Genomic DNA, 54935 nt, shown 5'->3' with positions numbered 1-54935 from the left:
AGGTCGAAGCGACGAAATACGTCGTGTGCGGTGAAGCGTTCTATCGCGAGCTCGCGCTGCTCGGAGGTCAGGTTCAGGAGGTCCGCATCCGGAAATCGAGTGAGCAGTTCGGAGAGCGCATCCCGGATCGCGGCGCGGGAGGCCTCTGCGTCCTGAGTGCCATCCACCGGCCGTACTGCCTCCACCACCGCATCCATGATCTCGTCAGCGGAGCGGCCAGCGAGAAGTGCAGGATCGAGCGGACTACCTGGAGGCGGCGGTTCCCCTCTCGCCAGTCCAGCTAGCGCTCCGCCGAGTGCGCCGGCGGTGGCTGCGGTGCCGCCCATTCGCCGAGTAGCCGTCGCGCTCCCGCCGTAGCCGCTTCGGACGTAGTGTCCGAAACCGCGTCGCATGGAACCGGTATCGCCCGTTCGCGCATAGTCGCCAAGGCTCCGATTTACACCAAGCCAGCGCCGGTCAGGTGCGATCGGAGCTGGCGGTGGTGCAGCCGGCGGCTGGGCTAGCTGCTCTTCACCTTCGGCAGGAGGCTCGTCACCGGTCGGCGCTTCTGGCGGCGGGTTGTCCACCCACGACGGCACCATGGGAACGCCGGAGCCGGCTCCCTTGCTAGACTGTGACGTTCCCATTTTCCCTCCGCTTCTTGATGGCGGTCTTCACTGGCCTGCTAACGTCGCCCTTTTCCCAGGCTTGGAACAAGCCAGCTGCCCAAGGTTGATCCGCAATTTTCGGTACTATGTTCGGTTCGATTTGAGCCGGCGGCCGCTCACGAAGGAATGCAGCCAACCGGGCTCCTTGCGCAGGATCGGCCACGGACATGGCAAGGCAAGCTTCCAGTATCGGCGGGACGCCCCAAGCCTGCTCCTGCCTAGCCCGATCAAGGAGCCTATCCATCATCACCGTAGTCTCGGCGCGCGATACTTTCGCCAGTCGTTCGTTGAGAGAAGCAGCCATGTCAGGGTGCTCAAGCAGAGCCGAAAGGAGGTCTGCAGCCTCGGAGGATAGCCGGTCCTCAGGAGTGATAAGCGGAGCATGTTCGCGGCTGACGTAAAGCGCTCCCCTCAAGTCGAGGTCGCCCAATGCCGGCGGGAGCGTTAGCCATTCGCGTATGAAAGGATCGTCCCAAGGCGCAGCGAGATCCAAGTCCATTCCGGCCGTGGCCTTAGCCTCCCAGTCAGACATGAAAGCAGCTCTACCGGTGTGGCTCGCGCTCGCGGCGGCGATTAGCTCCGCATACGCCTTCGGATCTCCAAGCCGCTCGAAAAGAAGCAGCTTTGCGAGCACCGCCTCATCCACACCGACGCCTTGGGCCTTTGAAATCGTCATCCGGATAGCGAGCGCGTTGAGAAAGCGTTTGATCAGCCTGGGGTTGCCCGAGATTCCCGATGCCGTAGTCATCAGCGGCGCCAGCCGATCGGCTGTATCGAGCTTGCCTACCAGCTCGTCAGGGAACCCCGTGTGCAGCGACTGGACAAAAGCGCGGTCGACGCGCTTGCCCTGCCATGTCTGCCGAAGCTGCTGACAGATGCCGGCGCGGATCGCCTCTTTGACCTCGTCGCCTAGCTCGCTGTTCTCGATGAACAGCAGCATCATGTACGCTCGCACCTCCTGTGTCCCCAGCGCCGGAACACGGATCGGGACCTGGATCAGCTTGTCGAAATAATTTGTGACAAGCAGATCGTCGTTGACGCCTTCGAAGTGCTTGCGAACTGCGTGCTTGATCATCTCGTTGTCGGCGGCAATCACGAATGCGGTGTGCTTGAGGAACAAGAAGAGCCGGATTGCCTCCAGGGTCGAGATGGTGGTCGGCGGTAAGCAGCGATCAAGGTCGTCGATTAAGACCACCAATGTTACACCAAGCTCTTCCAGCACTTCCTCAAAACTGTCGCGCAGCGCTTGAATTTCCTTAGGGGGCGACGTTTCGGCCTTGCTCGCTAGGAGTCCGCCCGCAGCCGATCCGGCCTCCCCGGCGACGCGTTTGGCTTCGTCCAGCTCGCCTTGGTCGACACCATCGAGCATCCGCCTCCCCAAGCCGAAGGCACCGCCGAGTAGCCCGATTGGCGGAAGACCGAGCGCGAGCGCAGCCGCGTCTCCGGCCACCAGCTTCGCCCCACGCAGCCAGCGCACCCTCCTTACAATCCCAGCAACCTTATCGACTGCCGTCTTCCGCTTCTCTGCCTCCGCCTCGAGCTTACTGGCGATTACATCCATCAGCGCCGCGCGGGCATCGTCGTAGCCTTGATAGAGCCAAGCGTTGAACTCGACGAAGATGAAGTCGCGATCGCCGTCCTCAAGCGGCCGATTGCTCAACGAGGCCTGGGTGAGTTTGATTAAGGACGACTTCCCGATCCCCCAAGCCCCAGAGACACCTATAGAAATCGGGCGGCCCTTCGCCTGCACGATGATCTCCGCGACCGTGTCCGCCACCCCGGAGAAATTCAGGAAATCTCGCGTCGTTTCGTTGTCAGCCCACACGTCTTCCACTCCTCACCTTCAATGGTGACTAGCAGACCTTGCTAGCAGTCGGAAACTCTCCAAGGGTTGAGACGTTCTAGGTTCGTTCTCAATGGAGGCTCTCATGAGCAAAAGGGAATTGATAAACACGGGGACTGACAAACGGTATGTCCGGCGGAATGCCAAGGGCCAGTTTGCGGAGTCTGACGACGTGGGGCGCTCGCTCTCAAAGGACGTGAACAGAGGGCGAAAAAGACGGTGAAGTCGGGGCAGGGAGACAAGGGAGACCAGAAGCGTCGCTAGCCCAGCGGGGAGCAGCCGCCTCGATAAGCCAACTCGTGGCGATCCGCTCATAGTCCACGTACGGGACATCCTCCCGTTTGAACTGCAAAGCGGCGGCGACGGCAGCGAGTCCTCGGCGTTCCCGATGCACGTGCACTGCGGCTCAGCGATTGCAGGCGGCGGGGTTCAGAGTTCCTCTCGGGACTTCCGGTATGGAGCAGTTCCCACTGAGCGCGAGGAAGGCTCAGCTCGTCCCATATCGCTCGCTACCTAGCCTGCTACCTTTTGATTTTGAGCAGGAGGGGAGAGGGCAGCTAAGTCATTGAAAAGGTGGTGGACGCACTAGGGCTCGAACCTAGGACCCGCTGATTAAGAGTCAGCTGCTCTACCAACTGAGCTATGCGTCCATGCCGGCTTGAGGCCAGCTCGCGAGCGGCGGCGTGGCCGTGCGCGAGACGGGCCCGCTAGCATCATCGATATCCGGTTGCAACGCCGTTCGCTCAAGCGCGGCGATTGCGCCGGGTGTCGCGGTCGATCGACATCAGGATGCCCAGGCAGATCATCACCGTCAACATCGCCGATCCCCCATAGGAGAAGAGCGGCAGCGGGATGCCGACCACGGGCGCCAGGCCGACCACCATCAGCAGGTTGATCGCGAAATAGAAGAAGATGGTCATGGTCAGCCCGGCCGCGGTCAACCGGGCGAAGCGGCCCTTCGCGCCCTCGGCGACTTTCATGCCCCACCTGAACAGGACGACGAAGCATCCGATCAGGAACAGGCCGCCCGCCAGGCCCCATTCCTCGGCCATTGCAGGGAAGATGAAGTCGGTATGCTGCTCGGGCAGATAGTGGAGGTGGCTTTGCGTGCCGTTGAGGAAGCCCTTGCCGAAAATGCCCCCGGAGCCGATCGCGATCTTCGATTGAGTGATGTGATAACCCGCGCCGAGCGGGTCCTCCTCGGGGCTGAGAAAGATCAGCACGCGCTTCTGCTGGTGCGGCAGCATGATGAGATTGTAGGCGATCGGGATCGCGGCCGCGACGAGCAGCCCGCCTCCGATGAAATACCAGAGCGGCAAGCCGGCGAGGAACATGACCGTGATCGCCGCGAACAGCAGCAGCAAGGTGGTGCCGAGGTCCGGCTGCATGATGATAAGGCCGACCGGGACGGCCAGGATCGCGATCGGTGGCCAGATCGCACCGAACCTGCGGATTTCGCCGGGCGGAAGCGAGCCGTAGAAGCCGGCCAGCAGCAGCACCGAGACCGGCTTCATCAGTTCCGAGGGCTGGATCCGGATCACGCCGAGCTCCAGCCAGCTCTTGGCGCCGCCGCCGATAGTTCCGACGACAAGCGTCACGATCAGCAGCAGGATGACCACGCCATAAGCTGGCCAGGCGAAGTCGCGGTACGTCTCCGGGCGCACATAGGACATGGCGACGGCAAGACCGAGCAGGGCGAAGAAGCGCACGAAGTGGAGCAGGGCCCAAGGTCTCATCGAGCCGCCTGCGGCCGAAAACAGGCACATGCCGCCGAACAGGCCGATCGCGAGGACGACGAAGATCAAGGTCCAGGGCAGACGCGCGACCTGCGCCGGAACGAACGAGCTTGCCATCAGCTGCGTCCAGCTCTGGAGCCGGCATCCGCGGCGGCTTGCTGGGTTCCGATATTCTTGCGCGCGGCTTCGGCCGCCACCCATTGCTCGGCGTCGCGCTTCATCCGCTCGTTGATCGTGCCGCCCCAGCCTTTCTCCAGCTCGAACAAGGCTTCCATCGCCTTGGGCTTGTCGAACAGGTAGGTGAGGACGTCCTTGGCGACCGGCGCGGCGGCGCGCGAGCCGCCCATGCCGTGATCGATCACCACCGCACCGGCATAGCGTGGATTGCTGGTCGGTGCGAAAAAGACGAACAGGCCGTGGTCGCGATATTTCCACTCGCCGCTTTGCCCGCGTTGGCCCCCCGTGATGCGGCGAACCTGCGCAGTACCGGTCTTGCCGCCCATCTCGATGCCTTCCAGCGGCAGGCGGCTGCGGCCCGCCGTGCCGTCGCCGTTGACCACTTCCCACATGGCGGCGCGGGTGACCTGGAGATGCTGCTCCGATAAGCCGAGTGAGGGCGCCGCTGGGCGCTTCTGAAGGATGAGATGCGGCTCGATGGCGCGACCGGAGGCGATGCGCGCGGCCATCATCGCCAGCTGGAGCGGATTCAGGATCACATAGCCCTGGCCGATCGCGGCGTTCAGCGTGTCGGACTCGCGCCAGCGGTCCTTGTACTTCTTCTGCTTCCAGGCGCTGTCCGGATAGGTGCCGAAGCTCTGGCTCACCACCGGCAGGTCGTATTTCTTGCCCAGCGTCATCAGCCGCGCCATCTCGGCCATCTTGTCGATGCCGATGCGCCGGCTCATCGCGTAGAAATAGCTGTTGCAGCTTTTGGCGATGGCGCGGTGCATGTTGACTGGCCCGTGACGGCCCAGGCAACGGAAGAAGCGGTTGCCGAGCTGATAGCCGCCGCCGCAATAGACCACCGCCTTGGGATCGATTCCCCCGGCCTGGAGCGCGAGGCTCATCATCGGCTTCAGGGTCGATCCCGGTGGATAAAGCGAGTTCAAGGTCTTGTTGAGCAGCGGCTTGCGCTCATTGGACGAGAGCATCTTCCACTCGCTCTGGCCGATACCGTCCGAGAAACTGTTGGGGTCGTAGGACGGCATGGAGGCCATGCACAATATGTCGCCGGTCCAGCAGTCAATCACGACGCACGAGCCGGATTCGCTGCCCATCCGGCGCGCGGCATAGGCCTGCAGGCCGGCGTCGATGGTGAGCGGCAGGGTGCCGCCGCTCTGGTCGCGCAAGGTGGAAAGTTCGCGCACCAGCTTGCCGCGGGCGGTGACCTCCAGCCGTTTGGCGCCGGGCTTGCCGCGCAGCCGCGATTCCATCACCTCTTCAAGACCTTCCTTGCCGATCTTGAAGCCGGGTGTGATCAGGAGCGGGTTCTTCTCTTTTTCATATTCCTGCTTGTTGGCCGCGCCGACATAGCCGACCAGATGGCCGACCGCCGCGCCCTCCGGATAGAAGCGGGAGAAGCCGCGCAAGGGGGCGACGCCGGGCATTTCGGGCGTGCGCAGAGTGACTGCGGCGAACTTTTCGAACGGCAGGTTTTCAGCGACGGCGACCGGCTGGTAGCCGGCGGCCTGGTCGAGTTCCTTGAAGATGCGCTCGACCTCCTCGCCGGGCAGATCCAGCAATTGGGCGAGCTGCGGTACGATCCGTTCTGGGTCGCGCAATTGGTCGGGGATCAGGTCGACGCGGTAGTCGGAACGGTTGATTGCGATCGGCTGGCCGTTGCGGTCGACGATCCAGCCGCGCCGCGGCGGCACCAGCACCAGCTGAACGCGATTTTCTTCGGACAGGAGCTTGTAGCGCTCATTCTCCGCGATCGAAATATAGGCCATCCGGCCGGCCACCAGAGCGGCGACGCCGGCCTGCAGCCCGCTCAGCACGAAGGCGCGACGCGAGAAGGTGTAGACCTGCGAGCTTTCGGTGAGAAGGGGAGGGGCTTTGCGCCTCATCGCGTCAATCGCCAGCGATCGAGAACCAGGATGAAGCGGGCGATCACCGGATAGGCGAGCACGGACGAACCGATCATCGGCCACAGCACGCTGAACTCGGCGCTGCTTCCCATCCAGCGACCGATCAGCCAGTCGCCATAAGTGTAGCCGAGGATGAACAGGCTCGCGAACAGCCAGTCCATCCAATAATCGCGCCACACGACGCGGCTGTCGATCATGTCCATCAGGAGAAAGGTGCCGGTCCACAGCGCCACCGATTGGCCAACCGGGTGTCCGGCGATCAGATCATTGAACAGGCCGAGCCCGATTGCCGTCGTCGCCGACCACATTTCGGGGCGGAGCAGTCGCCAGGCGAGCAGCACCAGAAAGGCGAAGTCGGGCACGATGGGGGCCGCGGTGATGATCGGCAGCAGGTTCAGGAGGCAGGCAAGCACCGTCGAGATGATTGGGACGTAGCGGCGCCGGAAATCCTTGCGACGCACGTCTCCATGGGTGAGCGCGATCCGGCTCACTGGGTTGCCGCCGGTTCCGGCACGGGAGCTGGCTGCGGGGCCGGGCCTGAGGGCAGCGTGCCCGCGGCCGGAGGCGGGGGCGCAACGTTGAGCGGCTGGTTGGCGGCGGGCTGGAACACACTCTGCACGATCGCGAAGTCGATCCGCGCCGGATTGGCGATCGGGCGCGCGATGGTGTCGTCTCGGTCGACTTTGATCACAATGGCCACCGGAATGCCGGGCGCGAAAATGCCGCCCACTCCCGAGCTCACGAATAGGTCGCCCTGCCTGAACGGATTCTTGCCGACTTCCAGCGGCTTGATCTCGATCGTGCCGTCGCCGCGGCCGGTGGCGAGCGCGGGCGTGCCGTCGCGGACCAGCCGGACGGGCACGTTGCTGGCTCCATCGGTCACGAGCAGGATGCGGCTGGCCCAGCGCCCGACCTCGACCACCCGGCCGATCAGCCCTTCGGGCGCGCGCACCGGCTGCCCGACCCGGACTCCCTGTGCGGCGCCTACCGAAAGGGTGGCAAGCCGTCGGCTCGAATCGAAGGTGGAGCCGACGATCCGCGCCAGCGCGACCTCGTCGCTGATTGCCTCGCGCAGGCCGAGCAATTGCTTGAGCCGCTTGTTCTCGAGCTCGGTCGCCCGCGCCTGGAGAATTTGGACGCGCATGCGCTTGATTTCGTCGCGAAGCTCGGAGTTGCGCCGACCCGCGCCGAAATAGTCGCTGACCTTGGATCCGCCCTCGCTCGCCGCCCGCACCGCGCCGCGCCCGCCTTTCGCGACGGGACTGGTGATGTCCAGCACGAGTCCGCGCAGGGTTCCGCCGAAGCCGTCCGAACTGGTGACGCTGAGGAGCAGCAAGACGACCGCGACGAGGACGCCGCCCACGGCCAAGACATAGCCGAAGAACAAGCCGTATTGCGCCTTGCGGGAGAAACCCGGGCGCCGTGACTTGGGCGGCGCCATAGCCGGCCGGTTCTACCTCAGGCCGTCTGCAGCACGCCGCGGAAGATCTCTTCTTCCAGCGCGCGGCCGGTGCCCAGCGCGACGCAGGTCAAGGGATCGTCCGCCACGGTGACGGGCAGGCCTGTTTCGTCGCGCAGCACCTCGTCCAGGCCCGTCAGCAGCGCGCCGCCGCCGGTCAGGACGATGCCCTGGTCGACAATGTCGGCAGCCAGTTCCGGCGCGGTATTCTCGAGCGCGATGCGCACGCCCTCGACGATCGTGCCGACCGGTTCGGACAGCGCCTCGGCGATCTGGCGCTGGTTTATGACGATTTCCTTGGGCACGCCGTTGACAAGATCGCGGCCTTTGATGTGGACGCTGAGCCCGTCGCCGCCGTCGGCCGGCGGCTTGGCGACGCCGACCTGCTGCTTGATCCGCTCGGCCGTCGCTTCGCCGATGAGCAGGTTGTGGTTGCGGCGAACATAGGAGGAGATCGCCTCGTCCATCTTGTCGCCGCCGACCCGCACCGATGTGGTGTAGGCGAGACCGCGAAGCGAGAGCACCGCGACCTCGGTCGTGCCGCCGCCGATATCGACGACCATCGATCCGATCGGGTCGCAGACAGGCATGCCGGCGCCGATCGCTGCCGCCATCGGCTCCTCGATCAGCCATACCTGGCGCGCGCCGGCGTTGGACGCGGCGTCGCGGATCGCGCGACGCTCCACGCTGGTCGAGCCGGAGGGCACGCAGATCACGATCTCCGGCCAGCGCGGGAAGCGGCGCTTGCCGTGCACCTTCTGGATGAAATGCTTGATCATCTGCTCGGCGACATCGATGTCGGCGATCACGCCGTCTCGTAAGGGGCGGATCGCCTCGATCTGGTCGGGCGTCTTGCCCATCATCAGCTTGGCGTCGTCGCCGACGGCGCGGACCCGCTTGACGCCGTTGATCGTCTCGATGGCGACCACGGAAGGCTCGTTCAGGACGACGCCGCGGCCGCGCACATAGACGACCGTGTTTGCCGTGCCGAGGTCGATCGCCATGTCGTGGGACGGGAACTTCAGGAAATCAAACAGGCCCATGGCTTCTGGTCTCGCCTCCGTAAACAACCAGCGCCGTGAATGGGCCGGCACTGCCCGAGCATCATCCTATAGGGTGCGGCCGCCTTCATCGTCCAGATAACATTAACCATGTCGGACGCGTGCGGTTGGTCTACAGGATACGCAGATGGTCATACGCCGACTCCCCGAACATCTTGTTAACAGGATCGCGGCCGGCGAAGTCGTCGAGCGACCGGCGAGCGCGCTCAAGGAACTGGTCGAGAACGCGATCGACGCCGGCGCGACCCGGATCGCGGTCGGGCTGGCCGGCGGCGGCATCGACCGGATCGAGGTCAGTGACGACGGTTGCGGGATGAGCCCCGCCGAAATGGCGCTGGCGCTGGAGCGGCACGCCACCTCCAAGCTGCCCGACGACCGCATCGAGGCGGTGGCGACATTGGGGTTCCGCGGCGAAGCTTTGCCGTCCATCGCCAGCGTCGCGCGGCTGCGGATCGAGAGCCGGCCGGGCGGCGAGGACGGCTGGGCGCGCGTCGTCGACAACGGTCGGCTCGATGCGGAAGGGCCGGCGGCGCTGCCGCCCGGCACCCGCATCAGCGTCGAGGACCTGTTCGCCCGCGTGCCCGCGCGGCGCAAGTTCCTGCGCTCCGCCCGCTCCGAATATGCCGCCTGCGTCGATGTCGTGAAGCGGCTCGCCATGGCCCGCCCGGACATCGGCTTCAGCCTTGAACATGAGGGCAGGCGAAGTTTCGCCGTGCAGGGCGGCGAGGATCGCCCGGCGCGGGTGGCGGCACTGACCGATCGGGCGCTCGCCGAGAACAGCGTGCCGATCGACTACCAGCGTGGGCTCGCCCGGCTCGGCGGCGTTGCCGGGTTGCCGACTTTCCACCGCGGCGTCGCCGACCATCAGTTCCTGTTCGTCAACGGCAGGCCGGTGAAGGACCGCCTCCTCATCGGCGCGGTCCGCGCGGCCTACCAGGACCTGCTCGCGCGCGACCGCCACCCAATCGTCGCCTTGTTCCTCGAAGTCCCGCCCGAGGAAGTCGACGTCAACGTCCACCCGGCCAAGACCGAAGTCCGCTTCCGCGAAGCCGGCCTGATCCGCGGCCTCATCATCGGCGGACTCAGGGCAGCGCTCGACGCCGCCGGCCACCGCAGCGCCCACCAACCGTCCGCGAACCTGTCCGGCTGGACTCCCTCTCCCCAAGGGGGAGAGGGTTGGGGTGAGGGGGCTCGGCCAAATCAGGAAACGCTCTACTCTTCGCGCCCATTCTCAACCCATCGAACCCCCTCACCCTATCCCTCTCCCCGCTGGGGAGAGGGGACCAGCCTGCGGGAAGGGCAGGCGCCCTACCAGTTCGCCCCCGCCGCCCGCGCCGAAACCGCCAGCGCGCCGATCCCAGACCGCGCCGCGCACCCGCTCGGCGTCGCCCGCGGCCAAGTCGCGGCCACCTACATCGTCGCTGAAGCCGAAGACGGCCTAATCCTCGTCGACCAGCATGCCGCCCACGAGCGGCTGGTGTTGGAGCGAATGCGACGCGCGCTCGGCAACGGCGGCGTCGCCCGTCAGGCCTTGCTCCTCCCCGAGGTCGTCGAACTCGACGAAGTCGCCTGCGACCGGCTGGAGGCGCGCGCGGCCGAGCTCGCCGAGATGGGCCTGGAACTCGAACGCTTCGGCCCCCGCGCCACCCTAGTTCGTGCCGTGCCGGCGCTGCTCGGCCAGAGCGACGTGCGCGGCCTCGTCACCGACCTTGCCGACGAACTCGCCGCCTATGACGAGGCGCTGAGCCTCAAGGAACGCCTCGACCATGTCGCCGCCACCATGGCCTGCCACGGCTCCGTCCGCGCGGGCCGCATCCTCTCAGTCGCGGAGATGAACGCCCTGCTGCGCGAAATGGAGATCACCCCCCACTCAGGCCAATGCAATCATGGCCGCCCAACCTGGGTGAAACTCGCCCACGGCGACATCGAGAAGCTTTTCGGGAGACGGTGAAGCGACGCTGGACAGGGCGTCGCGTCGATGCAACGCTGCCTGTCTCGAACAAGGCCGAAAGGGGTTGGCGATGCGGATGGTGGCGATGGCGCTCCTGTGGTCGGCGAGCGCAGCAAGCGGCGCGGCTCCGGCTCCGTTAAAGCCGGGCGAATATGCCTGCTATGGCAGCGGCGGCCGGATCATGATCGGGCTCGGCTTCAAGCTGCTCGGCGGCGGGCGCTATACGGATCTGGACGGCAAGAATCCTGGGACCGTGGCCGTGTCCGGCGGGAACGTTCGCTTCAAGGGCGGACATCTCGACGGGCAAGTGGGCCGCGAACTGAACGCCAAGGGCGGGTTCAGGATCGGCGCCCAGGCAAGCTGCGAGCCATTCTGAGAAGAGCCCTGCACAGCGGTCAGCGCCGGTCCAGCCACTCGCTCGCCAGCACGGCGAAATAGCAGTCGTCGAGCCACGCGCGGTTGCACCAGAAACTCTGTCGGAAATAGCCCTCCTGGCGGAAGCCGAGCGCGCGGAGCAGGGCGATCGACGCTGCGTTCTCGGCCGCGGCGACGCCGACGAAGCGGTGAATGGAATGGGCGTCGATCAGCCAGTCGATGATTGCCGTGACCGCTTCGCGGCCATAGCCCTGGCGGTGGTGGGCCGGATGAATGCGGTAGCCGAGTTCCACCTGGCGCTCGCCGGGCAGCCCGAAGCCGACGCCGAGATCGCCGACCATCGCGCCGTCGCTGCGGCGCTCGACGATGAACTGGTACCAAGGGCCGCCTGGGTCGGTCTCCCCCGGCGCCTTGACCTGCATGTCGGCGATCATTCCGGTGAGGAACCCGCGCACGTCCGGCTTGACGCCGGTATAGCGAGTCATGGCAGGCTCCGACCAGCTGACCAGCAGCGGCTCCAGATCCTCCTCGCGCGCACGGCGCAGGATCAGGCGCTCGCTGGTCGCGAAGATCATGGCCGTCCGAGCGACCGCAGCCGCGCGCCGACCGCCTCGATCGGGTGTGCGGCGGCTGCATTGCGGGCGGCGCACAGGCGCGGGTAACCGGCCTCGGCATCGGCGAGCAGTCCGGCCGTGAAGCGGCCGCTGCGGACTTCGGCCAGGATGCGGCGCATCTCGGCGCGGGTCTCGGCGGTGACGATGCGTGTCCCGCCTTCCAGCGCGCCGAATTCGGCGGTGTTGCTGATCGCCTCGCGCATCCCGGCAACGCCGCGCGCGGCGATCAGGTCGGCGAGCAATTTCACTTCCGTCAAACATTCGAAATAGGCGATTTCGGGCGAGAAGCCGGCCTCGACCAGAGTTTCGTAGCCGGCCAGGATCAGCTCCGGAATCGCGCCCCACAACACCGCCTGCTCGTTGAACAGGTCGGCCTCGCATTCCTCGGCGAAGCTGGTCGGGAGCACGCCGACCCGCCCGCTCCCGATCGCGCCGGCATAGGACAAGGCCAACGCTTCCGCCCCGCCGCTCGCGTCCTGCGCGATGGCGAACAATGAAATGAGGCCGGAGCCCCGCTCATATTCGCTGCGGAGCGCGGTGCCGGGGCCCTTGGGCGAGACCAGGACGATGTCGAGATCGGGCCTGGGCTCGATCAGCCGGAAGTGAATGCTGAGCCCGTGGGCGAACAGCAGGGCGCCGCCGGGGTGCAGATTGGGGGCGAGATGCTCGGCATAGATGCGGCCGTGCGTCTCGTCGGGGGCGAGCAGGGCAACGAGATCGGCCCAGGCGGCGGCCCGCGCGGGCGGCATGACGTCGAACCCGTCAGCGCGGGCTTGCTCGGCGCTCTGGCCTTCGCGCGCTCCGATCGCGAGTTGGATGCCGCTGTCACGAAGGTTCGCAGCTTGGGCACGGCCCTGATTGCCGTAGCCGAGCACGGCCACCTTGCGCGCTCGAATCAGGGAGAGGTCAAGGTCGGGGTCGAACAAGGCTTCCAGCATTGCACCACTCCCGCCCCGGCCAAGACCGCCGATGTTGAAGAGAAGCCCACGCCCGGGTCAAGCCCGGGCCGAAGAGTAGAGGTGTGCGTTCAACATCGTCGCCCCGGGCCTGACCCGGCGTCGGGTGCCTTTCCCCGCAGGTCATGAGTTGAGAAGGGATAGCGCCGCCGCGAACGCGATGCCATCCAGCGGCTCCGCGAAGCGCGGCCATTGCGCCGGAGGCTGGCGCGAAAACCAGGTATACTGGCGCTTGGCATATTGGCGGGTTGCGGTTCGGCCTGCGGCGAGCGCCTGTTCGCGAGTGAGGTCGCCGAGTAGCAATCCGGCGATTTCCGGCACCCCGATCGCGCGCATGACGGGCAGCGCCGGGTCGAGCCCGCGGGCGAGAAGAGCGCGCAGTTCCTCCAGCCCAGCGTCGCCCAGCATCGCCTCGAACCGCCGGTCGCAGCGCTCGTACAGCCATTGCCGAGGCGGAAGCAGGAGGAGCGGCCTCAGCGCGACCGATTCACCAATCCCGCCGACCTTCTCGGTATGCCATTCCGAAAGCGCCCGACTGGTCGATCGAATCACCTCCAGCGCGCGGGCGACCCGGCTCGTGTCCGTCGGGCGGAGCCGGGCCGCCGCTTCCGGGTCTTCGCGGGCGAGCGCCCGGTGCGCTTCGTCCACCGGCAGCGCGCGAACCTCGGCGCGGACGTTGGCATCGATCGGCGGCACGGGCGCGATGCCGTCAAGCAAGGTGCGGATGTAGAGGCCCGTTCCACCGACCAGGATCGGCAGCGACCCCGCCGCATGCGCCCCGGCGATCGCTTGCTTCGCATCCGCGGCCCAGTCAGCCGCGGAGCAGGGCTCCGCGCCGTCGCGATAGCCGTAGAGCTGATGGGGCGCCCGGGCTTCCTCCTCCGGGCTCGGCCGCGCCGTGAGGACGCGCAAGTCGCGGTAAACCTGTGCGCTGTCGGCATTGATCACGACGCCGCCCGTCCGCTCGGCGAGCGCGAGCGCCAGCGCGGACTTGCCGCTGGCAGTCGGCCCCGCGATAAGCGCGAGCGCTGGCAAGGGGGTGTTCATGTTCATCGCGACGCTGATAGCAGCCGATCGGCTGGCCGGCGGCGATATTTCAGCGGCGCAGGATGCGCTTCGCCAAGCGGGGATCGAGCCGAACGGGCGCAGCTGGATCGAGCCTGATGCGGCCTGCGACCTGCTGTTCGGAGGCTCGCCGGACCGCGCCCGGATCGCGCTGGAAGGCCTGACAGCCGGCATCGACGTCGTTGTCCAAGGTGAGGCGGGCCGCCGCAAGAAGCTGCTCGCCGCCGACATGGATTCGACGATCATCACCGTGGAATGTATCGACGAGCTGGCCGGCTATGCGGGTGTCCAGGCCCAGGTGGCCGACGTGACCGAGCGCGCGATGCGGGGCGAGATCGCTTTTGAGGCCGCTTTGGTGGAGCGGGTGGCGTTGCTTGCCGGACTTGACGAGCAGGTGCTCGACCGCTGCTATGCTGAGCGAGTGAAGCTGACGCCAGGTGCCCGGCCGCTGGCGCGCACGATGAAGCGGGATGGCGCTTTCTGCCTGCTCGTCTCAGGCGGGTTCACCCTGTTTGCCGAGCGCGTGGCGGAAGCGGCCGGGTTCGATCGTTCGCTGTCGAACCGGCTCGGCATCGAGGCGGGCCGCCTGACCGGACGCGTGGAGGGGCCGATCGTCGGCGCGGCCGGAAAGCGCGAGGCTCTGCTGGATGCCGCGGCGGAGCGAGAGCTGGACCTTGCCGACACGCTGGCCATCGGCGACGGCGCGAACGACATTCCGATGCTGGAGGCCGCGGGGCTTGGGGTCGCCTACCGCGCAAAGCCCGCGGTCGTAAACGCCGCCGGGGCCCGAATCGAGCATGCGGATCTCACGGCATTGCTGTACGCACAGGGCTATCCGCGCAGCGAGTGGGTCTTGGATTAAGCCGCGGCCGGCCGGCTCATGTCCGCCGTGATCGCGGCCAGCGCGAAGGCGACCGAATGCTCGCCGCAATCGAAGCCGATCGCGATGCCATCGGGGTCGACCGACCGGACAGTGCCGGCGATCGCGCCCGCTTCGGGATGGTGGAGCTCGACGCTGCGGCCGACGGGCGGCCGTGCATTGGTTTCGAGAAAGGCCCCGGTCGCGGAGACGTCGCGAAGCGCGGCGGGGCAGGGGAGGTCGGCGATCAGCACGCACATGGTGCGGCGACGCCAGCGCGATGCCATGTTGATCGAACCTCTCGTCCTGTTTCGCCGCGCCGCCATGTCCGATCCCCGTTCTTGCGTTCGAGGATCAGACTAGCAGCGGCCGGCGAAGCTTCGATTAAGCGGTAAGGCTAAGAAGTGGTTGTCGTCGGGCTCGCTCAGGGCGCGACGGTAAAGCAGGCCTGGCCGGCCGACTTGGCGGCGGCGCAGACTTTGTCCGCATCGGTACGGCTCGCGAGCGGCCCGACGCGAAGGCGGGTAAACGCGCCCGCCTGCTCGTAGCTCGGCTGCAATCCGCCGAGCGCCCCGACGCGCTTGGTAAGGCTCATCCATTGCACGCGCGCGGCCCCGGCATTGCCATAAGCGCCGAGCTGGACGCGCCAGCGTCCGCCGACCGCGACCGGAGCCGGCGCGGGCTTCGCCGCAGCCTTGGGAGCGGCGCTCGCCAGCCGCGTCGCATGAGCGGCAGCAGCGGCGGCCTTGTCGCCGGGGGTGTCGCCCTTGGCGGTCGGAGCGATCGGCTTGCCCGTGAAGATCGGCGCCGGCGCAGCGGGACGGCTCTTCACCTGGCCGGCGATCCGGACCGGGCGAGTCTCCGTCACGGTCGGTGTGCCCGCCGGGAAAGCGGAGCCCTGGCCGATCTGCGCAGCGAGCAGGCTGCCCTTCTGCCGGTCTTCGGCAGAGACATATTGCTCCATCTGAGTGAGGCTGGCCTTGGCCGGCGTCAGGCCCTGCGCCGCCGAGCGGCTCATATAGGCGTAAGCGCGGGGCCAATCCTTGGCAGTGAAGTCACCGTTGAACAAAGCGGTGCCGAGCACATACTGCGCCCGCGCGTCGCCGCGGTCCGCGGCCTTGCGCAGCCAGGGCAGAGCGCCGGTGCGGTTGCCGTTCTGGAACAGGAGCAGCCCGGCATTGGCCTGTGCTTCCTGATGGCCCTGCGCCGCGGCCTTTTCGAACCAGCTCTGCGCGATCTTGAGGTCGGCGGGAACGCCGCGACCGAGGCGATAGGCCTGGCCCATGTTGAACTGCGCGTCGGCATCGCCGCGATCGGCGAGCGCGCGCCATTCCTTGACGGCCTGCTCGTAGCGGCCGGCTTCCCATGCATCCACGCCGGCCTTGACGTCGGCCAGCGCGGGCGCGGCAGCCAGCACGGTGGCGAAAGCGATCGCCGCGATCGTGTGGCGCGCATTATTGGTCATCTTGTCGTCCCCCATTTCGGTCGAGATGAGAGCAGCTGATAATCGGCACTGGTTAATTCCTGCTTAGCACCGATTGCTCGCCCGTTCACCACGTGGGGGCGGCGCCTCCCGCTCGAATAAGTGCGGAGACGTTAACCGCATTTTAGCAGGCTAGCCCGCATTCGCTCCGGTGAAAGACCGAAAGTCCGAGGGGAAATCATGCGCGTTCTGGCACTGTCGTCTCAAAAAGGAGGGTCGGGCAAGACCACCCTGTCCGGCCATCTGGCCGTGCAGGCGCAACGTGCCGGTGCAGGCCCGGTCTGCCTGATCGATATCGATCCGCAGGGCTCGCTCGCCGATTGGTGGAACGAGCGCGAGGCAGAGATGCCGGCTTTTGCGCAAACCACCGTCGCCCGGCTCGCCGCCGACCTGGAGGTGCTGCGCCAGCAGGGCTTCAAACTGGCGGTGATCGATACGCCTCCCGCCATCACCATGGCGATCCAGAGCGTCATTCAGGTGGCCGAGCTGATCGTGATCCCGACCAGGCCAAGCCCGCACGATCTCAGGGCCGTCGGCGCCACCGTTGACCTGTGCGAGCGCGCCGGCAAGCCGCTCATCTTCGTCGTCAACGCGGCCACGCCCAAGGCGAAGATCACTTATGAAGCGGCCGTCGCGCTCTCGCAGCACGGCACGGTCGCACCGGTCACGCTTCACCACCGCACCGATTTCGCCGCCTCGATGATCGACGGCCGCACGGTCATGGAGGTCGATCCCAAGGGCAAGTCGGCCCGCGAAGTGACCGAGCTGTGGGAGTATATCTCGGACCGGCTCGAGAAGAACTTCCGCCGCACCGTCTTCTCCGCCCCGGGCGCCGCCCAGGCGGCTTCCTCGCCCAGACCCGCAGGCGGCTTCGGCCGCCGCGTGGTCGGCCAGTAAGAGAGGGCCGCCGACATGGCTGAACCGAAAAGCTTCGCTTCCTTGTCCTCCACCCTGCTGGCCCGCAAGGGTTCGGCCAAGCCCGCCATGCGTCCGCAAGGCTGGGGCCAAGGCATGGGCCTGGAAGATCTGGGCTGGAACGACATGGGCCAGGGCCCGGCGCCCGCGCACGCTTATGTTCCGCAATATGAAGAGCGGCCTGAGCACGTGCCGAGCTCGATCGCGGCGCTGACGCCGGCTCCGCGCAGCACGACGCCCGTCACCGTAATCGAGCCTGTTCCCTCGCCCGTGGTGGAGCAGCAGCGCGTGATCGAGTTGAGCTTCGCGGAGTCCGCTCCCGAACCGGAGCCCACGCCGGTTCCGGCCGAGCCGACCAAAGCCAAGGTCGTCGCGCTGCCGCCGCGTCCTCGCCAGTCGGCGGGGGCAAAGGCCAAGGCGGCCTTCACGCTTCGACTCGAAGCGGAGCGTCACCTGCGCCTGCGGCTTGCCTGCGCTGTTACGCACCGCTCGGCCCAGCAGCTCGTCACGGAAGCGCTCGACACCTTCCTCGCCACCCTGCCTGAGCTGGATGCAATGGCCGGGCACCTGCCCGCGTCAGCCGGCAAGCGCAGCTGAGCAACAAGGATATATCGATGAACCACAATGTTCACAAACTCGCCGCCTGCAGCGTCGCTCTCAGCGCACTCGTGGTCGGCTGCACTCCGGTTGCGCAGGGCCAACGCCCGGTGAGCCTGGCCTCGAGCCCCGCCCTCGAGAAAGACTCGGCCAAGCTCTACCAGCGGGCCCAGTCCGCCGTACAGGCCGGCAAGCTCGGCGAGGCGCTTTCCCTGGCCGAACGCACCGTCGAACTCAGCCCGCGCGACGTCGGCTACCGCATGCTGCTTGGCGATCTTTACCTCAAGAATGGCCGCTTTGCCTCCGCCGAGACCAGCTTCTCGGACGTGGTGGCGCTCGATTCCGGCAACGTGCGCGGTACGCTCAGTCTTTCGCTCAGCATGATTGCGCAGGGCAAGAACCTGCTCGCTACCGCCGAACTCGAGAAGCTCGAAGGCATCGCAGCGCCGGGAGATCTCGGCCTGGCTTATGCTCTGGCCGGCCAGCACGGCCGCGCCCGTACGCTGCTCGAAAGCGCCGCGAGCGAACCAAAGGCGACGGGACGGGTCCGGCAGAACCTGGCGCTCGCTTATGCGCTCGCCGGTGATTGGCAGAAGGCGCGGGTGACGGCAGCTCAGGACGTCTCCCCAACCGAGCTCAGCAATCGGCTGGCGCACTGGGCAACCCTGGCCTCCCCCGCGGACAGCTATACCCAAGTGGCGGCTTTGCTGGGGGTGACCCCGGCCGCCGACTCGGGTCAGCCGCTCCGCTTGGCGCTTGCCGCTCCGGAAGGCAGCGCCGTCGCTTACGCCGAAGCCGCTCCGGCTCCGGTTCAGGCTGTTGCGCCCGTTCCGGTCGTGGTCGCCGCGGCACCGGTGCAAGCTGTTGCGCCTGCTCCGGTCGTGGTCGCCGCGGCGCCGGTGCAGGCTGCTGCGCCCGCTCCGGTCGTGGTTGCTTCTGTGCCGGTGCCGGACAAGGTTGCGGCGGTCGCGGCCCTCGCAGCCACGCCGGTCACGCCCGCCGAACTCCCGGTCCAGTTCGCGGCCGCCGCCGAGGATCTCGTGAAGGCGAGCCCGGCCGTGATCAAGGCCTCGCTGTCGGTCGGCACCGTTCCGGTAGCCGCCTTCAAGCCGGCTCGCCTCGTCAAGCTCGACGCTCGCCCGGGCAAGATCGGGACCGGCCGTTTCGTCGTCCAGATCGGCGCTTACCGGAACCTCAACCAGGCAAACCGCGCGTGGGGCGAGGCCGCCCGGCGCTACGGCATCGGCGCCGATAAGCAGCCGCTCAGCACCACCGTGACCTTGCCCGGCCGCGGCACATTCTACCGCCTATCGGTGGCGCCGTTCGAAGCCCCGGGACAGGCCGCCCGCGTGTGCCAGACCATCCGCACCCGCGGCGGCGCTTGTTTCGTGCGCAGCCTGGCTGGCGACGCGCCGCTGCACTACGCCGCGCGCAACGCGCGCCGGGGGTAACCTGCCGGGCTAACTCAATCGCCTCGCCGCGCTCGCGTGAGCAGGTCGAGGCAGGCCATCCGGACCGCAACGCCGTTCTCGACCTGATCGAGAATAGCGGAGCGGCCGCGGTCATCCGCTAGAGCGCCTTCGATTTCGACGCCGCGGTTTATCGGACCAGGGTGCATCACCAGCGCGCGGGGAGCCAAGCGGTCCAGCCGTTCGCGAGTCAGCCCGTAGCGGTGATGAAAGTCGCTCAGGCCGCCGGCCAGCGCCGCATCCATGCGCTCACGCTGGATGCGGAGCATCATCACCACGTCCACCCCCGCGATGCCTTCATCCATATCGGTGTAGGCGGCAACTGCGCCGAGTTCCCCGGCCGGGGGTAGCAGGGCAGGGGGGGCGACCACCCGCACATCCGCTCCAAGCAGCGGCAGCGAGCGCATGTTCGAACCCGCCACCCGGCTGTGCCGGATGTCGCCGCAAATCGCGACGGTCAGGCCCTCGATCCGGCCCAATCGCCGTCTTATGGTCAGCGCATCGAGCAGAGCCTGGGTCGGATGCTCGCCCGTGCCGTCACCGGCATTGATTACGGGGCAGTCGACGATTTCGGACACCTTCCGCGCCGCGCCGGTTTCGCCATGCCGGATCACGACGACGTCGGGCTGCATCGCATTCAGCGTCCGGAACGTGTCGATCAGGCTCTCTCCCTTTGCGACGCTCGATTGCGCGACCGCCATGCTGACGACCTGCGCGCCGAGCCGCTTGCCTGCAATCTCGAACGACAGCGACGTCCGCGTGCTGTTCTCGAAAAACGCATTGAGCTGGGTGAGCCCGGCGAGCAGGTCCGCCTGCCGCCGCGGGCGCCGGTTGAACGCGATCCACCGCTCCGCCTCATCGAGGATGAGGTGGACGTCATCGGCGGCGAGTCCTTCGATGCCGAGCAGGTGCGGGTGAGGAAAGGAGGACATCAGTTAGACAACATCCATACACCGTCGCCCCGGGCTTGATCCGGGGCTGGGCTGCCTATCGGCAGCGACACAGCCACCTCGTTTCGGAGCGACAAGCCCTGGCCCGGGTCACGCCCGGGCAGACGCGGCAAGCTGTTCAGGCCCAGCGCTGGTTGCTCACCGCAGGTGCGTGTCCAGAAATTTGAGGTACGCCTCCGATGCGGCGATGCGGTTGGCCTTGCGCTGGAAGCCGTGCCCCTCGTCGGGGAACACGATATACTCGACCGGGGTGCCGTTGGCCTTTACAGCGGCGACGAGCTCGTCGCTCTCGATCTGCAGCACGCGTGGATCGTTCTTGCCCTGCACGACCAGCAGCGGCTTCACGATGTTCTTGGCGTGAAACAGTGGCGAGATCGCCCGGTGCCGCTCGGCGTCCTTCGCCGGATCGCCCATCTCGTCGTAGAGCGACTCCTTCATCGAGGCCCACCAGGGCGGGATCGACTGCAAGGTGCGCACCCAGTTTGTCACGCCGAAGATGTTGATGCCTGCGTCGAACACCTGCGGCTGAAAGGCGAGCGCGGCCGCGACCATGTAGCCGCCGTAAGAGCCGCCCATGATCGCGATTTTGTTCTTGGACACCCACGGCATGGACTGCAGGAACGCCTTGGATGCGACCACGTCCTTCAGATCGACATCGCCGTGGCGCTTGTCGTCCATGTGGTAGAAGGTCTTGCCGTAGCCGGACGAGCCGCGATTGTTGATGTCGAACACGGCGTAGCCGTGATTGACTAGATGCTGCACCTGCGCGTTGTAGGTCCTGCGCGCCTGACCGCCGGGTCCGCCATGGACGAGCACGATGGCCGGGGCCGGATTGGCGGCGCTGGTGCCGCGCGGCTTGTAGAGGATGCCGGGCACCTCGACACCGTCGTAGCTTTTGAACCGCACCACCTGCGTCTCGGCGAGCTGCGCCTGATCGATCGCGGGATTAAGCGCGCGGGTGAGCCGGCGCGCCTGGCCGGTGCGAAGGTCCGCAACGTAGATGTCGGTCGGCGACGTGCTTCCGTTGACGGTCAGCGCAATTGCGGTTTCGTCGCCGTTGAAGCGGACGCCGGTGACGTCGCCGGGCGGCAGGCCCTTGAGCGCGATCGTCTTGCCGGCGCGATCCTGAATCGTGAGCTTGGTCGACGCGTCGGCGTTGAGCGCGGACACGCGGTAACGGCCCGACGGGGAGTGCGACACGCTCGCCACGTCCCAGTCCGCCTTGATCAGCGGTCGTTTGGCGCCGCTGGCCAGATCGTAGGTCCAGGCCTGCGAGAACTCGCCGACCTCGTTTGTCGAGTAGATCAGCGACTTGCCGTCGGGCGTGAACTCGTACGCGCCGTAATCAACATTGCCCTGGTGCTGCGTGATCAGCCTGGGGGCGGCTGTCCCGCCGAGCTCGGCGAGGTAGAGGTTGCTGTCCGCGCTGGTGCGCGGCTTGCGCAGCGCGACCATGCGCCCGTCGCGCGACACGGCACCGATCTCGAAGCCGCTATTCTGGAAGACCATGCGGCGGCCGTAGCCGTCCGTGTCATAGGCGTAGAGATCGAAGGTCTGCGGGTCGCGCGCGTTGCTGGCGATCCAGAAGCTCTTGCCGTCCGCGCTCCAGCCCTGAAACGAAGCCTTCACCTTGGCGCCCGGGGTGAGGTCCTTCACCGTACCATCCTGCTCGCGCACGTAGACGTGGGTGAGTTCGTTGCCGCCCTGATCGGCGGTGAAGATCGTCCGGGCATCAGCGGGAAAGAAGGTCGCGCCGAAAGTCGCGTTGGTTTCCGAACGGGTGAGCGGCTGGGCGCCGCCGCCCGAGACGGGGAGCATGTAGGCGTTGAACACGCCCGACTGGTCGGAGCTGATCAGCACGGACTTACCGTCCGGCGACCAGACATGGCCGAGCGGAGAGCCGAGGCTGTAGCTGGTCGTGTCGTAGAATTGCTTGGCCGAATAACGCCCCGGCTGGGCCGAGCCTGCCTTGGCCGCCGGCTGAGCGGCGAGCGTCGGCGCCGCGCCGAGCGCGAGGAGGCTCAAACCGGCAAACAAGACGGCGTGGCGGGCAGTGCGCATTGATCATCCCTCGAAGTACGAGTCGTGAAGCTAGGCCCATTCACCCCATCGTCAAGGCGTCGATCGCGCCTTGCAGGATGTAGGCCGCCGCCATCTTGTCGACCAGCTCGGCGCGACGGGCGCGGCTGGCGTCGGCATCGATCAGCGTGCGCGTGACCGCCTGCGTCGACCAGCGCTCGTCCCACAGCAGGATTGGGCGCTCGAGCGACTGGAGATTGCGTGCGAATGCACGGACGGACTGCGTTCGGGGAGAGTCAGTGCCGTCGAGATTAAGGGGGAGGCCGACCACGACGCCCGTGACGGATTGCGCGGTTACGAGGGTCCGCAGCTTGGCCAGATCCGCGGCGAACTTGGCACGACGGATGAGTTCGGCAGGGCTGGCGAAGCTCCAGCCAGCGTCGCAAAGCGCCACGCCGATCGTCTTCGTCCCGACGTCGAGGCCCATCAATCGTCCACCGTCCGTCAGGAGTTCGCGGAAGGATCGGACGTCCGTAGTGACCACGTCTGCCGGCATGGCGGACTAGGGCCGAGTTGTGAAGCTCGCCAGCCGGGCGGCGGCATCGGCGCGGATGTTGGTCCAGAACAGCGCATAGTCGAAAACGTGGTAGTTGTTGCCCGGCAGCACGTACGGCGGCATGTCCTCCACCGTCCCGCCGATCAGCAGGAAGCCCTTCTCGTCGCAACGAGCGGGCACCGCGCCGACTCGGATCTCCGCCTCGGTGAGCTCGGCATTCGGGATCAATGTGCCCAGATTGGCCGGGGCGGGCGCCGCGCCGCCAACCGCGCCGGTGAGCGGATTGACGCACAGCATCGGCGAGCCCGCGCGCGTCTGACCATTCGGTGCGGTCGAGGCGTCGTACACGTCGGTGATCATCTTGGGCTCGGCCGGCTCGCCGAAGCTTTGCCAGGCGAGGATGCACCCCGCCTGGGCAGCTGCTTCGCAGGCCGGCAGCCCGAGCGCGGGGAGATCCGCGGTCGTCGAGATTGGCCAGCCCACCACATAGGCGGCGACGATCCGACTCGCGAACGGGGTACCGGCAATCCGCTCGCGCAGCAGCCGGGTGAGGTGCAGGCTCCCTTGGCTGTGCGCTGCCAGGATGATCGGCTTGTCCGCACCGGTTTGCACCACGAAGGCGTCGAAAGCGCGGAGGATGTCGCGATAGGCGAAATCGAGCGCCTTTTCAGCATCGACCTGGGTCGTCAGGAACGCGCCGAAAGTCGCCTGCCGGTACTTCGGCGCCCAGACGTCGCCGACGCCGTTGAACACGCTCGCCTGATGACGGACGAACAGACGCGCGCGCTTCTGCGATTCCGCGTCGTCGATCGGGGCGTTCCAGCGCGACTTTTCAAGGAACGATGTCGGGTGGATGAAGAACACCGCGGCCCGCTCTGCGGGCTCGGCAGCCTTGGCGGCTTCTGCATCCGCCTTCGCTCCCGACACGTCGGCTGGAACCGTCGGGTCGGAGACCACCGGTTCAGACTGAAAGCCTGCCGGCAGCCAAAAGGACGGGTTATTCGCGATATCCGGCCGGGCGATCCACATCGCGGCGTCGGCATAGGTCGGCCCTGTCGCCGCTTGAGCGCTTTCCTCGAACCTCACACTCGGCACGAGGGCTAGCTTGAACAATCGCTCCTCGAACACGCGGTAGCCCACCGCCCCGATCAGCACGAGCGCGATCAGCCCGGCCACAACCCACAGAAAACGCCGCGCTAGCACCTGATTCCTCCGGAAATGCATCACCGCTGCACATGAAGCGGGCAGGGCGGTTGCAAGCCGCGGGCGTCGCGGCGAGACTTCGGGCTGAATAGTGGGGAGAGCAGGCATGTCGGACAAGGCTGGGGCGCACGAGGCTTGGCCCGCACGCGCTGCCGGGCTGGCGCTGCTCGGAGCGCTGCTCGCGATCACGTTCGAGCGCTTGCTGCTCGAAGGGCCTGGAGAGACCGCCACCAATGACCCGCTTCGGCTCAGCCTCGCCTCCTTCGTCGCGATCTTCGGCTTCGTACTCGGCTTCACGCTGGAGCGGTTCCGCCCGCTCTGGTCGGCCTTGTTCGCGCTCGGCTGCGCATCCGTCGTGGCCCTCATCTTCTACTGGAACGGAACGCCCGAAGGCTGGAGCGCCGGTGACGAGTGGCGCGTCTTCTCGGCCCTGCTGGTCGTCGCGATCGCCGCGCCCCTGTTCCAGACGATGCGCGATGCGGGCGCGCGCCGGCTCGATCCGTCCGCGGTGCACGCTCATGCCTGGACCAACATCGTGCTCTGGGCCGCGGCCTGGGCTTTCACGCTGATCACCTTCCTTCTGGCACACCTCCTGGCCGAGTTGTTCAACCTGATCGGGATTGACCTGCTCCGCCGCGCGATGCGCGAAGGCTGGTTCGTCGCCGGGATCATCGGTGCGGCGCTGGGCGGCGCGATCGGGCTGCTGCGCGATCGGGACAAGGTCCTCGGCAATCTCCAGCGCGTGGTGACGACAGTGCTGTCCGTGCTGGCGCCGGTGCTGGCGGTGGGGCTGGTGCTGTTCGTGGCCGCACTTCCGTTCACCGGGCTGACGCCTTTGTGGGACAAGACCAGCGCGACCACGCCGATCCTGCTGCTCGCCATCGCCGGCGCGCTGGTGCTGGCCAACGCCGTGATCGGCAACAGCGCCGAGGAGGAAGCGAAGGGCAGGCTGCTCCGCCTCAGCGCTATGGCGCTCGGGGCCGTGATGCTGCCGCTCGCCATCGTCGCCGCGATCTCTACCTGGCTGCGGATCGAGCAGCATGGTCTGACGCCCGAACGGCTGTGGGCGGCCGTATTCGTAACCGTCGTGCTGGCGATCGCGGGCACCTACCTCTGGACGGTCGCACGCGGCCGGCTCGGCTGGAGCGAGCGGGCGCGTCCCGCTAATGTGAAACTCGCCCTCGCCATCTCGGCGGTCGCACTCGTACTCGCGACCCCCCTGGTCAACTTCGGCGCGATCGCAACCCGCGACCAGCTTGCCCGGCTCGAAGCGGGCAGGATCACGCCCGACCGGTTCGACTGGGCGGCCTTGCGCTTCGATTTCGGGCCGTCGGGGCGCGAGGCGCTCACTCGGCTCAGCCGCTCAGGTCCCGACGTGTGGCAGGCGCAGGCGCGGCAGGCGCTCGCGATCGAGGATCGCTGGGCGGCGCGCGAAACCATGCGCGTGGGGCAGCAGGCACGCGATCTCGCTGGCACCGTTCGCGTAATCCCAAGCCAGATGCCGTTGCCGACTGCGCTGGTGGATGCCGTTGCGCGCGAGCGGGTCTGCTCGGTTGGGCCATGCACGATAGCTTGGGACCGCGGCGCCCCGACGGCCGTTGCGGTCGGCCTGCCTTGCGAGAGTTGTCAGGCAGTGGCCAGCCGGTTCGAATTCGATGGAAGGGGCGCTTGGCAGCGGGTGCAAGGAACGGGCGACATCGTGACCGGCAAGCCCGCTTCCGCCCAACAGCAGCGCCAGGCGCTCGATCGTGGGCAGGTGGAGATCAGGACCGTCCAGCGCCAGCAAGTCTATCTTGGCGGCGAACCGGTCGGGACAGCGTTCGAGTAAGGCATCCTTGAAGCAACCGGGGGCGGGTGCTAGCGCGCCCGCCCATGTCCGTCGACACCGCCACTGTGCGCCACATCGCCAAGCTCGCCCGCATCGCCGCCACGGACGCCGAGGTCGACGCGCTCGTGCCCGAGCTCAACAACATCCTCGGCTGGATCGAGCAATTGCAGGAAGTGGACGTGACCGGGATCGAGCCGATGACGGCTGTGATCCCGAACAGCCTGAGGCTGCGCGACGACAAGGTAACCGACGGCGGCATCCGCGACGCGGTGCTCGCCAACGCGCCGGTCGCGGAACACGGCTTCTTCGCGGTGCCCAAGGTGATCGAATAGTGGCCGGCATCACCGACCTTGGCGTCGCCGCGATCCGCGACGGATTTCGCAATGGCGACTTCTCCGCCCGGGAAGTGGCCAGTGTGTTCAACGACGCCGTCGCGAAGGCCAAGGGCCTGAACGCCTTCGTGATCGAAACTCCGGAGCATGCGCTCGCTGCCGCCGACGCCGCCGATCAGGCCCGCGCGTCCGGGGATTCCAAGCCGCTGTCCGGCGTCCCGCTCGGCATCAAGGACCTGTTCGCCACCAAGGGCTTTCAGACCACGGCGGGCAGCCACATGCTCGGCGGCTTCGAACCGGTTTACGAGAGCACCGTCAGCGGCAAGCTGTTTGCCGCCGGTGCCGGTATGCTCGGCAAGCTCAACATGGACGAGTTTGCAATGGGTTCGTCCAACGAGACGAGCTACTATGGCAACGTCATCTCGCCCTGGCGGCGGGCGGACGGCGGCAACGCGGCGCTGACGCCGGGCGGCTCCTCCGGCGGTTCGGCGGCAGCAGTGGCGGCGCGGATCGCTCCGGGCGTGACCGGCACCGACACCGGCGGCTCGATCCGCCAGCCGGCCGCTTTCACCGGCATCACCGGCATCAAGCCCACCTACGGCCGCTGCTCGCGCTGGGGCATCGTCGCCTTCGCCTCGTCGCTCGACCAAGCCGGGCCGATGGCGCGCGACGTGCGCGATTGCGGGATCCTGCTCGAAGCGATGGCCGGCTTCGATCCGAAGGACTCGACCTCGCTCGATCTTCCCGTCCCGCAGTGGGAAGCGAACCTCTCCGCGGACCTGCGCGGCAAGCGGATCGGCGTTCCCAAGGAATATCGGATCGAGGGCGTTCCTGCCGAGATCGACCGCGTGTGGGAGCAGGGCATCGCCTGGATGCGCGATGCCGGCGCCGAGATCGTCCAGGTCTCGCTGCCGCATACCAAATATGCGCTGCCGACCTACTACATCATCGCGCCCGCCGAAGCCTCGTCCAACCTCGCGCGCTATGACGGGGTCAAATACGGCCTGCGCGAACTGCCGCCCAAGGAGATGGGCAGCGGCGGGCTCGCCGACATGTACAACGCCACCCGCGCCGCCGGCTTCGGGGCCGAGGTCAAGCGCCGCATCATGATCGGTACTTATGTCTTGTCCGCAGGCTTTTACGACGCGTACTTCAACCAGGCGCAGAAGGTGCGTGCGCTGATCGCCCGCGATTTCGAGCGGGTCTGGGAGCATTGCGATTTGCTCCTCACCCCCACCGCGCCCTCCGCCGCCTTCGCGCTCGGCGAGAAGGCGGACGATCCGATCGCCATGTACCTGAACGACGTGTTCGCGGTCCCGGCCAGCCTCGCCGGCCTCCCTGCGATGTCCGTTCCCGCCGGCCTCAACGACCAGGGCCTCCCGCTCGGCCTCCAGCTCGTCGGCCGCGCGCTCGACGAGCAGGGCGTCCTCAACGCCGGCCTCGCGCTGGAGCAGCGCGCCGGCTTCACGTCACGTCCGGAGGCTTGGTGGTGAGCGACTATCGCATCCAGGGCGCCACCGGCGAGTGGGAGGTCGTGATCGGCCTGGAGGTTCACGCGCAGGTGACCTCCGCCGCCAAGCTCTTCTCCGGCGCGTCGACCGCGTTTGGTGCGGAGCCGAATACGCAGGTGAGCCTTGTCGACGCGGCCATGCCCGGCATGCTGCCGGTGCCGAACCGTGAGTGCGTGCGGCAGGCGGTGCGGACCGGGATGGCTTTGGAAGCCAAGATCAATCCCTGGTCGCGGTTTGATCGGAAGAACTATTTCTACGCGGATCTGCCCCAAGGCTATCAGATCAGCCAGCTTTACCACCCGATAGTTGGCGAGGGACAGATCGAGATCCTGCTCGACGACAAGGACGAGGGCTCGGCCAAGACGGTCGGCATCGAGCGCATCCATATCGAGCAAGATGCGGGCAAGCTGATGCACGATCAGCATCCCAGTTTCTCCTATGTGGACTTGAACCGTTCGGGCGTGGCGCTGATGGAGATCGTGTCCAAGCCGGACATGCGTTCTCCTGAAGAAGCAGGCGCTTACGTGCGCAAGCTGCGATCCATTCTGCGCTATGTGGGCTCCTGCGACGGCAATATGGAGCAGGGCTCGATGCGCGCTGACGTCAACGTCTCGGTGCGCAAGCCCGGCGATGCGTTCGGCACCCGCACCGAGACCAAGAACGTCAACTCGGTCCGCTTCATCATGGCCGTGATCGAGCATGAAGCGAACCGTCAGGTCGACGTGCTGGAGAGCGGCGGGGAGATCGTCCAGGAAACCCGGCTGTGGGACCCGGACAGGAGCGAGACGCGCTCGTTGCGCTCCAAGGAAGACGCGCACGACTACCGCTACTTCCCGGACCCGGACCTGCTCCCGCTGGTGCTGGACGATGCCTTCCTGACCGATTGCCGCGACAGCCTGCCCGAACTCCCCGACGCCAAGCGCCGCCGCTACGAACGTGAGCTCGGCCTGTCCGCCTACAATGCCGCCGTTCTCACCGCCGAGGTGGAGACCGCCCGCTGGTTCGAACGCCTGCTCGCCGCGACCGGCAAGTCCGGCGCCGAGATCGGCCGCGCCGCGTCCAACTGGGTCATCTCCGACCTGTTCGGCGCGCTCAACCGGCTCGGGCGGACGATCACGGACAGCCCGGTCAGTCCCGAACAGGGCGCCGAACTGCTCCGGCTGGTCGCCGACGGGACGCTCTCCGGAACCCTGTCCAAGCAGGTGTTCGAGATCATGCTCGAAACCGGGCAGGACCCCGCGGCGATCGTCGAGGAGCGCGGCCTCAAGCAGACCAGCGACACCGGCGCGATCGAGAAGGTGATTGCCGGCGTCATGGCGGCAAACGCCGACAAGGTCGCCGAATATCGCGCCGGCAAGGACAAATTGTTCGGCTTCTTCGTCGGCCAGACGATGAAGGCGATGGCCGGCAAGGGAAATCCAGCGGTGGTCAACGAGCTGCTCAGGAAGGCGCTGGGCTAGGGCTCGCAGCTCCTTTGTCGGCCCGGACTTGATCCGGGCCATGGCTCGCTTGGTCCGCGGCCGAAACGCGGCCTAGCCCCGTGCCGATCCCGGGCGACGAAAAGGCAAGGATCACGGGAACCGTTCGGGCCCGCGCGACCTTTCCGCTCCGAAACTGCACGAACGGAGCGGGCAATGGACGATCAGCGCGTATGGGCCTTTGAAGAGAGCCTCTGGACGGCGACCCCGGAGCATTATCAGGAATCGATCGACGAAAATTACCTGCTGGTCGTCCCGACCCATCCGCATGTGCTGAGCGGCCAGGATGCGATCGAAGCGGTGAAGAACACGCCGCGCTGGACGAATGTCGCCTTTTCCGAGCAGAAGGTGTCTCGCCCGCAGGACGGCCTGATCGTCGTCGCCTACAAGGTCGACGCCGGCCGCAACGGCGCGGCGCCATACACTGCCTTTTGCTCGTCGGTTTATCGGCGCATCGAGCATGACAATTGGAAGGTGGTGCAGCACCAGCAGACGCCGCAGCTGACCAGCGGCAGCTGAGCGGCGGCAGGGCTAGGGACCCGAACGCGGCGTTCGGCGTTCGAACTTCATGCTGAAGTCGATACGTTCCTTGTTCGCATCCCGAAAACCCGCGGCGCCCGTGGTGGAGGCGGCACGGCCAGTCGTGACGGCACCCATCGGTGAGGCCGCTCCGGTCCCCCAGACCGCGCCCGACACGGTGCCCGCCGGGCCGGCGGCAAGCACGCCTCGTTCAGCCGAGCCGCGGACGCCCCGCGAGCCTGCCGTCACTTCGGAGCCGCCAGTGGCCAGGGAGCCCGCACTAACCTACTCGTAAGCTTGATATTTCGCGAGGTCTGCGGCAGGAACTCGCGACTGGTATGGACGGAGTGCTTATGGCGTCGCGTGCCCTGTTTGCCCTCGCCGGGGCTTCCGCCCTGCTCGCCGGCTGCGTTTCGACGCGCCAGGTGGCCGACGTCGAGTTCCAGCCGCCGCAGGGAAATTACAGCCTGATCGTGATGCGCCCGGACGTGGCTGTCGGCTCGCTGACCACCGGGGGACTGGTCGAGCCGCGCGCGGACTGGACCGAGCAGGCGCGCGCCAACCTTCTCGGCGCGCTGCGGCAGCAACAGGCGGGCCGCGGCGGCAGGACGGTGATCGCCGAGACCCGGGAATCGATCCATGGCGTCGATCCGACGCTGGTCGCCGATCTGGAGCGGCTCCACGGCGCGGTCGGCAATTCGATCGCGCTCCACAAATATCTCGGCGCCGAGCTGCCGACCAAGCGGCGCGGGATCGATTGGACGCTCGGCCAGGACGCGGTCAAGCTCGGCCGCGCGACCGGCATGGACTATGCCTTGTTCCTTTACGCGCAGGACAGCATCGCGTCTGGTGGCCGGGTGGCGATGCAGGTGCTCGGCATCGCCGGTTGCTTTGTCGGCTTCTGCGCGCCTCAAGGCGGCGGGGGCCAGACCGCCTATGCCTCGCTGGTCGATCTCAGGACGGGCAACGTGGTCTGGTTCAACGTGCTCCAGACCAACAGCCAGCTGCCCGGCGTCACTTTCGGAGACATCCGCACGCCCGAGGGCTCGGCGCAGATGGTGGAGCGTCTGCTCGGCCGCATGCGGGCCGGCCGCAACGTCCGGAGTGGCGCGCGATGAACGCTCAACTTTCCCGCCGCGCCGTGCTTGGAGGCTTCGGCTGCGCCTGCTGCGCCGGGCTCGCCGGCACGGCCGAGGCGCGCATCCGCCCGGCCGACATGAAGCCACTGATCGATGCCAGTCACCGCCCGACCGACACGGACGAGAAAGGCCTGTGGCAGCAATATGAGCGGATCGAGCGCGACATCGCCGATTCGAACCTGCTCATCCAGGACAAGGCTCTCACCGGATATCTCGGCGACATCGTCGGGCGGGTCGGCGGGCCGGCGGCGAAGGACATGCGCGTCTATCTAGCGCACATTCCCGAATTCAACGCTTTCATGGCGCCCACCGGCTTCATGGTCGTCTTCTCGGGGCTCCTCACCCGCATGCGCGACGAGGCGCAGCTGTCGGGCGTGATCGCGCACGAGGCCGGGCATTTCCTGCGCCGCCACCATATCCGCGGCTGGCGCGATCTTCGCCGCAAGACCGACGCTTTCTCGATTCTCGCCATGGGCGCGGGCGTCGGCGGCGCGGCCGGCGGCGTGTATCTCGGCGATGCCGTGCAGCTGGCGCAGTTCGGCACCATCTTCTCGCTCCTCTCCTACAGCCGCGAACTGGAGGCGGAAGCGGATGCGCTCGGCCTGAAGCTGATCGCGGAGGCCGGCTACGACCCGCTCGCCATGTCCGGCATCTGGCAGCAGCTCCTCGATGAGCAGAAGGCCAGCGCCCGGGTACGGCGCAAGCGCGTGCGCCGCGACGCCTCGATTTTCCAGACCCACCCCGCTCCCGAATCCCGCATGGTCGATTTGCGCGCCTCGGCCGCCGAAGTGAAGGGCGGCACCGGCGAGGCGGCGCGCGGCCGGGCGCGCTATCTCCAGGCGCTCGCCCCGATCCGGGCGACCCTGCTCGACGATCAGGTCAAGCTCAACGATCCGGGCGCCAGCCTCTACATCATCGAGAACCTCGCCAAGGACGGCTGGACCGGGCTGCTGCGCTTCTACGAGGCGGAGGTCTGGCGCCTGCGCGGCGAGAAGGGCGACGACGCCAAGGCCGCGGCCGGCTATGCTGCCGCGGTCGCCTTTCCGGACGCCCCGCCGGAGGCGTGGCGCATGCACGGCTATGCCCAGCTCAAGGCCGGCAAGCGCGATGAGGGCAAGGCGGCGCTCGGCCGCTACCTCGCACTCGCGCCACAGGCCAAGGACGCGCCAATGGTGCGCTATTCGCTCGCGCAATGAGGTCGCAGATGAAGAGGTTACTCGCGCCCGTGCTCGCCCTGTCAGCGCTCTCGGCGTGCGCGGGCGGGGGCGGCGGCTTGGGCTACTACTCCCTGGTCGAGCCAAAACCCCGCGTGGTCGCGGCGAGCTCGATGACGGTCGTTCCCGGCATGCGTTGGAATCGCGTCCCACGCAGCGTCTACGACATCAGCCGCGAGGAGAACTGGACGCTGAACGGCCCGCTGCTCGACAGCTTGAGCTTCATCGGCGGTGTCGAGAACGGCAAGCGCATCGTCGTCCAGCGCCGCAAGGCCGATCGCAAAGTGCCGGATTTCCGGGCCGACATGTCTCCGCCCGAAATCGCGGCGATGATCGAGAGCTTCTATCGCATCCGCGCCGGCGCCAGCACCTTCGACATGGACAATCTTGCGCCGCGCCAGTTCCTGGGGCAGCCCGGCTTCCAGTTCGACTATCGTTACCTCGGCGGCAACGAACTCGAGCGGCGGGGCAGGGCGGTCGGCGCGATCATCAACGGCCGCTTCTATCTCGCGCTGTTCGACGCCGCCCGGATGCATTATTTCGATGCGGGCATTCCCGAGTTCGAGCGCATCGTCTCCAGCGCCCAGCTGCGGAGCTGATCCACCCCATCACTGCCCCTAGCGGCGCGTCGCACGCTGACAGGGCGAGTTCGGGCGTTCAGCTCAAGCCAAGGGGAAGTTTCGTTTCTCTGCGGTGGCCGCTGCTTCTGCGGCTTCGTTGTGGACCTTGAGGAAAGAGCCACGTTCTCCGCCATCGAGGATCGCGGCGTCCGGGTCGTGATCCTGGATCAGGGACAGCAGTTTCTTCGCTTCCTCCACCGTCCCGGCGACCGGAATCAGCTTGGGGTATTCAGGTCGCTCGACCTTCGGACGCTTGTTCCATCTCATGGTGCGGCTTCACCAGAAAGCCTGCGGCGGCGCAACCGGACGAATTATTTTCCCGCCAAATTGTCGCCATGGAGGGAGGCGCAAGTTCGTGATCGCCAGGCAGCCTGCCACGCTTCGCTCCGGTCGTAGCAGCGTACAACCGGGAGAGTCGCCGAGTCAGCGGCGCAGCGAAAGTCCGCTACGGGTGGGAAGCGAAAGTCGCAGTGAAGTGTGGTTCTTGAGGTGGAGCGCACCTCCGTATCGCACCGGCATCTTTAGCCGCGCAATGATGAGGACCTCGCTGATTAACCGCTTGGGCGGCTCGCTTGTGCGATCATGGCGTCCAACTGAGACTGTGCTAAGCTGCTACCGATGTGAACGGGGGCGAGAACGGTGGTACGCGTGAACTGCATCGGCCTGGTCGGCGCAACGCTCCTGGCCTGGCCCTCGCTTGTGACGGCACAAGCCATCGGACCAAGCCGGGAACTGGTGCTCGGCGCGGAGCAAGGTTTCGAGATTACGATTGAGGTAAATCGAATCCCCCTCCGGTTGCGCGTCGATCCGAGCGCGACAGGCGTGATTCTGCTCAATCCCGGTGCTGCCGAGCGCGCCAAGCTGCGTCCGCGCAGACTCGACAAGAAGCTGGCCCAGGCATTGGGCCTGGAGGCTGGACACGAGGGATTGCAATCGGGGAGCATTGGCGGTGTCGACGTTCCGGTCAACACGCCGGAACCCAACAGGACTTCGCCTCCGGTCGGAGCGCAGACACAGCTTGGGCCGGTGCAGATGCGCGGCAATTTCGCGCTTGCCCGCACTGCGATTGCGGGCGGAAGCGATCAGAAGGTGTTCAGTTGGTTCGCCCGCGACGTGATAAGGAACGCGGACGGCATCATCAGCCCGGCCGCCTTGCCCTTCGACACAGTGCGGTTCAAATTTCGCCAGCCGTCACCTGACGAACGGCTGCTCTCCTTCGCGCTCGACTATTCGCCGCTAACGGGCCTCACCTACCAGCACCGGATCGCTGGCCAGCGAGTGAGCGTAAAATGGTCGGTGCTGGAGCCGGCGACGACCGCCACGGCAGCTGCAGCCGCGGTGATCTCCGATCATCTGGGCGGCAGTTGGGCGGGCGACAGACGGATGCATTCGGTGGGCCTGGGTGTCGCCCGTCCGGTTCGCCCGCTCAGATTCGACGCGGCGCTTGACGTGGAGTCGCTGTCAATCGATCGACTGCTCGTTCGGATCGCCGATCATCGTGGCGGCCACGCTCTTCCGCTCGACGAGCCGATTGGGGAAGACCTGCTCGTGACCGCCCGCTCGGCGCATCAGGCGCGTTATCTTCTGGTCGTTGGCCAAGACACGATGGAGCGGTGCAGCGAACTCAGCTACCTGCGGCGCAACAGAATAGTGATGGCCTGCCGCTGAGGCCCGATCATTTCGTGGGTGCAGGCACCGTCGCCAAGCGCGCGCGAAGCGCGGAAAGATCCGCGCTCGCCGCTTTCGGCGCGAGACCCGTGCCGAGCGCTGCGTCGATCGCCTCCATTCGCAACGCGGTGTTCCCGGTCTCCGTGCCGAGTTGCAGCTGAAGCACGCTGACTAGGTAGCGGCCTTCCTTGAACTTCACCGCTTGCTTGGCGCTTTGAAGCGCGACCGCCGCGGCCGGATAGTCTTTGGCAGCCGAAGCGTCCCGCAGCCTCTTGATCGCCTTCTGCTCGGCGCGGCTCAGCCGGGCCCTCGGCAGCATGGCGCGCTGGCCGTGCGCCCCGCCGCCGTCTACTCTTCGCCCGATGCCGACACGCCTCCCTGGCGAACGCCGTCCCCGGCTCCGAAATCACCGTTCGACTCGCTTCCCGACTGAGCGGCAAGCACCAACAAGGCGAGCGATCTGGATCATGCGAACCTCCTGGTACTGATAAACTAAAGCCGAAAAGAAGCGGTCACGCCAGCCGTAGGCGAAAACGGCCCCTCAAGACGGCTGCAGTTGCCTCGCAAAGAGCTGTCTTAGCCCCGTCACAGCCCCGCTGCAGCGACACGAACGATTGGCACTCGCCGAACCTTCCTCACCGCCGTGCCGCCGCCACGATCTCCTCCGCCCGCGCGAACAGCGCCGGGTCAACCTTCGCTCCGCTCGCCGCCGCATTGCCCTCCAACTGCTCCGGCCGCGAGGCGCCAACGATGGCGCTCGACACGTTCGGCTCGCGCAACACCCAGGCGAGCGCGAACTGGGCGAGGCTGAGCCCGGCCTCGGCGGCGACCGGCTCGAGCCGCTGCACAGCTTCAAGGATGTCCGGCGCCATCAGCCGCGAGATGAAGCCGCCCATCTCCTCGCTGGTGGCGCGCGTGCCGGACGGGGGAGGGGCGCCGGGCCGGTACTTGCCGGTCAGCACGCCTTGCGCGAGCGGCGACCAGACGATCTGGCCGATGCCGTTGGCGGCGCACAGCGGGATCACCTCATCCTCGGGCTCGCGCCACAGCAGCGAATATTGCGGCTGGCTGGAGACGAACTTCTCGACGCCCACCATGTCGATCGCCGCCCGGATCTTGTCGGCCGGCCATTCGGAAAAGCCGATGTAGCGCACCTTGCCCGACTGCACTGCCCGGGTCAGCGCCTCCGTCGTCTCCTCGAGCGGAGTATGCTCGTCGTAGCGATGGCATTGGTAGAGATCGATCATGTCGGTCCGCAGCCGCTTCAGCGACGCGTCGAGTTGCTTCTCGACCTGCGCTCGCGACAAGCCCCGGTCCGTGTCGTTCATCGGAAAGAATAATTTGGTGGCCAGCACATAGCTGTCGCGCGGCCGCGAAGGCAGGACGTCGCCCAGAAAGCTTTCCGCCGCCCCGCGCCCGTAGACGTTGGCCGTGTCGACGAAGTTGATGCCGAGATCGAAGGCCTTGTCGACGCAAGCCACGGCCTGGTCCCGGTCGACGCCGACGCCATAGGTCAGCCAGGAACCGAGCGAGATCTCCGAGACTTGAAGGTCGCTCGATCCAAGCTGGCGATATTGCATGATTCACTCCCCCGCGCCGGCCGCTGTCGCCCAAGCCAAAGCCCGAGCCTCTGCATCGTTCCCCAAGCATCTATCTGAATGGCCAGAACACGGCCAAGATGCGGGATGATCTTTGGCTGTCTGGCTCGGCCGGCGATACGGTGTGGATCGTATTCGGCGTCACCGTGCTCGCGGTGACGGTGCTGGTGCTTAGTAATTCGGCAGAACTACCCGGCCCGCCCATCTGAAGCGGCGTGCAGGTCGCTGGTAGGTCAGTCTGTGACCTTGCCGTCGCAGACGGCAGAGACGTCAAGAGGCACAGAACTTGTTCACCGCCGCAGCGATCCAGAGATTGCCCTGGTGAGACTAGTGGCACAATGTTGAGGCGTGAGACCGCGTCAATTTCCGCCAACGTCGTGAAGCGCACATTCGCCTGTCGGACGCAACGACGGTTCGACGAAAGCAGCATGGAAAGCAGGGCGAGCGGCGGGCACCCTTTGTTCATCTTCCGGCACGGGCTGGTTTTGGCACTGACCCTGGCATGGTGGACTGTCGCCCTCAGTGCGGCAGCAGCCGCGCAAGCGCCCCGGATTGCCAGGCACAGGCCGGCTCCGCCCTCGACGTCCACCATGCCGCCGCTCCGGTCTGCGGAGATCGACAACAGCCTCGCGATCGGTGGTGACGAGATCGACGCCCGCAAAGTCGAAACGAGGCTGACCGTCCCGGTAAAGGTGAATGGCCGCGGTCCCTATCAGTTCATCGTCGACAGCGGCGCCGACACCTCCGTTGTCGGACTGCGGATCGCGCGCGACCTGCAACTTCCGCTCGGCCGGCCGGTGGTTCTGAACAATATGACCGACCGCAATATCGTCGACCGGGTCAAGGTTGACGAATTGAGCCTTGGCCCAAGCACGATCAGGGATCTGGAACTCCCCGCCCTGCGCGAACAGGATGTCGGCGGCGCGGGGATGATCGGGATCGACGCACTGGTCCGCCAGCGCGTGATGATGGATTTCGAAAAGCGGACGATCAAAATCGAGGACGCGACCAAGCGGGCTAAGAGATATCCCGGCGAGATCGTGGTGGTCGCGCGGTTGAGGCGCGGGCAATTGATCCTGACGCAGGTCAAAGCCGCCGGCCTGTTGCTCGACGCCGTCATCGATACCGGGTCGCAGGTCACGATCGGCAATCTCGCCCTTCGCGACCAGCTTGTCCGCCGCAGGCGCGACAAGCTCACGACGATTTCAGCGACAGGAGTCACGGGGAAGACCATCAATCTTGAACTCGCGACCATCCCCGAGCTTCGGCTCGGTCCAGTCACCCTGCGCAATGTGCCGATGGCGTTCGCAGATGTGCCGCCGTTCAAGGTGTTCGGCCTTTCCGACCAGCCCGCTTTGCTTCTCGGCACCGACCTGCTGGAGGCGTTCCGCCGGGTGTCGCTCGATTTTCGGGCGCGCAAGGTGCGCTTTCAGCTGCGGCGCTGCCGAACGGAGACGATTGCGATCAGCACGTGGGGTGCCTCCTCGACCCGGCTGTCCTCGACGGGCGCCGCCGAGGTCTGCGGACGATAGCCAAAGTGGCGGAAGGTTTCGGACGCCCCGTCGCTGCCGCTGGTGCCGGGCATGGGAGCCTGGGAAAGTTCACGGACCTCGCGTTCGAGGCTGGACTCTGGCGCTGGGCGCTCGCTAGCGGTTCCGCGACCTCTCACCTCGAACGAGCCGGCATACATGACAGCGCAGTCCGTGCATCGCGACGCATATCTGGATCTGATAAAGCGGTCGATTACCAACTATCACTATCTGGGCGGAGACGGATCGTTCGAGGACTTCCGCTGCGTCACGCATTACGATCTGGAGCAGGCGCGCTGGAAGATCGACCCACTGGCCAAGCCGATCACCTTGCTGAACAAGATCCAGCTCGATCTCATCGAGCAGGCGGTCGTCGCGGTGGAGCAGAGGAAGGTGCCCGGCGACTTCATGGAGGCTGGCATCTGGCGGGGCGGCGCCATCATTCTGATGCGGGCGCTAATCTTCGCCTATGGCCTCAACGGCCGGAAGGTCTTCGCAGCGGATTCGTTTGCCGGCATACCCAAGAACGTCCGCGCGGTGAACGACCCGGTCGACAATTGGAGCGACCGCTGGGTGGCGCCAATCGAGGAAGTGCGGCAGAACATCGCCAGATTCGGCCTGCTGGATCACAAGGTCGTGTTCGTCCCCGGTTTCTTTTCGGACTCGCTGAAGAGCCTTTCGCGGGAAAGGTTCGCCGTGATCCGCCTCGATTCCGACTCCTACGACTCCGTCGAGACCTCGCTCGAATATCTCTACCCGTTGGTCTCGCAGGGCGGGATCGTCATCATCGACGACTGGCATCTTCCCGGATGCAGGATGGCCGTCCTCGACTATCGTTCCCGCCAAGGCATCCGCGACGACATCTTCGAACTTGGGGGGAACGCATATTGGGTCAAGCAGCAGAGTTACGGCACCCCCCGGCGGTCATGAGGACGGGAAAGGTTCGCAACGGGTCGTGGGCGATCATTCGGCTAATGGTCGGCGAGCACCGCTGTCGATGAGTTCAGTTGGGGACGCGAACGCCCACCGTGGGCGCAGGGCGGACCAGCGGCCGACTCAGCCTCCTCACCCATCCACGCTTGCTCCCGCCGCGCACCCTGCTATACGCGCCACCCGACCGGCGGCCTTTTTGCGGGCGTGGCGGAACTGGTAGACGCGCTGGATTTAGGTTCCAGTATCGCAAGATGTGGGGGTTCGAGTCCCTTCGCCCGCACCAGCTTCGCCGCTCTGCCCGCGAAGCGCCGTTCCCGACTATTCACGAACATGCAGGGCCAGGACATGCAAACAGTTGAGACGTTGAACGAGGGCCTGAGGCGCGCCTACCGGATCACCATTCCCGCCGCCGATGTCGATGCCCGGGTCGATGGCGAGCTCAAGAAGATGGCGCCGCGCATGCGGATGCCCGGCTTCCGTCCCGGCAAGGTGCCCGCCAATCTCGTGCGTAAGATGCATGGCCCCGCGCTCCAGCAGCAGGCGGTGGAGACCGCGGTTCAGGAGGGCGTTCAGAAGCTGCTGACCGAGCAGCGGCTTCGGCCCGCGACGCAGCCCGCCGTCGAGCTCAAGGAAAGCGGCCAGGGCCAGGATACGGTCGTCACAGTCGAACTCGAGACGCTGCCGGAAATCCCGACCCCGCAGATCCAGGGGCTGAAGCTCGAGCGGCTGGCGGCGGATGTCACCGACGCCGAAATCGAGGAACGCCTCGCGCAGCTCGCCCAGGGGCAGAAGAGCTTCGATCCGGCTCCGTCCGATTACCCGGCGCAGATGGGCGACCTCATCATCATGGACTATGAGGGCAAGGTCGACGGCGAAGCGTTCGAAGGCGGCAAGGGCGAGGGCATGTCGATCGAGCTCGGGTCGGGCCGGCTGATCCCTGGTTTCGAGGACCAGCTGGTCGGCGCGCGCGCCAACGAACAGCGGACGCTCAACGTCACTTTCCCGGCCGACTACAATGTCGAATATCTGAAGGGCCGCCCGGCCACTTTCGAGGTGACGATCAACGAGGTCCAAAAGCCACGCGAGGCGCAGCTGGACGACAGCTTCGCCCAGTCGCTCGGCCTCGAAGGCATCGATCAGCTGCGTGGCCTGCTGCGCGGCCAGATCGAGCAGGAGCATCAGGGCCTCACCCGCACGCACATGAAGCGCAAGCTGCTCGATCAGCTCGCGGCGTCGCACGACTTCCCGGTCCCACCCTCGATGGTCGAGGCCGAGTTCAACCAGATCTGGCAGCAGCTGGAGCATGAGGCGACGCACGAGGCCGATCCGGAAGCCGCGCGCGCCGAGATGGCAACCGATCGCGAGGATTATCGCAGCATTGCCGAGCGGCGGGTGCGCCTCGGCCTGCTCCTGTCGGAGATCGGGCAGGCCAACGGCATCGATGTCTCCAGCCAGGAGATGAACCAGCTGATCGCGCAAGCAGCCCAGCAATATCGCCCGGCCGACCGCGACAAGTTCGTGCAATATGTCCGCGGCGACGCCATGGCCGCCGCCCAGCTTCGCGCGCCTTTGTTCGAGGACAAGGTCGTCGACTTCCTGTTCGCCAGCGCGGAGGTGACGGACCGGACGGTCAGCCGCGAGCAGCTCCAGGCGGAGATCGAAAGCGAAGAGGGCGTTCACGTCCACGGGCCCAATTGCAACCACGACCATGATCACGATCATGACGTGGCCGAGCTGGTCGAGGCGGCCGCGCCGGCTCCCGCTGCCGACGAGGCTGCTCCCGCCCCGAAGAAGGGTAGGGGCAAGAAGCCTGTGCCGAGCGCAGTCGAGGGGGCCGACGTGCAGACTTCCGTCGCTGAGGAGGCCGCGCCGGCCAAGAAGCCGCGGGCCAAGAAAGCGGCCGCGGAGCCTGCCGCCGAAGCTCCCCCCGAACCCGCCGCGCCCAAGAAGAGCCGCACCAAGAAGCAGGGTTAATCTGTTAACCCTTCTTCCTTAAGCCTGGGTGCGAACCAAGGCCTCGAGGGAGAATGGCGGACGTGAGCGGGAGGGGGATCAAGACGGGCGGCGGCACGGTTTCGGGGCTGGCGCCCGTCGCGCCCAAGGGGTTCGTCAAGGCTCAGCCGGGAACGGCTTGGGACAAGGGAGCGGTCGACATGTCTGCCTACCGCATCGCCGTGCTCCTGCCCTGCTACAACGAGGAAGCCGCGATCGCGCAGACGGTCGCGGGCTTTCGCGCGGCGCTGCCCGAGGCGGAGATCTACGTCTACGACAATAATAGCCACGACCGCACCCGCGAGATCGCCGCCGCGGCCGGCGCAATCGTCCGGACCGAGCGGATGCAGGGCAAGGGCAATGTCGTGCGCCGCATGTTCGCCGACGTCGAGGCCGACGTCTATGTGATGGCCGACGGCGATGCGACCTACGACGCCTCCGCCGCGCCCGAACTGGTCCGCCGCCTCGTCGAGGAGCAGCTCGACATGGTGGTCGGCGCTCGCAAATCGGAAGTGGAGGAGGCCTATCGCGCCGGCCACGTGCTCGGCAATCGGCTGTTCACCGGCCTGCTGTCGCGCCTGTTCGGCCGCACCTTCAGCGACATCTTTTCCGGCTACCGTGTCTTCTCACGCCGTTTCGCCAAGTCTTTCCCGGCTTTATCGCGCGGCTTTGAGACGGAGACAGAGATCAGCGTCCACGCGCTCGAGCTCGCCATGCCGGTCGGCGAGGTCGTCACCGCCTATGGCGCGCGCCCCGAGGGATCGGAGTCCAAGCTTTCCACCTACCGCGACGGCTGGCGGATCATGAAGACGATCCTTCACCTCTACCGGATCGAGCGGCCGGTCCTGTTCTACGGCAGCTTCGGCTTGATGCTTGCCATGGTCGCGCTGGTGCTCTCGATCCCGCTCGCCATCACCTTCGCGCAGACCGGCCTCGTGCCCCGCCTGCCGACGGCGATCCTGGCGACCGGCCTTATCATCCTGGCCTTCATGAGCTTCATGTGCGGCTTGATCCTCGACACCGTAGTCCGCGGCCGCCGCGAGGTGCGCAGGCTCGCTTATCTGAGCTATCCGGCAGTGGGAAATAAGGCGGCTTGAGCCGGATGCGCCTTGCCGAACGGCGCGATCAGCCTGCAATAATGCGTCTCGGCAAACCCGTAGGACGCTCCGGCTAGTTCCTCCAGGAGCGGGCGATCGCGAACGGTGATCCGGCCGCGCTTGCTCCTCAGCGCGCCGTGCCCTTCCAGCACATGCAAGGTGTCCGTCACGGTCGCCCGGCGCACGCCCAGCATCCTGCCGATATGTTCGTGCAGCAGCTGGATTTCATCTCCATCGATCCGGTCGTGGCACATCAGCAGCCAGCGCGAGAGGCGCTTGGCGGCAGGGTCGCGAAGATTGGAAGCAAGCGTCCGGGCGGTCTGGATCGACAAGGCGTGGATGAAGCGCAGGAAGAGCCGATTGGCGGACGGGTGCCGCGCGCAGAACTCCCCGAAGACATCGGCCTCGACGCGCAGCGAGCGGCCGCCGCCAATCTGGACGAGGGCCTCATGCGACGCCTGCTCGCAGCCGAGCAGCAATTGCGAATTGGTCATCCCGTCGCGGCCGACCAGCGCCACCTCCACGCGGCTGCCGTCGGGCAGCACGTCGGCGACGGACGTGACTCCGGCCTCCGGGAAGCAGACGAACGTGATTGGCTCGCCCTGTCCGACGATGACGTGGCCCTGGTTGAGCGGCACCGGTTGGAGATGCGGCCGCAGCCAATCGAACGCCTGTGGGCCGAGCGAGCGAAGCAGCAGGTTGCCGCAAGTCGCGGACGTGACCGGCTGGACCCTCTGGTAATTCCGGGACCCCCTTAGAGGCTCACCCAAATCCCATGCTCAGCAGGAAAAAACTGGTCGCGATCTTGCTGCCGACGATGATCAGCAGCCAGTCGGGAAAGGCGCGCTTCAGAAAGCCTTGCATCGGATCACCTCGCTAGCACCATGCAGCCCGCCCGCCTCCGGGAGAGACGGGCGGGCTGCCGGAAGTCAGGGCATCAGCACCGTGTCGACCACATGGATGACGCCGTTCGATTGCATCACGTCCGCGATGGTGACGCGCGAAGTGCCACCCTTGGCATCGGTCAGGACTAGCGTCCTGCCTTGCATGCGTCCGGTCAGCGTGGCGCCCTGCACGGTCTTGAACGTCGCCTTGCCCTTGCCGGCGCGGATCTTGCCGGCGATCGCGCCCGAGGTCATCCGGCCCGGCACGACGTGATAAGTGAGGATGCTGGTCAGCGTGCCCTTGTTCTCGGGCTTGACCAATGAGTCGACGGTGCCGGCGGGGAGCTTGCCGAAAGCGGCGTTGGTCGGCGCGAACACGGTGAAGGGGCCTTTCCCCGACAAGGTCTCGGCCAGGCCGGCAGCCTGAACTGCGGCGACAAGGGTGGTGTGATCCTTCGAATTGACCGCATTCTGAACGATGTTGCGGTTCGGGTACATCGCGGCGCCGCCGACCATCGGGTTCTTGGCGAGTGCCGGCGCCGTCGCGGCCAGAGTGATCGCAGCGGCGGCGGCGAGCGCAGCGCGCAGGTTCATTTGTCGCATGTTCGGGTCCATCCCTTCTCGTTGGCTCACCCCTTCAAAGCCGGGGTGCCCCGAAGATACGGGAGCGATCCGCAAGCGGATGCGTCATACGCGGTTTATTTTTCCCGACGCCGCGATCGGCCCGGTCGGCGCGCCGGTAGGAGAGCCGCCGGCCGGCTCCAGGCTGATCGCAAAGGTGGCGCCGCTGTGAATGTGTGCGCGGTGACTCTCGGGCACACCAACGCGGCTTGGCAACTCCGCGCCGATGACGCCAAGTGAACGGGGCGTGCCGTCGCCGGGGATGATCCACAGCTCGGCCGCGCGGCCTCCAGCGGCAAGCCGCACGGGCGTCACCAGCAGCCGTTCGCCCGTTCCCTCGACCGCGATCGTAACCGCGGAGGCGGATTTCTCGTCCCCGAGCGAGGCCACCAGCACGGCCTGTGCCTGCTGCGGCGGTGCGATGGCGACCGGAGGGGCTTGCGGTGCAGGCCCCGGGCGAGTGACCAGCACCAACGCAAGCGAAGCGGCCACGGCGGAGGCTCCGATGGTGGCCATCCGCCATCGCCGGATCGCGGCTGAGGTGCGGTCCGTCCCCTCATCATCATTCGCCGCCAGCTTGGCCGCGATCGCGTGCCAGACGGCGGCCGGCGGTTCCACGGGAGAGCCGGTCAGCATCGGGGCGAGCCGCACGCTCCAGGCCTCCACCTGTTCGGCAAAGGCCGGATCGGCCGTCGCCCGCGCCTCGGCTGTCGAGCGTTCCGAACCTTCGAGCAGCCCAAGCACATATTCGGCGGCGAGGACGTCGTCGTCGGGCTCAGTCATTGCGACAGGCACTCCCGAAGCTTGAGTAGTGCGCGGCGGATGCGGCTCTTAATCGTGCCGAGCGGCTGCGAAGCGCGCGTGGCGAGCTCGGAATAGCTCGAACCCTCGAAGAATGCGGCGCGGATCAGGACATTGTCCTGGCTATCGAGCCTGCCGAGGCAGACGCCGAGCCGTGCGCCTTCCTGATCCCGCTCCATCGCAAAGTCGGCGGCGTCGGCTGTATCCGGCACCTCGTTCGCCAGGTCGATCGGCTCGAGCGGCAGCGCCTTGCGCCCGCGCAGCCGATCAAGCGCCTTGTTGCGGGTCAGCGCCACCAGCCAGGTGATCGGGCTCGCCCGCTCGGCATCGAAGCGGTCCGCATTGCGCCACACGGTAAGATAAGCCTCCTGCAACGCATCCTCCGCTTCCTGCCTGTCGGGCAAGATACGGAGGCAAACGCCGAACAGCTTCGCGGACGTCGCGGAATAAACGTCGCGCAGCGCAGCCCGGTCCCCGGCCGCCACGCGCTGCAAGCCCTCCACAAGCCGCGCGCGAGCCTGTCCGGTCTTGTCCGAGGGCGTTGGTGCTTCAGGCCTGTGGGTGAATTCGTTCAAGCGCGTCTCTCTCGGGGCGCTCCTATTGACCGAAACGGCGCCCCGGTAAAGCAAGCCCAACCGCGAGCGTGGGAGCCGACGCACTGTTCCTGAGCTGAGTCACAAAACCCCTCAGGGCGCTAGCGCGATCGGCTTGTACTTGGCTTCCGATGCGGCCTCATTCAGACAGACATCCTCCGCGCCCGGGCGGCGGCGGCCGAGGACGGCGGGGTCGGTGACCGGGCAGGCCGGCGGGGGCGCGGCGGCCGCCATGCGCAGCAGCGGCGAGAGGCTCGGCCGCGGGGCGCTGCCGGGGAGGCCGAACGCGAAATGGCTGTGATCGCCCTCGTCGAGCGATTCGATGAGGACGTAGCCGGCGCGGCGGAAAGCGGCGTCGAGCTGAGCATGGGCGACGCCGGGGCGTCGCGCGATGTCGATCGCGCGGCCTTGAAGGTGCCAGCTGTTGGGCGCCCCGCCGACCGCTCGATTGTGCGAGGGGCTGCGATAGACGCTGGTGACCGCGCCCCATTTCGCGGCGAGCGAGACGGCGCCCTGCATTGCGCCTGGAGCTTCCGCCTTGCCGCGCAGCTTGATCCTGACCTCCGCGCCGCCCGTTCCCGGCAGCGCGGGCGTCGCGCCCAGCATCAACATTGCGAAGATCGAACCCACCCCGATCATGGCGTCACTTGCCCCCAAGTCTTCTGCCGATGACCTGCGCTCCTGATGGCTGAGATGCAAGCCCCCAGTTGCGTCGCCCGCCGCTCTCGGCGCGCCGTTCGAGCCCTGCGACAGTGCTCAGGACAGGGCTTGAACCTTGGCTGCGATCCTCCGATGTTGGCGGAACCCATTTACAGGATCTCCCGACATCATGGACCATCAGGATATCGTCTCCGGCCTCGTTCCGATCGTGATCGAGCAGTCGAACCGCGGGGAACGCAGCTTCGACATCTATTCGCGGCTGCTCCGCGAGCGGATCGTGTTCGTGACGGGGCAGGTCGAGGACCACATGGCGACCCTGATCACGGCGCAGCTGCTGTACCTCGAATCGGAGAATCCGAAGAAGGACGTGTTCATGTACATCAACTCGCCGGGCGGCGTCGTCACGGCGGGAATGGCGATCCATGACACGATGAACTACATCCGGCCGCGGGTCGGGACGGTCTGCATCGGGCAGGCAGCGTCGATGGGCAGCTTCCTGCTCGCGGCCGGCGAGCCGGGCATGCGGGTCGCGCTCACCAATGCCCGCATCATGATCCACCAGCCGTCGGGCGGCGCGCAGGGCATGGCTTCGGACATCGAGATCCAGGCCAAGGAGATCCTGCGCATCCGGCATCGGATGAACGAGCTTTACGCCCACTATACCGGCCAGACGCTGGAAACGATCGAGCGCGCGATGGACCGCGACAAGTTCCTGTCGGCGAGCGAAGCGCAGACCTTCGGGATCGTCGACGAGGTGTTCGACAAGCGGCCGGCAGTGGGCGAGGACGAGACCGCCAAGGCCGCGTGACATTCACGTCGGTTAACGTTTAGGCCATTGTGATCGTGTCAAAGTGCGGTCAGGATGGTGTTGTCGCGGGCCCGGTGCCCCTAAGGGATTGAAGAATGGCGAAGTTGCAAGGCGGCGATTCGAAAAGCACGCTCTATTGCTCGTTCTGCGGCAAATCGCAGCACGAAGTGCGCAAGCTGATCGCCGGCCCGACCGTGTTCATCTGCGATGAGTGCGTCGAACTGTGCAACGACATCATCCGCGAAGAAACCAAGTCCGCCCTCGTCAAGACGCGTGACGGCGTTCCGACCCCGTCCGAAATCTGCAAGGTGCTGGACGATTATGTGATTGGGCAGATGCACGCCAAGCGCGTGCTCTCCGTCGCGGTGCACAATCACTACAAGCGGCTCGCGCATGGCGCGAAGGGCGCGGATGTCGAGCTCGCCAAGTCCAACATCCTGCTGGTCGGGCCTACCGGCTGCGGCAAGACCTTGCTCGCCCAGACGCTGGCCCGCATCCTTGACGTGCCGTTCACCATGGCGGACGCGACGACGCTCACCGAAGCCGGCTATGTCGGCGAGGATGTCGAGAACATCATCCTGAAGCTGCTCCAGGCCTCGGACTATAATGTCGAGCGGGCGCAGCGCGGCATCGTCTATATCGACGAGATCGATAAGATCAGCCGCAAGTCGGACAATCCCTCGATCACCCGCGACGTCTCGGGTGAGGGGGTCCAGCAGGCGCTCTTGAAGCTGATGGAGGGCACCACCGCCTCCGTGCCGCCGCAGGGCGGCCGCAAGCATCCGCAGCAGGAATTCCTGCAGGTCGACACCACCAACATCCTGTTCATCTGCGGCGGCGCGTTCGCTGGCCTTGAGAAGATCATCGGCGATCGCCTGCAGGGCAAGTCGATCGGCTTCGGCGCTTACGTCGCTGCGCCCGACGAGCGCCGCACGGGCGAAGTGCTGCGGCAGACCGAGCCGGAGGATCTGCTCAAGTTCGGGCTCATCCCCGAATTCGTCGGCCGCCTTCCGGTCATCGCGACGCTGGAAGATCTGGACGTCGAGGCGCTGGTCAAGATCCTGCGCGAGCCGAAGAACGCCCTTTCGAAGCAATATGCCAAGCTGTTCGACATGGAGGACGTGAAGCTCAGCTTCACCGACGACGCGATGGTGGCGATCGCCAAGAAGGCGATCGAGCGCAAGACCGGCGCCCGCGGCCTGCGCTCGATCATGGAGAACATCCTGCTCGACACGATGTTCGATCTGCCCGGCATGGACGGGGTCGACGAGGTGATGATCGACGACGATGTGGTCGGCGGCCGCAAGGAGCCCGTGCGCGTCTACGCCAAGGCCGAAGACGCCGCCTGAGCTTGAGCCTGAGCTGGGGGGGCCGGAGGCCTACCGGAGCGGAGAGACCGCGTTGGTGCGGTCGAAATAGATGATCGAGTCGAACTGCTCGGTCAGCCGCGCATCGAAATAGTGGCTCTGGCGTTCGCTTTGCGGGAGGTAGATGACGCCCACGGCTCGCTCGAGGCGATCCCGGCCGAACTCGGCGGCGCTCGCATTGCCGCGCAGCATCATTGAGAAGTTCGACACCCCGGCCCTGTGGAACAGCCCTGAATAGCTTTCGGGCAGTGCCGGACGCAGTTGGTAGACGCGGCCTGGGGCATCCCATTCGGGCGCGGCCATGACTGTGCCTGTGTAGGTGAAGAAGCCGACCAGAAAGGCGGCGTCCCGATAACGCTGCCGCATCAGCTGTCCAAGGTTGAGCTCGCCGCGGTCGGCGGCGAAGGTCGCCCGCGCATCCCCCGAATGCGTATTGTGGCTCCACACCACCACCTTGCCAGGGCGGCCCGACAGCGCGCCGACATGGTTGGCAATCTCCTCGACATTGCGCGCCATGTGCTGGTCGCGCACGTTCCAGGCGAGCGAGCCGGCATAGACCGTCCGGAAGTAAGCCTCGCCGCCCGCCACCGAGGCGGCGCTGCGTCGGGCGGCGAAGTGGCGTTCGCGCTGTACCGGACCGGTGGGTGTCGGAAGTCCCTCGACCAGGCCGATCACCGCCTGAACTTCCTCCTCGCACGATCGGCTTGCCCGCCTCGCGGCTTCGCCATAAGCGTGAGTGGACCGGCGATAGGGTGCGAAGCAGGCATATTGCCGCCGGGCAGTGGCGGCGGCGCGCGGATCGACGCTGCCCAGATAGCCGATCACCGCGTCGGCTGCGTCAAAGACGTCGTAAACGTCCATCCCGTACACGCCGGCGCGGCGCTCGGCGGGCTGCCCGAGGTTCCAGGTGCGCAGCCGGTCGATGAAATCGCGGAACTCGGCGTTGCGCCACATCCAGCGCGGAAAGCCCTGGTAGCCCGACAGCGCCTGCTCGGCGCTCCTGTCGGAGCCGAGCCCGCGGACATACTGGTTCACCCGGTAGGTCGCCGACCAGTCGCCCTCGATCGCCACCGCGCCGAAACCGGCTTCGCGGATCAGCCGTTCGGAAATCCGCCCACGCTCCACATAATATTCGCGCGTGCCGTGGGTGTTCTCGCCGAGCAGGACGAAGCGGGACCCGGCGGCCGCGCGCACGACGCCGTCATGATCGTTGGCCTGGCCGGAAAGCGGGACCACGGTTCGCGCCCAGGCACCAGCAGAGGCGCTGGCGGTTTGGTTAGCGGATGGGGCCGGCGACGCGCACGCGCTCATGCCCCAAAGGGCGGACAGGCAGATCGTTGCGAGGGTTCGGAACATGCTGCGCGACCTCGTCATGAAGCGCCGCCGCAGCTGGGCTACGCCGTCAGGAAGTTGGGTGCGGAGATCGGGGCCTCGCCATGGATTCGGTCCAGATACGCGGAGGCCAGGTGGTAATGCGCCTGGACGGCCCTGCTATGGGATGCGCGCTGGGCGAGCTCGATCTCGTCCTCCGCCCGGCGCTGGTAATAAGCAACCTCATCACCCGACATCGTGCGTCCACTTTCTCCGTCTCGTGACCGCTTCTACGGGCGAGATGCCCCGGCGGATTAGGTGCCTGTAAAAACGCGGCGCGGGTCGTCACGATCCCGAAAAGATGCCTGATTTGGGTTATTGCCGCTCGTCAGACCACCACCAGACGGTCCTCGCCGAGGTCGCTCAGCAAGCCGATCAGGCCTCCGGCTTCCACGTCGGGTGCGACATCGCCATGGCTGAGGCCGGCGAGAACGAAGCCGGACTGGCACGCGATGATGGAGACCCCGAGGGCGGCGACCTCGGTGCGAAGCTCGGCGATCCCGGGCATGCCTGCGCCGGCATAGCGGGCGTCCTCCGCCGCTGGGCCGAGCAGCCCGACTGACTCGCCATGCAGATAGATGCGTGCTCGTCCGCCGAGCGCCGCCTGCGCGGCGGCGAGCGACAAGGCCGCGTGGAAACGGGCGGGATCGGCCGCCGCGACGAGGACGGTCAGGCCGCGCATGCGGGGCAGCCCGGGTCCTTGGGCAAGGCTATGGTACGAAAGCGCATGGTGAGCGCGTCCATCAGGAGCAGCTTGCCGGCGCTTTCCTCGCCAAAGCCTGTGACGAGGCGGATCGCCTCCAGCGCAGCCAGGCTTCCCATTACACCCGCTGCCGCACCCAGCACGCCGAGATCCGCGCAGCTTCGCCCCGGACGCTGGGGGTCGCTACCGACGAAGCAGCGGTAACAGGGCTTGTCCACCTCCCAGCCGCGATAGACGCCAAGCTGGCCCTCAAACTCGTTGACGGCGGCCGAAACCAGGGGAATGCGAAGCGCCAGCGCCGCGTCCGCGACGACGAGCCGGGTGTCGAAACTGTCGGTGCCGTCGATTACCACGTTGGCGTCCTCCAGCAGTCGGTGCGCGTTGGAGGCGTCGATCCGGCGGCGCGAGAAGTCTACCGCGACATCCGGGTTGAGCGCCCCGACCGCCCGCTTGGCCAGGCGCGTCTTGGGAAGACCGACGTCGGCGGTCCCAAAGAGCACCTGCCGCTGCAGATTGGAGAGCTCGACTACATCATCGTCGATAATCGTCAGCTGGCCGATTCCAGCCGCAGCGAGATACTGGATAGCGGGCGACCCGATCCCGCCCGCGCCGATCAGGACGACCTGTGCTGCGAGGAGCTTGCGCTGTCCCTCGCCGCCAATCTCCTTCAGGACGATCTGGCGGGCATAGCGGTCGAGCTGATCGTCGGTCAGGCTCACTGTCCGGTCGAGCCGAAGCCTCCCGAGCCGCGGTACGTGTCAGCCAAAGCGTCTGTCTCGGAGAAGCGCGCCTTGAGCACCGGTGCCGGGACGAACTGCGCGATGCGCTCGCCGCGGACCACCTCGAACGGACGGTCGCCAAGATTGGCCAGGATCACCTTCACCTCGCCGCGATAGTCGTTGTCGATCGTGCCGGGCGTGTTGAGGCAGGTAATGCCGTGCTTGAGCGCCAAGCCGGACCGCGGGCGGACCTGGACTTCGTAGCCGCTCGGAATGGCGATCGCGAAGCCGGTAGCGACGGCGTGGCGCGCGCCGGGGGCGAGCGTCAGGCTTTCGGCGGCGACGACGTCGAGGCCGGCGGCGCCGTCGCTGGCGTAGGCGGGGAGCGGGAGACCCTCACCATGCGGGAGCCGTTTCAGTGCGATCTCGATCATGACGCGCCCGCTTTGCGATCCATGAGTCGAGCGCGTAGCGGCCCGGCCCAAGGGTTGCAAACAACAGGCCGAGGAAGGCCAGGATCAGGGCCGGCCACCAGCCGGCGAAATCCTGCGACCAGTGCACCATCCAGACCGCCACAATGAAGTTGAAGGCTGTGATCAGGCCGAGCCAGCGGGTGAGCAGGCCGATGATGAAGCCGATCCCGGCGATGAACTGCCACCACACCGACAGCGGCGCCATCAGTTCGGGTGCCCAGAAGTTGAACTGGACGAGGAACTTGACGAACTCGTCCATTCGCGCCGCGCTGATGATATTGTCGTGGCTTTGGTAGATGAGGAACGCGCCGGTCACGCAGCGGAGCAGAAATAGGCCAAGGTCGCCGAGCTGTGCCAGCGGCGTAAGCAGAAGAAGGTCAGTGACTCTGCTCCGCATGCTCATCCCCCAGCTGCGCGGCGATCCGATCCGCCAGACGACGGGCCACCTCCGTCTTGGAGAGCAGGTCCCAGCTCTCCACACCCGTCGCAGTCACGAGATGGACCTGGTTCGCCTCGCCGCCCATGACGTTACCCGACACGTCATTGGCCACGATCCAGTCGCATCCCTTTCGCGCAAGCTTGCCCCGGGCGTTCGCCAGCACGTCCTCCGTCTCGGCCGCGAAACCGATCAGGAGCCGAGGTCGCGTGGGCGACAAGGCCAGTTCTGCAAGCAGGTCCGGATTTTCGACCAATCGGATCGCCGGCGGCCTCCCGGCGCTCTTCTTGATCTTCGCCGGCGCGGGCTCGGCACGCCAGTCGGCAACGGCAGCGACCATCACCGCCGCGTCTGCCGGCAGCGCTGAGCCGATGCGCGCCTGCATCTCGAGCGCGGTCTCGACATCGATCCGATCCACGCCGGGAGGAGTGGGGAGGGCCACCGGACCCGCGACCAGGGTGACGCGCGCGCCAAGCGCGGCCAGCGCGCCCGCGATGGCGAAACCCTGCTTGCCCGACGAGCGGTTCGCCAGCACGCGGACCGGGTCGATCGGCTCGTGCGTCGGGCCTGCCGTCACGAGGATATGCTTGCCCTGCAGGTTGCCATTCGGAGCGTCAGCCTGCGCGGACCAGTATCTGGAGATCGCCTGAAGAATGACGTCAGGCTCCGGCAGGCGGCCAGGGCCATATTCGCCGCAGGCCATCTCACCCTCGTCGGGCTCGATCACAGCCAGCCCGTCCTGCCGCAGCCGGGCGACGTTGCGGACGGTGGCCGGATGCTGCCACATGCGCACGTTCATCGCCGGCGCGACCAGCACCGGCTTGTCGGTCGCGAGCAGGAGGGTGGTGGCGAGATCGTCCGCAATGCCGGCAGCCATCCGCGCCAGCAGGTCCGCCGTCGCCGGGCAGACCACGACCAGGTCGGCCTGGCGGCTGAGCTGGATATGTCCCATCTCGACTTCGTTCTTGAGATCCCAAAGGCTGGTATGAACCTGATTCTCCGAAAGCGCTGCCAGCGTCATCGGGGTCACGAACTGCGCGCCGCCCTCCGTCAGCACGCAGGTGACCGACGCGCCGCCCTTGCGCAGCAGCCGGATGAGCTCGCAGCTCTTATACGCAGCGATCCCGCCGCCGATGATCAGCAGGATGCGCTTGTCCCGCATCCTGTCAGTAGCCGGTCGTGAGCATGTCGATGGCATTCATGATCGCCGAATGATGGTCTTTCAGATTGGCTATGCGTGAACCAAGCTCCCGAACCGGCACGGACGCGGCGAACTGGGTCACCATGCGGAGGGCCGTACCGTCGACGTCGAACTCGGGATTGAGACGCCGCCCCGCAACCGGTGCCACCCCCAGCGGCTGCAGGGGTATGCAGAAGCGGGTGTTCAGATTGCTCAGCACATCCGCCTGACAGTCGAGCAAGTAATCGCCGTCGCGGCTCAGATATACGTCAAAGCGTGCCATCAAAACTGGCGGTAACGCGCCAGCGGAAGGCCGTGCTTCTCGACATAAGCGTTGGAAGATTGGATCGCTTCCCAATTCTCCTCGATCCACTTCGCTTCGCGCGCTTTCTTCACCTCGGCCGCCAAGCCGGCTTCGCAAGCCTGACTGATGTTGATGTCGAGCCCGCGGGCTTCTTCCGTGAGGTCAGCGCGCAAGGAGACGTTGGTGGCGCGTCGGAGCGTAGGTTTTGAATCCCTGTCTGCCATGCGCATAATATATGCGCATGCGCAGTTCAGGTCAAACCAACTGCGCGCCCGCGAACCCGGCCAAGGCGCCGAGTAACGCGATCAGGACGTAACCGCCCGTTCTGCGAGGCCGTATCATCACCACCTCCGGCAGCGGTGGGGCGGGCGGGGCGCCGCCGGGGGGTGGATAATAATAGTCGATGCGGCGGATCAGGTCGGGGAGGCTGCGCAAGGCACGCCAATTCCGGATCAGCTCGTCCGCCAGCCGCGTCTCGGGCCCGAGCTCGCTCCTCAGCCACTCGCGCAGGAAGGGTTCGGCCGTTTCCCACATGTTGATGTCGGGATCGAGCGCGGTGGCGACGCCTTCCTCCATTACCATCGTCTTCTGGAGCAGCAGCAGATGCGGCTGCGTCGGCATCTCGAAGTCGCGAGTGATGGTGAATAGCCCGTCCAGCATCTGCCCGACCGAAATGTCTTTCACCGGCAGGCCCCGGATCGGCTCGCCGACGGCGCGCAGGGCGGTCGCGAATTCGGCGACATTGTGATGGCCCGGCACATATTGCGCCTCGAAGTGGATCTCGGCGACGCGCCGGTAATCGCCGGTGATCAGGCCGTAGAGGATCTCGGCTAGCCACAACCGCGCTTGGCGGTCGATGCGGCCCATGATGCCGAAATCGACAGCCGCCAGCCTCCCGTCCGGGAGCGCGAACAGATTGCCCTGGTGAAGGTCGGCATGAAAGAAGCCGTCCACGATCGCCTGGCGGAGAAACGCGCGGACCAGAATCCCGGCGAGCGCGGGCATGTCATGACCGGCCGCAAGCAGGGCGTCGCGGTCGGTGAGCTTGACGCCCTCGATCCATTCCAGCGTCAGCACCCGGCGCGCCGTTCGGCTCCAGTCGATTTCGGGCACGTAGAAGCCGGTTTCGGCGACCATGCCCTCGCGCAGTTCGGATGCTGAGGCGGCTTCGTGACGCAGGTTGAGCTCGCGCATCGTCCATTGCCGAAACGTTGCGATCACGAGCCGCGGCCGGAGCCGCGCTGCCTCGCCGCCCATGCTTTCTACTCGCGCCGCCGCCCATTCGTAGGTTTCGATGGCGCGCGCGAAATCCTCCTCGATGTGCGGCCGGAGCACCTTGACGGCGACCTGCCGGCCCTCGGTGGTCACCGCGTGGTGCACCTGCGCGATCGAAGCCGCGCCGACCGGTTCCGGATCGAACTGTGCGTAGAAGCTCTCCAGGGGACCTCCAAGCGCCTGCTCGACCGCGGCTCGGATCTGATCGAAGGGAGCCGGCGGGAGCGCGTCCTGTAGGCGGGACAAGTCGCGCGCCGCTTCCTCGCCGACCAGGTCCGGCCGGGTCGCCAACGCCTGGCCCAGCTTGATCGCCGCCGGCCCGATCCGCTGGAAGGCGGCGGCGTAGGCGGGCCTGCTCGGACCGCGCGTGCCGAACCGGAGGATGCGAGCCAGCCGCCGCACCGGCGCGGGCGTGTTCGCGTCGCGCTCGATGCCGCGCAGGGCGCCGTGCCGCGCCAGCACCCGACCCCATTTCCACAGGCGCCAGAGGTGGACGGCGGCTGCGGTCAAATCTTCCAGCCGCTATGGATCGCGACCGCCCCGCCCAGGATCGGCTCGACCCGGACCTGCGCGAAGCCCGCCCGTTCGATCATCAACTTGAATTCGTGCATTGCCGGAAACCGCCGGATCGATTCCACCAGATAGCGATAGCTCGCCTCGTCGCCTGCGACGGCCTGTCCCATCCGCGGCACGACGCGGTCCGAATAAACGTCGTAGAGCTGGCGAAAGCCGGGCCAGGTGGTGGTCGAGAATTCGAGGCAGAAGAAGCGGCCCCCGATGCGGAGCACGCGATGCGCTTCAGCCAGCGCGCGATCGAGATGCGTGACGTTTCTAATCCCGAATGCGATCGTGTAGACGTCGAACGTCTGGTCCGGGAAGGTCAGCTGCTCGGCATTCTCCTCGGCCCAGACCAGGCCTTCTATACCCCCCGCCCGCGCGCGCTCGACGCCGACCCCCAGCATCTCCGCGTTGATGTCGGCCACCGTGACCTGCGCGCCGGAGCGGGCCATTCGGAAGGCGATGTCGCCTGTGCCCCCCGCCATGTCGAGGATCGCCTCGCCGCGCCTGGGCTTCACCCGCCGTACGAACTGGTCCTTCCATAGTCGGTGCATGCCGCCCGACATCAGGTCGTTCATCAGGTCGTAGCGGGACGCCACCCGGCTGAACACGCCGCCCACCCGCCGCGTCTTCTCCTCGGGCGCGACCTCCTCGTTGCCGAAAGAAACCTTGTCCATCGCGGCGGGCTCTAGCAGGGGAGGGCGCAAATGTGCACGCCCGATCTGCCGGTTCCGATCCTTGCCTGAACTCCCGGAGGTCGAGACCACGGTGCGGGGGCTGCGGCCCGTGCTCCAGGACCGGCGCATCGCCTCGATCGAGGCGCGCCGCGCCGACCTGCGCCGCCCTTTCCCGCACGATCTGCGCCAGCGGCTGACCGGA

At 66.6% G+C, this 54935-nt stretch carries 59 protein-coding genes and 2 tRNA genes (1 of these 61 running past the window's edge); 24 read left to right on the top strand and 37 right to left on the bottom strand.

Features of this window, described 5'->3' with window-relative positions:
* The 8 genes from qatB to VF631_RS02545 all read right to left on the bottom strand — a co-directional run.
* Window positions 1-392 carry the 5' portion of a Qat anti-phage system associated protein QatB gene (gene qatB / locus VF631_RS02580; protein ID WP_431848700.1) on the bottom strand. The gene continues 214 nt to the left of window position 1, outside the view, so only the first 392 of its 606 coding nucleotides appear in the window; the start codon lies at window positions 390-392; its stop codon lies beyond the left edge, outside the window.
* A 214-nt stretch (window positions 393-606) separates the two neighbouring features.
* A complete protein-coding gene (locus VF631_RS02575; protein ID WP_431848699.1) occupies window positions 607-2472 on the bottom strand; it encodes a KAP family P-loop NTPase fold protein in 1866 nt (621 codons plus the stop codon).
* Between the two features lie 592 nt (window positions 2473-3064).
* Window positions 3065-3140, bottom strand: a tRNA-Lys gene (locus VF631_RS02570).
* Between the two features lie 93 nt (window positions 3141-3233).
* On the bottom strand, window positions 3234-4343 hold the full coding sequence (gene rodA / locus VF631_RS02565) for a rod shape-determining protein RodA (protein WP_431848698.1): 1110 nt from the start codon (window positions 4341-4343) through the stop codon (window positions 3234-3236).
* Window positions 4343-6292 carry a penicillin-binding protein 2 gene (gene mrdA, locus VF631_RS02560; RefSeq protein ID WP_431848697.1) on the bottom strand — a complete coding sequence of 650 codons (1950 nt, stop codon included), beginning with the start codon at window positions 6290-6292 and terminating at the stop codon, window positions 4343-4345. The genes rodA and mrdA overlap by 1 nt, the downstream gene beginning before the upstream one ends.
* Window positions 6289-6804 carry a rod shape-determining protein MreD gene (mreD, locus tag VF631_RS02555; protein ID WP_431848696.1) on the bottom strand — a complete coding sequence of 172 codons (516 nt, stop codon included), beginning with the start codon at window positions 6802-6804 and terminating at the stop codon, window positions 6289-6291. Before mreD ends, mrdA begins: the two co-directional genes overlap by 4 nt.
* The gene (mreC, locus tag VF631_RS02550) at window positions 6801-7754 is read right to left on the bottom strand and encodes a rod shape-determining protein MreC (RefSeq protein ID WP_431848695.1); all 954 of its coding nucleotides are present in this window, start codon (window positions 7752-7754) and stop codon (window positions 6801-6803) included. The genes mreD and mreC overlap by 4 nt, the downstream gene beginning before the upstream one ends.
* Window positions 7755-7771: 17 nt before the next feature.
* Window positions 7772-8815, bottom strand: coding sequence for a rod shape-determining protein (locus VF631_RS02545; RefSeq protein ID WP_431848694.1), 1044 nt, complete (start codon window positions 8813-8815; stop codon window positions 7772-7774).
* A 145-nt stretch (window positions 8816-8960) separates the two neighbouring features.
* Between VF631_RS02545 and mutL the strand changes: the two genes are divergently transcribed.
* Both mutL and VF631_RS02535 read left to right on the top strand, forming a co-directional pair.
* Window positions 8961-10784 carry a DNA mismatch repair endonuclease MutL gene (gene mutL, locus VF631_RS02540; protein ID WP_431848693.1) on the top strand — a complete coding sequence of 608 codons (1824 nt, stop codon included), beginning with the start codon at window positions 8961-8963 and terminating at the stop codon, window positions 10782-10784.
* Window positions 10785-10854: 70 nt separating this feature from the next.
* A complete protein-coding gene (locus tag VF631_RS02535; RefSeq protein WP_431848692.1) occupies window positions 10855-11160 on the top strand; it encodes a hypothetical protein in 306 nt (101 codons plus the stop codon).
* Window positions 11161-11179: 19 nt separating this feature from the next.
* Here the strand turns inward: VF631_RS02535 and VF631_RS02530 are convergent, their stop codons facing one another.
* The 3 genes from VF631_RS02530 to miaA form a co-directional block, all read right to left on the bottom strand.
* Window positions 11180-11734, bottom strand: coding sequence for a GNAT family N-acetyltransferase (locus VF631_RS02530; RefSeq protein ID WP_431848691.1), 555 nt, complete (start codon window positions 11732-11734; stop codon window positions 11180-11182).
* Window positions 11731-12708, bottom strand: coding sequence for a ketol-acid reductoisomerase (gene ilvC / locus VF631_RS02525; RefSeq protein ID WP_431848715.1), 978 nt, complete (start codon window positions 12706-12708; stop codon window positions 11731-11733). Before ilvC ends, VF631_RS02530 begins: the two co-directional genes overlap by 4 nt.
* 144 nt (window positions 12709-12852) lie before the next feature.
* Window positions 12853-13776, bottom strand: a complete 924-nt coding sequence (gene miaA / locus VF631_RS02520) for a tRNA (adenosine(37)-N6)-dimethylallyltransferase MiaA (protein WP_431848714.1) — start codon at window positions 13774-13776, stop codon at window positions 12853-12855.
* On the opposite strand from miaA, the gene serB reads away from it, so the two are divergent.
* Entirely contained in the window at window positions 13775-14656 is an 882-nt protein-coding gene (gene serB, locus VF631_RS02515) for a phosphoserine phosphatase SerB (protein WP_431848690.1), read from the top strand. The genes miaA and serB overlap by 2 nt on opposite strands.
* On the opposite strand, the gene VF631_RS02510 is transcribed toward serB, so the two are convergent.
* The gene (locus VF631_RS02510; protein WP_431848689.1) at window positions 14653-14940 is read right to left on the bottom strand and encodes a PilZ domain-containing protein; all 288 of its coding nucleotides are present in this window, start codon (window positions 14938-14940) and stop codon (window positions 14653-14655) included. The two genes, serB and VF631_RS02510, sit on opposite strands and share 4 nt — an antisense overlap.
* Window positions 14941-15077: 137 nt before the next feature.
* On the bottom strand, window positions 15078-16118 hold the full coding sequence (locus VF631_RS02505; protein ID WP_431848688.1) for an SPOR domain-containing protein: 1041 nt from the start codon (window positions 16116-16118) through the stop codon (window positions 15078-15080).
* Between the two features lie 198 nt (window positions 16119-16316).
* On the opposite strand from VF631_RS02505, the gene VF631_RS02500 reads away from it, so the two are divergent.
* From VF631_RS02500 to VF631_RS02490, 3 genes are read left to right on the top strand one after another with little or no spacing between them, the layout of a single operon-like run.
* Window positions 16317-17033, top strand: coding sequence for an AAA family ATPase (locus tag VF631_RS02500; RefSeq protein ID WP_431848687.1), 717 nt, complete (start codon window positions 16317-16319; stop codon window positions 17031-17033).
* Between the two features lie 15 nt (window positions 17034-17048).
* Window positions 17049-17648 (top strand): hypothetical protein, encoded by a 600-nt coding sequence (locus VF631_RS02495; RefSeq protein WP_431848686.1) that lies wholly within the window; start codon window positions 17049-17051, stop codon window positions 17646-17648.
* Window positions 17649-17665: 17 nt separating this feature from the next.
* The gene (locus VF631_RS02490; RefSeq protein WP_431848685.1) at window positions 17666-19099 is read left to right on the top strand and encodes an SPOR domain-containing protein; all 1434 of its coding nucleotides are present in this window, start codon (window positions 17666-17668) and stop codon (window positions 19097-19099) included.
* A gap of 14 nt (window positions 19100-19113) precedes the next feature.
* On the opposite strand, the gene VF631_RS02485 is transcribed toward VF631_RS02490, so the two are convergent.
* From VF631_RS02485 to VF631_RS02470, 4 genes are all read right to left on the bottom strand, one after another.
* A complete protein-coding gene (locus VF631_RS02485) occupies window positions 19114-20052 on the bottom strand; it encodes an aspartate carbamoyltransferase catalytic subunit (RefSeq protein WP_431848713.1) in 939 nt (312 codons plus the stop codon).
* Window positions 20053-20205: 153 nt separating this feature from the next.
* Window positions 20206-22128: an alpha/beta fold hydrolase gene (locus tag VF631_RS02480; protein ID WP_431848684.1), complete on the bottom strand. Its 1923-nt coding sequence runs from the start codon at window positions 22126-22128 to the stop codon at window positions 20206-20208.
* 40 nt (window positions 22129-22168) lie between these two features.
* Entirely contained in the window at window positions 22169-22642 is a 474-nt protein-coding gene (gene ruvX, locus VF631_RS02475; RefSeq protein ID WP_431848683.1) for a Holliday junction resolvase RuvX, read from the bottom strand.
* Window positions 22643-22648: 6 nt separating this feature from the next.
* On the bottom strand, window positions 22649-23866 hold the full coding sequence (locus VF631_RS02470) for a DUF3089 domain-containing protein (protein ID WP_431848682.1): 1218 nt from the start codon (window positions 23864-23866) through the stop codon (window positions 22649-22651).
* Window positions 23867-23951: 85 nt separating this feature from the next.
* Here VF631_RS02470 and VF631_RS02465 point away from each other — a divergent pair, with 85 nt between their 5' ends.
* The 5 genes from VF631_RS02465 (at window position 23952) to VF631_RS02445 (ending at window position 29513) form a co-directional block, all read left to right on the top strand.
* Entirely contained in the window at window positions 23952-25673 is a 1722-nt protein-coding gene (locus VF631_RS02465) for a DUF4153 domain-containing protein (protein WP_431848681.1), read from the top strand.
* Window positions 25674-25717: 44 nt separating this feature from the next.
* Window positions 25718-26005 (top strand): Asp-tRNA(Asn)/Glu-tRNA(Gln) amidotransferase subunit GatC, encoded by a 288-nt coding sequence (gene gatC / locus VF631_RS02460; protein WP_431848680.1) that lies wholly within the window; start codon window positions 25718-25720, stop codon window positions 26003-26005.
* Window positions 26005-27498 carry an Asp-tRNA(Asn)/Glu-tRNA(Gln) amidotransferase subunit GatA gene (gene gatA, locus VF631_RS02455; RefSeq protein WP_431848679.1) on the top strand — a complete coding sequence of 498 codons (1494 nt, stop codon included), beginning with the start codon at window positions 26005-26007 and terminating at the stop codon, window positions 27496-27498. The genes gatC and gatA overlap by 1 nt, the downstream gene beginning before the upstream one ends.
* Entirely contained in the window at window positions 27489-28976 is a 1488-nt protein-coding gene (gene gatB / locus VF631_RS02450) for an Asp-tRNA(Asn)/Glu-tRNA(Gln) amidotransferase subunit GatB (RefSeq protein WP_431848678.1), read from the top strand. The genes gatA and gatB overlap by 10 nt, the downstream gene beginning before the upstream one ends.
* 174 nt (window positions 28977-29150) lie before the next feature.
* A complete protein-coding gene (locus VF631_RS02445; RefSeq protein ID WP_431848677.1) occupies window positions 29151-29513 on the top strand; it encodes a DUF4440 domain-containing protein in 363 nt (120 codons plus the stop codon).
* 12 nt (window positions 29514-29525) lie between these two features.
* On the opposite strand, the gene VF631_RS02440 is transcribed toward VF631_RS02445, so the two are convergent.
* On the bottom strand, window positions 29526-29762 hold the full coding sequence (locus VF631_RS02440) for a hypothetical protein (RefSeq protein ID WP_431848676.1): 237 nt from the start codon (window positions 29760-29762) through the stop codon (window positions 29526-29528).
* 104 nt (window positions 29763-29866) lie between these two features.
* On the opposite strand from VF631_RS02440, the gene VF631_RS02435 reads away from it, so the two are divergent.
* Genes VF631_RS02435 through VF631_RS02425 form a run of 3 tightly spaced genes read left to right on the top strand, consistent with a single transcriptional unit; the run spans window position 29867 to window position 32465 of the window.
* Complete coding sequence (locus VF631_RS02435; RefSeq protein WP_431848675.1) at window positions 29867-30631, top strand: hypothetical protein; 765 nt, start codon at window positions 29867-29869, stop codon at window positions 30629-30631.
* Complete coding sequence (locus VF631_RS02430) at window positions 30628-31848, top strand: M48 family metallopeptidase (RefSeq protein ID WP_431848674.1); 1221 nt, start codon at window positions 30628-30630, stop codon at window positions 31846-31848. Before VF631_RS02435 ends, VF631_RS02430 begins: the two co-directional genes overlap by 4 nt.
* 8 nt (window positions 31849-31856) lie before the next feature.
* Window positions 31857-32465, top strand: a complete 609-nt coding sequence (locus VF631_RS02425; protein WP_431848673.1) for a hypothetical protein — start codon at window positions 31857-31859, stop codon at window positions 32463-32465.
* A gap of 63 nt (window positions 32466-32528) precedes the next feature.
* Here the strand turns inward: VF631_RS02425 and VF631_RS02420 are convergent, their stop codons facing one another.
* Entirely contained in the window at window positions 32529-32753 is a 225-nt protein-coding gene (locus VF631_RS02420; RefSeq protein ID WP_431848672.1) for a hypothetical protein, read from the bottom strand.
* 372 nt (window positions 32754-33125) lie between these two features.
* On the opposite strand from VF631_RS02420, the gene VF631_RS02415 reads away from it, so the two are divergent.
* Window positions 33126-34154 (top strand): hypothetical protein, encoded by a 1029-nt coding sequence (locus VF631_RS02415; RefSeq protein WP_431848671.1) that lies wholly within the window; start codon window positions 33126-33128, stop codon window positions 34152-34154.
* Window positions 34155-34161: 7 nt separating this feature from the next.
* Here the strand turns inward: VF631_RS02415 and VF631_RS02410 are convergent, their stop codons facing one another.
* A complete protein-coding gene (locus tag VF631_RS02410; RefSeq protein ID WP_431848670.1) occupies window positions 34162-34473 on the bottom strand; it encodes a hypothetical protein in 312 nt (103 codons plus the stop codon).
* Window positions 34474-34789: 316 nt separating this feature from the next.
* On the bottom strand, window positions 34790-35734 hold the full coding sequence (locus tag VF631_RS02405; protein ID WP_431848669.1) for an aldo/keto reductase family protein: 945 nt from the start codon (window positions 35732-35734) through the stop codon (window positions 34790-34792).
* A gap of 98 nt (window positions 35735-35832) precedes the next feature.
* On the opposite strand from VF631_RS02405, the gene VF631_RS02400 reads away from it, so the two are divergent.
* The 6 genes from VF631_RS02400 to VF631_RS02375 all read left to right on the top strand — a co-directional run bounded on the left by VF631_RS02400 (window position 35833) and on the right by VF631_RS02375 (window position 41303).
* Window positions 35833-35961, top strand: coding sequence for a hypothetical protein (locus VF631_RS02400; RefSeq protein WP_431848668.1), 129 nt, complete (start codon window positions 35833-35835; stop codon window positions 35959-35961).
* Between the two features lie 381 nt (window positions 35962-36342).
* Entirely contained in the window at window positions 36343-37284 is a 942-nt protein-coding gene (locus tag VF631_RS02395; RefSeq protein WP_431848667.1) for a retroviral-like aspartic protease family protein, read from the top strand.
* Between the two features lie 156 nt (window positions 37285-37440).
* A complete protein-coding gene (locus VF631_RS02390; RefSeq protein WP_431848666.1) occupies window positions 37441-38211 on the top strand; it encodes a TylF/MycF/NovP-related O-methyltransferase in 771 nt (256 codons plus the stop codon).
* Window positions 38212-38412: 201 nt separating this feature from the next.
* Window positions 38413-38497 (top strand) — tRNA-Leu (locus tag VF631_RS02385).
* Between the two features lie 62 nt (window positions 38498-38559).
* On the top strand, window positions 38560-40188 hold the full coding sequence (gene tig / locus VF631_RS02380; protein ID WP_431848665.1) for a trigger factor: 1629 nt from the start codon (window positions 38560-38562) through the stop codon (window positions 40186-40188).
* A gap of 179 nt (window positions 40189-40367) precedes the next feature.
* Entirely contained in the window at window positions 40368-41303 is a 936-nt protein-coding gene (locus tag VF631_RS02375; RefSeq protein ID WP_431848712.1) for a glycosyltransferase family 2 protein, read from the top strand.
* On the opposite strand, the gene VF631_RS02370 is transcribed toward VF631_RS02375, so the two are convergent.
* From VF631_RS02370 to VF631_RS02350, 5 genes are all read right to left on the bottom strand, one after another.
* On the bottom strand, window positions 41273-41941 hold the full coding sequence (locus VF631_RS02370) for a Crp/Fnr family transcriptional regulator (protein WP_431848664.1): 669 nt from the start codon (window positions 41939-41941) through the stop codon (window positions 41273-41275). The genes VF631_RS02375 and VF631_RS02370 overlap by 31 nt on opposite strands.
* Before the next feature lie 291 nt (window positions 41942-42232).
* Window positions 42233-42790: a fasciclin domain-containing protein gene (locus VF631_RS02365; protein WP_431848663.1), complete on the bottom strand. Its 558-nt coding sequence runs from the start codon at window positions 42788-42790 to the stop codon at window positions 42233-42235.
* 84 nt (window positions 42791-42874) lie between these two features.
* Window positions 42875-43591, bottom strand: a complete 717-nt coding sequence (locus tag VF631_RS02360) for an anti-sigma factor (protein WP_431848662.1) — start codon at window positions 43589-43591, stop codon at window positions 42875-42877.
* On the bottom strand, window positions 43588-44184 hold the full coding sequence (locus VF631_RS02355; RefSeq protein WP_431848661.1) for a sigma-70 family RNA polymerase sigma factor: 597 nt from the start codon (window positions 44182-44184) through the stop codon (window positions 43588-43590). Before VF631_RS02355 ends, VF631_RS02360 begins: the two co-directional genes overlap by 4 nt.
* Before the next feature lie 111 nt (window positions 44185-44295).
* Window positions 44296-44841, bottom strand: coding sequence for a D-Ala-D-Ala carboxypeptidase family metallohydrolase (locus tag VF631_RS02350; protein WP_431848660.1), 546 nt, complete (start codon window positions 44839-44841; stop codon window positions 44296-44298).
* Between the two features lie 190 nt (window positions 44842-45031).
* Between VF631_RS02350 and VF631_RS02345 the strand changes: the two genes are divergently transcribed.
* Together VF631_RS02345 and clpX are read left to right on the top strand one after the other, a co-directional pair.
* Window positions 45032-45670, top strand: coding sequence for an ATP-dependent Clp protease proteolytic subunit (locus tag VF631_RS02345; RefSeq protein WP_431848659.1), 639 nt, complete (start codon window positions 45032-45034; stop codon window positions 45668-45670).
* 95 nt (window positions 45671-45765) lie between these two features.
* Window positions 45766-47019: an ATP-dependent Clp protease ATP-binding subunit ClpX gene (gene clpX, locus VF631_RS02340; protein WP_431848658.1), complete on the top strand. Its 1254-nt coding sequence runs from the start codon at window positions 45766-45768 to the stop codon at window positions 47017-47019.
* Window positions 47020-47049: 30 nt separating this feature from the next.
* Here clpX and VF631_RS02335 read toward each other — a convergent pair whose 3' ends face one another.
* The 11 genes from VF631_RS02335 to VF631_RS02285 all read right to left on the bottom strand — a co-directional run bounded on the left by VF631_RS02335 (window position 47050) and on the right by VF631_RS02285 (window position 54733).
* Window positions 47050-48273 (bottom strand): erythromycin esterase family protein, encoded by a 1224-nt coding sequence (locus tag VF631_RS02335; protein WP_431848657.1) that lies wholly within the window; start codon window positions 48271-48273, stop codon window positions 47050-47052.
* A 158-nt stretch (window positions 48274-48431) separates the two neighbouring features.
* Window positions 48432-48605, bottom strand: a complete 174-nt coding sequence (locus VF631_RS02330) for a hypothetical protein (protein WP_431848656.1) — start codon at window positions 48603-48605, stop codon at window positions 48432-48434.
* A 131-nt stretch (window positions 48606-48736) separates the two neighbouring features.
* Complete coding sequence (locus VF631_RS02325) at window positions 48737-49090, bottom strand: hypothetical protein (RefSeq protein ID WP_431848655.1); 354 nt, start codon at window positions 49088-49090, stop codon at window positions 48737-48739.
* A complete protein-coding gene (locus tag VF631_RS02320; RefSeq protein WP_431848654.1) occupies window positions 49078-49830 on the bottom strand; it encodes a HesA/MoeB/ThiF family protein in 753 nt (250 codons plus the stop codon). Before VF631_RS02320 ends, VF631_RS02325 begins: the two co-directional genes overlap by 13 nt.
* A complete protein-coding gene (gene dut, locus VF631_RS02315; RefSeq protein ID WP_431848653.1) occupies window positions 49827-50264 on the bottom strand; it encodes a dUTP diphosphatase in 438 nt (145 codons plus the stop codon). The genes VF631_RS02320 and dut overlap by 4 nt, the downstream gene beginning before the upstream one ends.
* Window positions 50227-50700, bottom strand: coding sequence for a DoxX family protein (locus tag VF631_RS02310; RefSeq protein ID WP_431848652.1), 474 nt, complete (start codon window positions 50698-50700; stop codon window positions 50227-50229). The genes dut and VF631_RS02310 overlap by 38 nt, the downstream gene beginning before the upstream one ends.
* A complete protein-coding gene (gene coaBC / locus VF631_RS02305; RefSeq protein ID WP_431848651.1) occupies window positions 50681-51901 on the bottom strand; it encodes a bifunctional phosphopantothenoylcysteine decarboxylase/phosphopantothenate--cysteine ligase CoaBC in 1221 nt (406 codons plus the stop codon). Before coaBC ends, VF631_RS02310 begins: the two co-directional genes overlap by 20 nt.
* A gap of 4 nt (window positions 51902-51905) precedes the next feature.
* Complete coding sequence (locus VF631_RS02300; RefSeq protein WP_431848650.1) at window positions 51906-52202, bottom strand: CcdB family protein; 297 nt, start codon at window positions 52200-52202, stop codon at window positions 51906-51908.
* Window positions 52202-52447: a type II toxin-antitoxin system CcdA family antitoxin gene (locus VF631_RS02295; RefSeq protein WP_431848649.1), complete on the bottom strand. Its 246-nt coding sequence runs from the start codon at window positions 52445-52447 to the stop codon at window positions 52202-52204. Before VF631_RS02295 ends, VF631_RS02300 begins: the two co-directional genes overlap by 1 nt.
* 31 nt (window positions 52448-52478) lie before the next feature.
* A complete protein-coding gene (gene ubiB, locus VF631_RS02290) occupies window positions 52479-54008 on the bottom strand; it encodes a 2-polyprenylphenol 6-hydroxylase (protein ID WP_431848648.1) in 1530 nt (509 codons plus the stop codon).
* Window positions 54005-54733 (bottom strand): class I SAM-dependent methyltransferase, encoded by a 729-nt coding sequence (locus tag VF631_RS02285; RefSeq protein WP_431848647.1) that lies wholly within the window; start codon window positions 54731-54733, stop codon window positions 54005-54007. The genes ubiB and VF631_RS02285 overlap by 4 nt, the downstream gene beginning before the upstream one ends.
* 61 nt (window positions 54734-54794) lie before the next feature.
* Between VF631_RS02285 and VF631_RS02280 the strand changes: the two genes are divergently transcribed.
* Window positions 54795-54935 (top strand): DNA-formamidopyrimidine glycosylase family protein (locus tag VF631_RS02280; protein ID WP_431848711.1); only part of this gene is annotated, 141 nt, incomplete at its 3' end.

The sequence above is a fragment of the Allosphingosinicella sp. genome (assembly GCF_036387615.1).
Classification (GTDB): Bacteria; Pseudomonadota; Alphaproteobacteria; order Sphingomonadales; family Sphingomonadaceae; genus Allosphingosinicella.
This window is presented reverse-complemented; position numbering and strand designations above follow the sequence as displayed.

Coding starts and splice junctions, on each gene's coding strand:
- rodA (WP_431848698.1), bottom strand. CDS start 4,343: ATGGCAAGCTCGTTCGTTCCGGCGCAGGTCGCGCGTCTGCCCTGGACC.
- mrdA (WP_431848697.1), bottom strand. CDS start 6,292: ATGAGGCGCAAAGCCCCTCCCCTTCTCACCGAAAGCTCGCAGGTCTAC.
- mreC (WP_431848695.1), bottom strand. CDS start 7,754: ATGGCGCCGCCCAAGTCACGGCGCCCGGGTTTCTCCCGCAAGGCGCAA.
- VF631_RS02545 (WP_431848694.1), bottom strand. CDS start 8,815: ATGGGCCTGTTTGATTTCCTGAAGTTCCCGTCCCACGACATGGCGATC.
- mutL (WP_431848693.1), top strand. CDS start 8,961: ATGGTCATACGCCGACTCCCCGAACATCTTGTTAACAGGATCGCGGCC.
- VF631_RS02535 (WP_431848692.1), top strand. CDS start 10,855: ATGCGGATGGTGGCGATGGCGCTCCTGTGGTCGGCGAGCGCAGCAAGC.
- VF631_RS02530 (WP_431848691.1), bottom strand. CDS start 11,734: ATGATCTTCGCGACCAGCGAGCGCCTGATCCTGCGCCGTGCGCGCGAG.
- serB (WP_431848690.1), top strand. CDS start 13,775: ATGTTCATCGCGACGCTGATAGCAGCCGATCGGCTGGCCGGCGGCGAT.
- miaA (WP_431848714.1), bottom strand. CDS start 13,776: ATGAACACCCCCTTGCCAGCGCTCGCGCTTATCGCGGGGCCGACTGCC.
- VF631_RS02510 (WP_431848689.1), bottom strand. CDS start 14,940: ATGGCATCGCGCTGGCGTCGCCGCACCATGTGCGTGCTGATCGCCGAC.
- VF631_RS02505 (WP_431848688.1), bottom strand. CDS start 16,118: ATGACCAATAATGCGCGCCACACGATCGCGGCGATCGCTTTCGCCACC.
- VF631_RS02500 (WP_431848687.1), top strand. CDS start 16,317: ATGCGCGTTCTGGCACTGTCGTCTCAAAAAGGAGGGTCGGGCAAGACC.
- VF631_RS02495 (WP_431848686.1), top strand. CDS start 17,049: ATGGCTGAACCGAAAAGCTTCGCTTCCTTGTCCTCCACCCTGCTGGCC.
- VF631_RS02490 (WP_431848685.1), top strand. CDS start 17,666: ATGAACCACAATGTTCACAAACTCGCCGCCTGCAGCGTCGCTCTCAGC.
- VF631_RS02480 (WP_431848684.1), bottom strand. CDS start 22,128: ATGCGCACTGCCCGCCACGCCGTCTTGTTTGCCGGTTTGAGCCTCCTC.
- ruvX (WP_431848683.1), bottom strand. CDS start 22,642: ATGCCGGCAGACGTGGTCACTACGGACGTCCGATCCTTCCGCGAACTC.
- VF631_RS02470 (WP_431848682.1), bottom strand. CDS start 23,866: ATGCATTTCCGGAGGAATCAGGTGCTAGCGCGGCGTTTTCTGTGGGTT.
- VF631_RS02465 (WP_431848681.1), top strand. CDS start 23,952: ATGTCGGACAAGGCTGGGGCGCACGAGGCTTGGCCCGCACGCGCTGCC.
- gatC (WP_431848680.1), top strand. CDS start 25,718: ATGTCCGTCGACACCGCCACTGTGCGCCACATCGCCAAGCTCGCCCGC.
- VF631_RS02445 (WP_431848677.1), top strand. CDS start 29,151: ATGGACGATCAGCGCGTATGGGCCTTTGAAGAGAGCCTCTGGACGGCG.
- VF631_RS02435 (WP_431848675.1), top strand. CDS start 29,867: ATGGCGTCGCGTGCCCTGTTTGCCCTCGCCGGGGCTTCCGCCCTGCTC.
- VF631_RS02430 (WP_431848674.1), top strand. CDS start 30,628: ATGAACGCTCAACTTTCCCGCCGCGCCGTGCTTGGAGGCTTCGGCTGC.
- VF631_RS02425 (WP_431848673.1), top strand. CDS start 31,857: ATGAAGAGGTTACTCGCGCCCGTGCTCGCCCTGTCAGCGCTCTCGGCG.
- VF631_RS02420 (WP_431848672.1), bottom strand. CDS start 32,753: ATGAGATGGAACAAGCGTCCGAAGGTCGAGCGACCTGAATACCCCAAG.
- VF631_RS02410 (WP_431848670.1), bottom strand. CDS start 34,473: ATGCTGCCGAGGGCCCGGCTGAGCCGCGCCGAGCAGAAGGCGATCAAG.
- VF631_RS02405 (WP_431848669.1), bottom strand. CDS start 35,734: ATGCAATATCGCCAGCTTGGATCGAGCGACCTTCAAGTCTCGGAGATC.
- VF631_RS02400 (WP_431848668.1), top strand. CDS start 35,833: ATGCGGGATGATCTTTGGCTGTCTGGCTCGGCCGGCGATACGGTGTGG.
- VF631_RS02395 (WP_431848667.1), top strand. CDS start 36,343: ATGCCGCCGCTCCGGTCTGCGGAGATCGACAACAGCCTCGCGATCGGT.
- VF631_RS02390 (WP_431848666.1), top strand. CDS start 37,441: ATGACAGCGCAGTCCGTGCATCGCGACGCATATCTGGATCTGATAAAG.
- tig (WP_431848665.1), top strand. CDS start 38,560: ATGCAAACAGTTGAGACGTTGAACGAGGGCCTGAGGCGCGCCTACCGG.
- VF631_RS02375 (WP_431848712.1), top strand. CDS start 40,368: ATGTCTGCCTACCGCATCGCCGTGCTCCTGCCCTGCTACAACGAGGAA.
- VF631_RS02365 (WP_431848663.1), bottom strand. CDS start 42,790: ATGCGACAAATGAACCTGCGCGCTGCGCTCGCCGCCGCCGCTGCGATC.
- VF631_RS02360 (WP_431848662.1), bottom strand. CDS start 43,591: ATGACTGAGCCCGACGACGACGTCCTCGCCGCCGAATATGTGCTTGGG.
- VF631_RS02350 (WP_431848660.1), bottom strand. CDS start 44,841: ATGATCGGGGTGGGTTCGATCTTCGCAATGTTGATGCTGGGCGCGACG.
- VF631_RS02345 (WP_431848659.1), top strand. CDS start 45,032: ATGGACCATCAGGATATCGTCTCCGGCCTCGTTCCGATCGTGATCGAG.
- clpX (WP_431848658.1), top strand. CDS start 45,766: ATGGCGAAGTTGCAAGGCGGCGATTCGAAAAGCACGCTCTATTGCTCG.
- VF631_RS02330 (WP_431848656.1), bottom strand. CDS start 48,605: ATGTCGGGTGATGAGGTTGCTTATTACCAGCGCCGGGCGGAGGACGAG.
- VF631_RS02325 (WP_431848655.1), bottom strand. CDS start 49,090: ATGCGCGGCCTGACCGTCCTCGTCGCGGCGGCCGATCCCGCCCGTTTC.
- dut (WP_431848653.1), bottom strand. CDS start 50,264: ATGATCGAGATCGCACTGAAACGGCTCCCGCATGGTGAGGGTCTCCCG.
- VF631_RS02310 (WP_431848652.1), bottom strand. CDS start 50,700: ATGCGGAGCAGAGTCACTGACCTTCTTCTGCTTACGCCGCTGGCACAG.
- coaBC (WP_431848651.1), bottom strand. CDS start 51,901: ATGCGGGACAAGCGCATCCTGCTGATCATCGGCGGCGGGATCGCTGCG.
- VF631_RS02300 (WP_431848650.1), bottom strand. CDS start 52,202: ATGGCACGCTTTGACGTATATCTGAGCCGCGACGGCGATTACTTGCTC.
- VF631_RS02295 (WP_431848649.1), bottom strand. CDS start 52,447: ATGGCAGACAGGGATTCAAAACCTACGCTCCGACGCGCCACCAACGTC.
- VF631_RS02285 (WP_431848647.1), bottom strand. CDS start 54,733: ATGGACAAGGTTTCTTTCGGCAACGAGGAGGTCGCGCCCGAGGAGAAG.